Below are 57671 nucleotides of genomic sequence, written 5' to 3'. Positions count from 1 at the left end.
GAACCGCTGGCCACACTCGCCTCGACCACCAGCACGCCAAGGGACAAACCACTGATGATCCGGTTGCGCCGCGGGAAGTTGCTGGCGCTTGGGCCGGCATCCAGCGGAAACTCCGAAAGCACTGCGCTGCCCGAGGCAATCATCGCATCGGCCAGCCGCTGATTGCGCTGTGGATAAAAATTTTCCAGGCCGGTGCCCAGCACACCCACTGTTTGCCCGCCGACATCCAGCGCGGCCTGATGCGCGGCGGCATCAATGCCCAGCGCCAGACCACTGGTGATGACAAAACCGGCGCCCGCCAGGCAGCGAGAGAAGGCTGCGGCGGTGTCCATTCCCGGACGCGAGGCACGGCGGCTGCCAACCATCGCCAGTTGCGGTTTTTCAAGAATCAGTGGGTCACCCGCGACGAACAACAACGGCGGCGGATCCGGGATCTGTGCGAGCAGCGCCGGATAATCCGCTTGATCCCACATCAGTAAATGTTGATTGGGCCGCTCTAGCCAGCGCATTGCGTGGCTTGCGCCATCGCGCACTTCAGGACATCGCCGCGCCTCGGCACAGGCCGCCGGCAATCCCAGCGAACGCCAGGCACTGGCCGGGGCGCTGATGGCTTTGGACGCCGAGCCAAAGGCTTCGAGCAATTTGAGAAAGCGCTTCGGACCGATTGTCGGCAAGCGGTGCAGGCGCAGGCGCGCTTCCAGTTCCGCAGGGGAAACCGGTGTACAGACAGGCAGCATAAAGGATCAATCCTTGATCGTTATAAGCCCCGAACCATTCGGAGCAAGCTGTGGATAACTCTGTTGGTAACTTGTTAAGCACGCTACGGATTTCGCACCTTGTCGAGCACCGCCAATGAGCGCGATGCGTTAAGGACGAGGCCGTAGCTGAGTTTGTCGTAGGTGCGGAACACCATCAGTAATCCGGCGCGTTCGTCGGGGATTTTCAGTGGCTGACCGGTGATCCGGTCGCGCACGGTTTCGCCGGTTTTCATCACCACCAGCACATTGCCTTCAGCCAGGCCGTCACGCTTGCCCTTGTTCAGGGTGACCACGTCCATCGCGCCAATCTGGGTGACACCGCGCGGCACGTCGATGATGACGCCGTTGATGTTGCTGGTCGGCGCGCTGGGCATGAAGGTCGAGTTGATCGAGCGCTCTTCGCCGCTGAACAAGCGGTCGCCGAGGCGTACTTCCTGTGTGGTGCGTTGCAGGGCGAGGGTGGCGACATCGCCCTCGGTGGCAACGATTTCTCCACCACCAATGTCATCGGCGTTGATCCCGAGAAACTCTTTGGTCTGCGGATCGGTGTAAATCTTGCCCTGTCGGAAGATGCCGTAAACCGGCTGATCCGGGTCGAAGTGGCCACGAGCGAAAATGCGGTCGCCGGTGCCGCTGAGCACCCGTTCGGCATCGCCGGCGACGATGTACGGCGCCTTGTCGAAGTCTTCGGCCTTGTCGACGATGCGATTGCTCAACAGAAAGCTGTTGATGGATTTGAGTGGAATGCTGGGAATCGCCTCGGCCACCGGACTGGTGCGAATGCGTGGAGAGAGCTTGATGGTGCCGCGCGACTCGCCGCGATTGAGGGTCAGGCGTGGCTGGCCGTTGACGTAACTGAGCGTCAGCGTGTCGCCGGGGTAGATCAGGTTGGGGTTCTCGATCTGCGGATTGGCCCGCCACAGTTGTGGCCACTGCCAGGGCTCGCGCAGGTATTTGCCGGAAATATCCCAGAGAGTGTCCCCTGAAACCACCGTGTATTGCTGTGGAAAACCATCCCTGAGTTGCACTTGCCCCTGCGCCGCGCCAGCCGAAGCCAACAGCAGCAGGGCGAGTAGTGTTTTCCTCATGCAGTGAATCCCTTTATCATGTGCGCTCGCGTGAATCGTCAGAGCCCCCGTGGCTCGCTTGAGCAAAATGCACAAGCTACGCTTCACAACGGTAGCCTGCATCTTCGGACCTGCCAGGCCATCGACCCGACTTTACTCAACACGTGCAGCAATCAGCCTATGGCCATTTTAAACATCCTCGAATTTCCGGACCCGCGTCTGCGTACTATCGCCAAGCCTGTGGCTGTAGTGGACGACGAAGTGCGTCAGTTGGTCGATGACATGTTTGAAACAATGTATGAAGCGCCGGGCATCGGCCTCGCCGCGACCCAGGTCAACGTGCACAAACGTATCGTCGTGATGGACCTTTCCGAAGACCGCTCCGAGCCGCGGGTATTCATCAACCCCGAGTTCGAATCACTGACCGAGGAAATGGATCAGTATCAGGAAGGCTGCCTTTCGGTGCCCGGCTTCTACGAAAACGTCGACCGTCCGCAGAAGGTCAGGATCAAGGCGCTGGACCGCGACGGCAAGCCCTATGAACTGATTGCCGAAGGCCTGCTCGCCGTGTGCATCCAGCACGAATGCGACCACCTCAATGGCAAATTGTTCGTCGATTACCTGTCCACGCTCAAACGCGACCGGATCAAGAAGAAACTGGAAAAGCTCCATCGCCAGAACGCTTGATGCCCTCCTTCAAAGGCTTGCTGCGGCAAGCCTTTTTCTTTTTATGAAGCTTTGCCATAGAGAGCCATTCAATGACTGAGCCACTGCGCATCGTTTTTGCCGGTACTCCGGAATTCGCCGCCGAGCACCTCAAGGCCCTGCTGAGCAGCCCTTACGAGATCGTTGCGGTCTACACCCAGCCGGATCGTCCAGCCGGTCGCGGGCAAAAACTGATGCCGAGCCCGGTTAAACAGCTGGCGCTGGAAAATAATATCCAGGTGTTGCAGCCGCCGACCCTGCGCAACGCTGACGCACAAGCCGAGCTCGCGGCGCTGAAGCCGGATTTGATGGTGGTGGTCGCCTACGGTCTGATCCTGCCGCAAGTGGTGCTCGATATTCCGCGTCTGGGCTGCATCAACAGCCATGCATCCTTGCTGCCACGCTGGCGCGGAGCGGCGCCGATTCAGCGCGCCGTCGAAGCGGGCGATGCCGAAAGTGGCGTGACCGTGATGCGCATGGAAGCCGGCCTCGACACCGGGCCGATGCTGCTCAAGGTCGTCACGCCGATCACCGGCGAAGACACCGGCGGCACGCTGCACGACCGTCTCGCCGAGATGGGCCCGCCTGCCGTGGTGCAGGCGATTGCCGGCCTGGCGGCTGGCACTCTTGAGGGCGAAGTGCAGAACGACGACCTCGCCACCTACGCGCACAAACTGAACAAGGACGAAGCACGCATCGACTGGAGCCGTCCGGCCATTGAGCTGGAACGGCTGGTGCGCGCCTTCAATCCATGGCCGATCACCCACAGCACCCTCAACGGTGAAGCGCTGAAAGTGCTGGCGGCAACACTTGCCGACGGTAAAGGCGCACCGGGTGAAATCCTCAGCGCCAGCAAGGACGGCCTGATCGTCGCCTGCGGCGAACAAGCGATGTGCCTGACCCGTCTGCAATTGCCGGGCGGCAAGGCGCTGAATTTCAGCGACCTGTTCAACAGCCGTCGTGAAAAATTCGCCGTCGGCACCCTTCTTGGCGTAGCGGTGGACGCGCAATGAACCCTCGTCTGGCCGCCGCCAAGGCTCTCGCCGCCGTACTGAGCGGCAAAGCCTCGCTCAACAGCTCTCTGCCGACGCAATTGGACAAGGTCGAGGATCGCGATCGCGGTTTCACTCAGGATCTGGCGTTCGGCACCGCGCGCTGGCAGCCACGGCTGTCGGCACTGGCGGAAAAACTCCTGCAGAAGCCGTTCAAGGCTGCGGATGCCGATGTCGAGGCGTTGCTGTTGGTCGGCCTCTATCAGTTGCTCTACACCCGCGTTCCGGCCCACGCAGCCATCGGTGAAACCGTCGGTTGCGCCGACAAGCTGAAAAAGCCTTGGGCCAAGGGCCTGCTCAATGCCGTATTGCGCAATGCCCAGCGTGAAAGCGAAACGATTTTCGCCGAGCTGGAGCGCGATCCAGTGGTACGCACTGCTCACCCGCGCTGGCTGCAAAAATCCCTGAAGGCCTTCTGGCCAGAGCAGTGGGAAGCGATCTGCGAAGCGAACAACGCGCATCCGCCGATGATCCTGCGGGTCAACCGTCGCCATCACAGCCGCGACGCCTATCTCGGTCTCCTGACTGCGGCCGGTATCGTGGCAACACCGTGTGTCTTCAGCCGCGACGGCATCATTCTTGAAGCCGCTGCCGATGTGCGCAGCCTACCGGGGTTCGCCGAAGGCTGGATCAGCGTGCAGGACGAAGCCGCTCAACTGGCCGCCGATCTGCTCGATCTGGCGCCGGGCCAACGCGTGCTCGACGCCTGCTGCGCACCCGGCGGCAAGACCTGCCACATCCTCGAAGCCGAGCCCGCACTGGCCGGCGTGGTGGCGGTGGATCTGGAAGCCAAGCGTCTGGTGCGCGTGCGAGAAAACCTCGAACGCCTCGGTTTGAGCGCAGAGCTGATCGCCGCTGACGGTCGTGATATCGAGAAGTGGTGGGATGGCAAACCGTTCCAGCGCATCCTGCTCGACGCGCCGTGCTCGGCCACCGGCGTGATCCGCCGTCATCCGGACATCAAGCTGACCCGTCAGCCCGACGACATCGTCGCCCTCGCGCAACTGCAAGGCGAGTTGCTCGACGCGATGTGGAAAACCCTCGAAGTCGGCGGCATCCTGCTTTACGCCACCTGCTCGACCCTGCCGACCGAGAACACCGAAGTCATCGCCGCGTTCCTCGAGCGCACCCCTGGCGCACGCGAGCTGGACCTGGCCACGACTGCCGGGATCAAGCAGCCCCATGGTCGCCAACTGCTGGCCCAGCAGGGCGGACATGACGGGTTCTACTACGCCAAACTGATCAAGATCGCTGCCGCACGCGGCTAAACGGATTCATTGGAGTGACTGGATGAAAATCATCATCCTTGGTGCAGGACAGGTCGGCGGTTCGCTGGCTGAACACTTGGCGAGCGAAGCCAACGACATTACCGTGGTCGACACCGATGGCGAGCGCCTGCGCGACCTCGGCGATCGCCTCGACATCCGCACCGTGCAGGGCCGTGGCTCGCTGCCATCGGTGCTGCGCCAGGCCGGCGCCGACGACGCCGACATGCTCGTGGCCGTGACCAACAGCGACGAAACCAACATGGTCGCCTGTCAGGTCGCCCACACGTTGTTCCACACCCCGACCAAGATCGCCCGGGTGCGCGAAGCGTCCTATCTGAACCGCGAAGAGCAGCTGTTCCAGAACGAAGCCATTCCGGTCGACGTGCTGATCAGTCCCGAGCAAGTAGTGACCAACTACATCAAACGCCTGATCCAGCATCCCGGCGCTTTGCAGGTGATCGACTTCGCCGAAGGCAAGGCGCAACTGGTGGCTGTGCGCGCCTACTACGGCGGGCCGTTGGTGGGTCAGCAATTGCGGCAATTGCGCGAGCACATGCCGAACGTCGAGACCCGCGTCGCAGCGATTTTCCGCCGCGACCGACCGATTTTGCCGCAAGGCAATACGGTGATCGAAGCCGATGACGAAGTCTTCTTCATCGCCGCGCGTGAGGATATTCGCGCAGTGATGAGCGAAATGCGCCGTCTCGACGAGACCTACAAGCGCATCGTCATCGCCGGCGGCGGGCAGATCGGCGAGCGTCTGGCCGAGGCCATCGAAAGCCGTTATCAGGTGAAGATCATCGAGATGAATCCGGCGCGCTGCCGCTATCTCTCCGACACCCTCGACAGCACCGTGGTGCTACAGGGCAGCGCGTCGGATCGCGATTTGCTGATGGAAGAGAACATCGCCGACGCGGATATTTTCCTCGCACTGACCAACGATGACGAAGCCAACATCATGTCGTCGCTGCTGGCCAAACGGCTGGGGGCGAAGAAGGTGATGACGATCATCAACAACCCGGCTTACGTCGACTTGATCCAGGGCGGCGACATCGACATTGCCATCAGCCCGCAACTGGCGACCATCGGCACGCTGCTGGCCCACGTGCGCCGTGGCGATATCGTCAGCGTGCATTCATTGCGTCGCGGTGCGGCGGAAGCGATCGAGGCGATTGCCCACGGCGATGCCAAATCGAGCAAGGTCATTGGCAAGCCCATCGAGAAAATCGGCCTGCCGCCGGGCACCACCATCGGCGCGGTGATCCGCAATGATCAGGTGATCATTGCCCACGACGATACGGTGATCGAAGCGGGCGACCATGTGATTCTGTTCCTTGTGGATAAAAAGCATATTCGTGATGTGGAGAAGCTGTTCCATGTGGGGTTGAGCTTCTTCTGATCCGGATTATCTGGTGATCAGACTGGCCCCATCGCTGGCAAGCCAGCTCCCACAGTTTTTTGGTTGTTCACAAATGTGATGCCCACCAGAGATCCCTGTGGGAGCTGGCTTGCCAGCGATGGCGGCGCCACACATCTTCCCTGACAGACCCGAAAAGGAATCCACCCATGCTCGAATCCCTGGAAAAAATGCTCGCCAAGGGTGTGGATAACTCATTGCTGCGCTTCGGTCTGGGCAAGGGTTATCTGGATCTTGGGGAAAACGCCAAGGCCGCCGAGCATTTCCAGCGCTGTGTCGGTTTCGATCCGAAATACTCGGCAGCCTGGAAACTGTTGGGCAAGGCGCAATTGGCGCTGGGCGATCACGCCGCCGCGCGTCAGGCGTGGGAACACGGTCTGGAAGCCGCTCGTGCTCATGGCGACAAGCAGGCCGAGAAAGAGATGACGGTGTTTTTGAAGAAGCTTGATCGTCAGGCGCAGTAGATCAGCGGATCTTATTCACAAGTAACGAAGACCGATGCCCTCGGCATCCACCGTCACCACTTCCATCCGCACTCGCGGCGCGCCTGTGGGTAAATCCTGCACCTGGCCATAGACCACCGCGCCTTTGGGCAACGATGCGAGGCGCGGATGCTGGACATACACGCCGGTGGGCGACAGATTGCGGGTCTGGCCGAGGCAATCGCCGAAGCTGTCGTGGCTGATCTTGATACGGAATGATTTGCGGTGTTCGGACATCTTCATGCGCCCTTCGCTGAACTTCTTTTGTGGATAACGGGAGGAAGATCAAACGATCGTCCGGTCACGTCCCGAACCTGCGGCAACGCCTACACGTTATCCACAGAGTGTGCCAAATCGGTTAATACCAGCGTTCTTCGCCCGGTGGACGCTTCTTGAAGCGCTTCATGCTCCACATGTACTGGCTCGGATACGCCGCCACGTAACGCTCGACGACTTTACTCATGGCAGCGCAGGACTCGGCGGTATCGGTGCTATACATGGCCTCTGGCGCGGCTTCGAGGATCACTTTATAGCCGGAGCCATCGGGCAGACGCAGCGCATGCAGAAACACACCAACGGCTTTGCCACCGGCCAACATGTTCGGCACGAATTTGCTGGTCAGCGCCTGCGTGGCGAAGAAGGGCACGAAGATCCCCGCTGATTCGGCCGGTTCCGGGTCAGCGGGAATGCCCACTGCACCACCTTTGCGCACTTCCTTGATGACGCTGAGAATGCCTTCCTTGGTTGACGCCGCGACTTTGTTGCCCAGTTGTACGCGCTGCTTGCGCAGCAATTCATCCACAGCCTTGAGCTTGGGTGGACGGTAGAAAATGATCGGTTTGCACTGGCTGCAATAGAAGTGGTTGAGCACTTCCCAGTTGCCCAGATGACTGGTGATGCCGACCACGCCTTTGCCCGAGGCCAGTGCGTCCTTGAGGATGTCCAGACCTTCGACTTCGCGCACCAGGTCGATGGAACGCTGGGCCGGCCAGATCCACGCGCAGGCGCTTTCGGTCAGGGACTTGCCGATGTCTTTCAGACTCTGCCCGACCAGACGCTCGCGCTCGGCCGGGTCCATCTGTGGAAAACATTTAGCGAGGTTGATCCGCACTACATCGCGGGAGCGGTTTGGGGTTTTCCACATGATCCAGCCAATTGCCGAACCCACGGCCTGCACCGCCCGCCATGGCAGAAGGGCAAACAGCCGCAGAGCGCCTACCAGCAAGGCGCCTTTAAACTTTTCCACAGGTCACTCCTGATCTTGTGCTGTGCGCGAGGCGGCCATTCTAACCGCCGTTGACGAGTTGCGCGTAGCGGTCGCAGTCGCGGGTGTGATCCATGACCATGCCCGAGGCCTGCATCAGCGCGTAGCAAATGGTCGGACCGACGAACGTGAAGCCAGCCTTTTTCAGGCCTTTGCTCATCGCCAGCGCTTCGGGGGTGATCGCCGGGACTTCGCTGCGATCCTTGAAATGATTGATGATCGGCTGGCCGCCGACGAACGACCAGAGAAACGCCACCGGATCTTCCAGCGCCAGCCAGGACTGGGCATTACGCCGGGCGGCATTGAGTTTGAGGCGGTTGCGGATGATCCCAGGATCGAGCATCAATTCTTCGATTTCGGCGTCACTCATCTGCGCCACACGTTGCACATCGAAGCCGAACAACACCTCACGATAGCGCCCGCGTTTGCGCAACACGGTGATCCAGGAAAGCCCGGCCTGGAACCCTTCGAGCAAAAGCAACTCGAACAAACCCTGCGCATCGCGTAGCGGCGTGCCCCACTCCTGATCGTGATAAGCCATGTACAGCGGATCTTCGGTACACCAAAAGCAGCGTGGCATAAGGCTCCAGGGGGTGGAGGTGCGACTGAATCGGGTATACTCCCGCTCTTTAAATCGCAGCCCAAGAAACAGGTGAATTTCGTGAGCCAGCCTACGCCAGCCGTGCGTACCTTCCAAGACTTGATCCTCGCGCTCCAGCAATACTGGGCCGAGCAAGGTTGTGTGGTACTTCAGCCCTACGATATGGAAGTAGGCGCCGGCACTTTCCACACCGCGACCTTCCTGCGCGCCATCGGCCCGGAAACCTGGAACGCCGCCTACGTGCAGCCAAGCCGCCGTCCGACTGACGGCCGTTACGGCGAAAACCCGAACCGTCTGCAGCACTACTATCAGTTTCAGGTAGTCCTCAAGCCGAACCCGGACAACTTCCAGGAACTGTACCTGGGCTCCCTCAAGCATGTCGGCCTGGACCCGTTGGTTCACGACATTCGCTTCGTCGAAGACAACTGGGAATCGCCGACCCTCGGCGCCTGGGGTCTGGGCTGGGAAGTCTGGCTGAACGGCATGGAAGTGACTCAGTTCACTTACTTCCAGCAAGCGGGCGGCATCGAGTGCTACCCGGTGACCGGCGAAATCACCTACGGTCTCGAGCGTCTGGCCATGTACCTGCAGGGCGTGGATTCGGTCTACGACCTGGTCTGGGCTGACGGCCCGATGGGCAAAGTCACCTACGGCGATGTGTTCCACCAGAACGAAGTGGAGCAATCCACCTATAACTTCGAACACGCCAACGTCGACAAACTGTTCGAACTGTTCGACTTCTATGAAAGCGAAGCCAAGCGCCTGATCGAACTCGACCAGCCGTTGCCGCTGCCGAGCTACGAAATGGTCCTGAAGGCCTCGCACACCTTCAACCTGCTGGATGCGCGCCGGGCAATCTCGGTGACCGCGCGTCAGCAATACATCCTGCGCGTACGCACCCTGGCGCGTTCCGTTGCGCAAGCCTACCTGCTGGCGCGCGCCAAGCTGGGCTTCCCGATGGCGACCCCGGACCTGCGTGACGAAGTACTGGCCAAGCTGGAGGCTGCACAATGAGTGCGCAAGATTTTCTGGTTGAACTGGGCACCGAAGAACTGCCACCCAAAGCGCTGAACACTTTGGCTGACGCGTTCCTCGCCGGTATCGACAAGGGCCTGCAAGCTGCCGGCCTGAGCTATGAAGCAAAAACCGTCTACGCCGCGCCGCGTCGTCTGGCTGTGTTGATTACCGCGCTGGCCACCCAGCAACCGGATCGCAGCATCAACCTCGACGGCCCGCCACGTCAGGCGGCTTTCGACGCCGAAGGCAATCCGACCCAGGCAGCGTTGGGCTTCGCCAAGAAGTGCGGCGTCGACCTGAGCGAAATCGATCAGAGCGGCCCGAAACTGCGTTACAGCCAGAGCATCGCCGGCAAGCCGACCGCGAGCCTGCTGCCGACCATCGTCGAAGATTCGCTGAACGACCTGCCGATCCCGAAACGCATGCGTTGGGGTGCACGCAAAGAAGAATTCGTGCGTCCGACCCAATGGCTGGTGATGCTGCTCGGTGACCAGGTCATCGACTGCACCATCCTCGCGCAGAAGGCTGGCCGTGACTCCCGTGGTCACCGCTTCCACCATCCGGAAAACGTGCGCATCGGTTCGCCGGCAAGCTACCTGTCCGACCTGCGTGCCGCTTATGTTCTGGCCGACGCCAACGAGCGTCGCGAGATCATCAGCAAGCGCACCGAAGAGCTGGCGACCCGTCAGGAAGGCACCGCAATCGTTCCGCCGGCGCTGCTCGACGAAGTGACCGCGCTGGTCGAATGGCCGGTGCCGCTGGTGTGCTCGTTCGAGGAACGTTTCCTCGACGTGCCGCAAGAAGCACTGATCACCACCATGCAGGACAACCAGAAGTACTTCTGCCTGCTGGATGCCGACGGCAAGTTGCTGCCTCGTTTCATTACCGTGGCCAACATCGAAAGCAAAGACCCGCAGCAGATCATCGCCGGTAACGAGAAAGTGGTTCGCCCACGCCTGACCGACGCCGAGTTCTTCTTCAAGCAAGACAAGAAGCAGAAGCTCGAAGTGTTCAACGATCGCCTGAAGAACGTGGTGTTCCAGGAAAAACTCGGCAGCGTCTATGACAAGGCCGAGCGCGTATCGAAACTGGCGGCTTATATCGCCGCACGCATCGGCGGCAACGCTTCGTGGGCTGCCCGCGCAGGCTTGCTGTCGAAGTGCGACCTGTCCACCGAAATGGTCGGCGAGTTCCCGGAGATGCAAGGTGTCGCCGGCTACTACTACGCCCTCAATGACGGCGAGCCGCAAGACGTCGCGCTGGCGCTGAACGAGCAGTACATGCCGCGCGGTGCCGGTGCTGAACTGCCTGCGACCCTGACCGGTGCAGCCGTCGCCATTGCCGACAAGCTCGACACACTGGTCGGCATCTTCGGTATCGGCATGCTGCCAACCGGCAGCAAAGACCCGTATGCCCTGCGCCGTGCGGCACTCGGCGTGCTGCGTATCCTGATCGAGAAAAAACTCGATCTCGATCTGAACGACGCCGTGGCTTTCGCCGTGAATGCGTTCGGTCCCAAGGTCAAGGCTGCTGGTCTTAACGAAGCGGTGCTGGAATTCATCTTCGACCGTCTGCGTGCGCGTTACGAAGACGAAGGCGTCGATGTTGCCACTTACCTGTCGGTACGTGCCCTGAAGCCGGGTTCGGCGCTGGACTTCGACCAGCGTGTGCAAGCGGTGCAGGCCTTCCGCAAACTGCCGGAAGCGGCAGCGTTGGCGGCGGTGAACAAGCGGGTTTCCAACTTGCTGAGCAAGGTTGAAGGCGCCGTGCCAAGCGTGGTTGAAGCCAAGTACTTCGACAATGCCAACGAGTTCTCGCTGTACTCGGCGATCCAGCAAGCGGATCAGGCTGTACAGCCAATGGCTGCGGCGCGTCAGTACAACGAATCGCTGGCACGCCTTGCAGCATTGCGCGAGCCGGTAGATGCGTTCTTCGACGCGGTGATGGTCAATGCCGAAGACGCCAAAGTGCGGGCCAACCGTTACGCGCTGCTGGCGCGTCTGCGTGGCCTGTTCCTGGGTGTTGCTGACATTTCGTTGCTGGGTTGAGGGATTGCTGTTGAAACTGCTGATTCTCGATCGGGACGGAGTGATCAATTACGACTCCGACGCTTACATCAAGTCGGTGGCGGAGTGGATTCCTTTGCCCGGCTCGATCGAGGCGATTGCGCAGTTGAGCAAGGCCGGCTGGACGGTGGCGGTTGCCACTAACCAGTCGGGCATTGCTCGCGGCTATTACGACCTCGCCACCCTCGACGCCATGCACGCGCGTTTGCGCGCATTGGTAGCGGAGCAGGGCGGTGAAGTCGGGCTGATCGTGTACTGCCCGCATGGGCCGGACGAGGGTTGCGATTGCCGTAAACCGAAACCGGGCATGTTGAAAACCATCGCGGCGCATTACCACGTCGAACTGAACAATGTCTGGTTCGTCGGCGACAGCCTTGGTGACCTGGAGGCCGCCAAAGCCGTCGATTCACAGCCAGTTTTGGTAAAGACCGGAAAAGGCGAAAAGACTCAGGGCAAAACCCTGCCGGTTGGCACTCTGATTTTTGACGATCTGGCGGCGATTGCCGCAGAACTTATCCACAACTAGAGTACTTCTGAAATTCCTGACCAGGGATTGATCGGGAGTGCGCTTGAACAGACGGGCATTGCCCCGTAACGGTAAACGTCGCCATGTCGATACTGCGGGCCATCAGAATCTTTCTCTTTTACCTGCTGCTGGGCACCACCTCCTTACTGTGGTGCAGCCTGAGCTTTTTTATCGCGCCCTTTTTGCCATTCAAGGCGCGCTATCGCTTCATCAACGTGTACTGGTGCCGCTGTGCCTTGTGGTTGAGCAAAGTGTTCCTGGGTATACGTTACGAAATCAAAGGCGCGGAAAATGTGCCAGACCGGCCCTGCGTGATTCAATCGAACCACCAGAGCACTTGGGAGACGTTTTTCCTCTCCGCTTATTTCTCGCCTTTGAGCCAGGTGCTCAAGCGCGAATTGCTGTTCGTGCCATTCTTCGGCTGGGCCATGGCCATGCTGCGCCCGATCGCGATTGATCGCGACAATCCGAAAGCTGCGCTCAAGCAAGTCGCGGCGAAAGGCGATGAGCTGCTCAAAGACAATGTATGGGTGCTGATCTTTCCGGAAGGCACTCGCGTCCCCTACGGCACTGTCGGAAAATTCTCCCGCAGTGGCAGCGCTTTGGCGGTGAATGCCGAGCTTCCGGTACTGCCGATTGCACACAATGCCGGCAAATTCTGGCCGAAAACCGGTTGGGCCAAAAAGCCTGGAGTAATCACTGTGGTCATTGGCGAGCCGATGTACGCCGAAGGTACTGGGCCGCGAGCCATTGCAGCATTGAACGACCGGGTGCAAGCCTGGAACGAGCAGACGCAACGGGAAATGGGCTCATTGCCACCTGCGCCACAGGCACCCGCTGAAAGTGGTCAGATCGCTGTCTGAGATTTTGTGGATAACCTGTGTACGCTTTTGTTGAAAAAGCTTGAATATTAGATATAACCTACTGATTTACTTATATATTTCTCAAGCTCATAAAACGCCGTAAAAGGTGCATAAGTTTTTTTTGGATGTAAAAAAACCGGCTGATATAGCCGGTTTTTTTGTGCCTGTTCATTCAATGATCAGCGGTAACTCAAGCCTGAACGTCGTACCTTGATCGACCACACTGCGGCATTCGATTCTGCCGCCATGGTGATCGACCACGGCTTTAACCATCGACAGGCCCAGACCAACGCCATCAATGCCCTGAGCCGAGGAAAAGCGCCGGTATTGGCTGAACAGGTCGGGCAGTTCCTCGGCGGCAATACCTTTGCCCTGATCAACAAGCTCGCAACGGAGCCAATCGTCCTGACACGTGACGCGCAACTGAATCGTGGTGTCAGCCGGGCTGTACTTGATGGCGTTTTCCAGCAGATTGAACAACGCACGGGTCAGCAGGCCTTGGTCAGCAGATACCAGCCGTTCCTGGGACTGCTCGTCCATGTCGTGCAGCAGTTCGATGCGTTTCTGCTGAGCGATCGGCAAGGCCTGATCGAGTACGTCCAGCACCAGCATTCCAAACAACGTCGGCTGGAACTGATACGTTTCGGATTCAGCCCTCGCCAACAACACAAAGCCATCGGTCAGATCCAGAGCGCGGTGAACCTGACGCTCGATCTGTTCGAACAATGGCGCATCCGCCCCGGCCTGATGACGATGAACATCAAGCAGAGCGAGGATCGCCGAGTGCGGTGCACGGAGATCATGGGAGAGGAAGCGCAGCAAGACGCCGCGTTGCTCCTCGGCGGCGCGCTCGGCACTCAGGTCGGTCAAACTCAGCAACCAGCCGATTGGGGTGTCACCATCTACAGGCAGCAACGCAGCGCGCTCAAGGCGCAGGCTGCGCTCCTTGTGATCGCGAAATTCCAACAACGGCAGTGCGGATAACAGAGGACGCGGGGCTGTGGACAACTCTGGATATCCGAGCAGCGCCAACTGATCGAGAACGTCGTTACCCACCAAAGCATGATCGAACAGCTGGCGAGCCTTGCGATTGCCCAAAAGGATCTGGCCCTTGGGATCGCTGATGAGCGTGGCGACGGGTAAATATTCCAGACCGTCAGCGATAAAGCGCCGGGTATCGCGGGTACGACTCATGGCTTGTTCGAGCGCCATGATCTGGCGCTGCAAGTGATCAGCGCCGGTGAACTGTGCGCGGCGGCGTTCGGGAAAGACTTTCGGTTCGCTGTCCAGCCGCGCCAGCTCCCAACCGAAGTACGTCAGCACCACACTCAGGCGTCGCCAGTTCCAGATCAGATAGCCGAACAACATGCCCAGCATCGCTGGTGTTGGTGACCACCACTCGCGGATTTCCGCCAGCCCGACGCTGGTCAGCAGTACGCCGGCCATGCCGATCAACGTCATCCAAAGGGCCAGACGTGGACGCCATAACAGCAGCCCAAGAACGCAAACCACCAGGCCTACCGAGAGCAATGCGCCAAGGCCAGGGGATGCATCATTGAGATTGACCTGCGCTCGATACGATAACAGCGCAGTCAGTGGCAACAGCACTAGACTTATCCACAACCACTCGCGCACCAACTGGCGAAACAGTCGCTGCACCTGGCTCGGCTCTCGGCTTTCATGCCGTCTGCGGTCATTCATGGGAAAAAGGGCAGGGGGGTGTGAATGGTTTCATAGGTCACAGGTCTGATACTCGACCCGAAGAATCATAGCGGACGTCGACCAACGGCGGCCGCTTACTTTAATAGCGAAGGTCGAGCGACTAAGGTTGACGGCCAACTGCCCCAGCAACAAGGAACCCTCGCGTATGCGCGTTGCGATACTGGACGACGAACCCGCCGAACTGCGCCGGGTCGAGCAGACCCTGCAGCAAATGGCCGAAGCCGGAGAACAGCCTTGGTCGCTGCACAGCTTCGAGCACGGTGAAGACCTGTTGCGACAGCTGCGCCGGGAAACCTTCGACCTGTTGATCCTCGACTGGCAACTGCCCGACATCACCGGGCTGGCCTTGTTGCGCTGGACCCGTGAACACATGGAGGCGCCACCGGCGGCGATCATGCTCACCAGCCGCGATGGCGAAAGCGATATCGTCCAGGCCCTGAATGCTGGCGCCGACGACTACGTCAGCAAACCGTTCCGGCCCAATGAACTGAAAGCCCGAGTCGCCGCGGTATTGCGTCGGCACAGCCAGCCACGCAGCGCTGCAACCGAAGTGCTGAGCTTCAATGATCTGACCTTCGATGACGCCGAGTTGACGGTCACCCGTGAGGGCAAACCGATCGTCATGACCGAACGCGAATACCGCCTCGCACGATGCCTGTTCAGCAACCTCGGCCGACCGCTGTCGCGGGATTACCTGTATGAGCGCTTCTGGCCCCATGAAGAAGTCGCTTCATCGCGGCCCTTGGACACGCACATCTATCGACTGCGCAACAAGCTGGGGCTGACGGCGGATCGCGGCTGGCAGTTGTTGACGATTTATGGGTATGGGTATCGGCTGGAAAGTGTGGCGACGGCGCAAGAATAAGATCAAGGAGCCAAAAAAAAGGCCAACGCAAATGCGTTGGCCTTTTTTTGGTGCTGACCGGGATCAGAAATCCAGGTTGGATACTGCCAGCGCATTGCTCTCGATGAACTCACGGCGAGGTTCGACCGCATCACCCATGAGGGTGTTGAAGATCTGGTCCGCGCCAATGGCGTCTTCGATAGTGACCTTCAGCATGCGACGCGAGCTTGGGTCCATGGTGGTTTCCCACAGCTGATCCGGGTTCATTTCGCCCAGACCTTTGTATCGCTGGATGGTGTGGCGCTTGGTGCTTTCGGCCATCAGCCAGTCCAGAGCTTCCTTGAACTCGGTGACCGCTTTCTTGCGTTCCCCGCGCTGGATGTACGCGCCTTCGTCGAGCAGGGTACTCAGTTGAGCGCCGAGAGTGACGACAGTTTTGTAGTCGTTACTGCCGAAGAAGTCGCGGTTGAACGTCACGTAGTTCGACAGGCCGTGGGAGATCAATTCGACCTCCGGCAGCCACACGCCACGTTCACGATCTTCACGCAGGCTGGCCTTGTAGACCAGACCGGACTTCTCGACGGTACGCAGACGGACTTCGTACTGAGCCAGCCAGTCTTGCATCGCAGCGTGGTCGCCGAGCTTTTCAAGGCTGACGGCCGGCAGGTAGATGAAGTGCTCGGTCAGCTCCTGTGGGTACAGGCGCGACAGACGCTTGAGGGTCTTCATCACCATGCGGAAGTCATTCACCAGACGTTCCAGCGCCGGGCCGGAAATGCCTGGTGCTTCTTCGTTCAAGTGCAGGCTCGCATCTTCCAGGGCCGACTGCGTCATGTACTCTTCCATGGCGTCGTCGTCTTTGATGTATTGCTCCTGCTTGCCTTTCTTGACCTTGTACAGCGGCGGCTGAGCGATGTAGATGTAGCCACGCTCAATCAGCTCCGGCAACTGACGGAAGAAGAAGGTCAGCAGCAGCGTACGGATGTGCGAACCGTCGACGTCAGCATCGGTCATGATGATGATGTTGTGATAGCGCAACTTGTCGATGTTGTACTCATCGCGACCGATGCCGCAGCCAAGCGCGGTAATCAAGGTGCCCACTTCCTGGGAAGAGATCATCTTGTCAAAGCGCGCCTTCTCGACGTTGAGGATCTTACCCTTCAACGGCAGGATGGCCTGGGTCCTGCGGTTACGCCCCTGCTTGGCAGAGCCGCCCGCGGAGTCACCTTCCACGAGGTACAGTTCGGACAGCGCCGGGTCTTTTTCCTGGCAGTCGGCCAGTTTGCCCGGCAGGCCGGCGATGTCCAGCGCGCCTTTGCGGCGGGTCATCTCGCGGGCCTTGCGCGCGGCTTCACGGGCACGTGCTGCATCGATCATCTTGCCGACAACGAGCTTGGCTTCGTTCGGGTTTTCCAGCAGGAAGTCGGAGAAGTATTTACCCATTTCCTGTTCGACGGCGGTCTTCACTTCGGAAGAAACCAGCTTGTCTTTGGTCTGGGAGCTGAATTTCGGATCCGGCACTTTCACCGAAATGATCGCGGTCAGGCCTTCACGCGCATCGTCACCCGTGGTGGCGACTTTGTGCTTCTTCGCCAGGCCTTCAGCTTCGATGTAGGTGTTCAGGTTACGCGTCAGTGCGGAACGGAAGCCCACCAGGTGAGTGCCGCCGTCGCGCTGCGGAATGTTGTTGGTGAAACACAACAGGTTCTCGTTGAAGCTGTCGTTCCACTGCAAGGCGATTTCCACGCCGATGCCGTCTTCACGCTGGATGTTGAAGTGGAACACCTGGTTGACCGGGGTCTTGTTGGTGTTCAGGTATTCAACGAACGCACGCAGGCCACCTTCGTATTTGAACAGCTCTTCCTTGCCGCTGCGCTCGTCTTTAAGGACGATGCCGACACCGGAGTTGAGGAAGGACAGTTCACGAATGCGCTTGGCCAGGATGTCCCAGCTGAAGTGAATGTTCTTGAAGGTTTCATCGGAAGGGCGGAAGTGAATCTGCGTACCCGTGGTCTCGCTGTCGCCAACGATTTTCATCGGCTCTTGCGGAACGCCGTGCACGTAAGTCTGTTCCCAGATCTTGCCGCTACGGCGCACGGTCAGAATCAGCTCTTCGGACAATGCGTTCACCACGGAAACACCTACACCGTGCAGACCACCCGATACCTTGTAGGAGTTGTCGTCGAACTTACCGCCAGCGTGGAGGACGGTCATGATGACCTCGGCGGCGGAAACACCTTCCTCTTTGTGCACGTCTACCGGGATGCCACGGCCGTTATCGCGAACGGTGATGGACTCATCCGGGTGGATGATGATGCTGATGTCATCGCAGTGACCGGCGAGGGCTTCGTCGATCGAGTTGTCGACCACTTCGAACACCATGTGGTGCAGACCGCTGCCATCGTCGGTGTCACCAATGTACATACCGGGACGTTTGCGTACGGCATCCAGGCCTTTCAGCACTTTAATGCTCGTTGAGTCGTACGTATTTTCTTCGCTCAATGCCTTCACTCCCGATGGTCGTGGGTCTGGGTGATACGGCCCTGTTCCACGTGGAACAAAGCGACTGGCGTTTCCGTCTGCCAGCCTTCCCTCAATAATTCGTGATCTACACAGGTAATGAAAACCTGGCAGCGTAAGTCTTCCAACAAGCGGCACAGCGCACGACGGTGGTTCTCGTCCAGCTCGGACGGCAAGTCATCCACCAGATAAATACACTGACCGCGACGGGCCTGGCTCACCAGATGCCCTTGGGCAATCCGCAATGCACAGACCACCAGCTTCTGCTGACCCCGGGACAAGATGTCCGCGGCGTTGTGTGCGCCCAATCTAAGACGCAAATCAGCTCGTTGTGGCCCAGCCTGGGTATGGCCCACCTGCTGATCCCGTTGCAGGGATCCAGCAAGTACGGCACTCAACTCCCGGTCTTTGTCCCAACCTCGGTAATAGCTGAGCGTCAAACCTTCGAGCTCAACCAGTTCGCTCAAGGTTTGTTCAAAGACTGGTTTCAAGGCTTTGATGTAAGCGCGGCGGTATTCATCGATTTCAGCGCTGGCCTGGCACAGTTCCCTGTCCCAAACCGCTTGTGAAACGGCGTCAAGTGTACCATGCCGCAGCCAAGAGTTTCTCTGGCGCAGGGCCTTCTGCAAGCGCTGCCAAGTGGACATGAACCGAGGCTCGACGTGGAACACGCCCCAATCGAGAAACTGTCGGCGAATCTTCGGCGCACCTTCCAACAAGCGGAAGCTGTCCGGGTTGATCAGCTGCAGCGGAAGGATTTCCGCGAGTTGCGCGGCGCTACGGGCATTCTGGCCGTCGATGCGAATCTGGAACTCGCCCTGACGGTCGCGTGAAATTCCCAAAGCGCTGTGGCCACCCTCGGCCAGTTCGACCTGCCCAAACACCGTGCAGGCGAGTTGCTCGTACTGGATGACTGGCAACAGCCGCGTGCTGCGAAACGAACGGGCAAGCCCCAGCAGGTGAATGGCTTCCAGAACACTGGTTTTGCCGCTGCCGTTGGCGCCGTAAAGGATGTTGATGCGAGGGGAGGGAGAGAGGGTCACCGGGTGCAGATTACGCACCGCGGTGACCGAAACACGACTTAAGGACATCCAGGATCAGCTGTTTACAGGCGCATCGGCATGACAACGTAAGCCGAGTCGTCGTTGTCGGACTCTTGCACCAGCGCACTGCTGTTGGAGTCGGACAGGATCAGACGAACCTGCTCGGTGGTCATCACGCCCAGCACATCGAGCAAATAGCTCACGTTGAAGCCGATCTCCAGGGAGCCGCCGTTGTATTCAACGCCCACTTCCTCTTCCGCTTCTTCCTGCTCCGGGTTGTTGGCCTGGATCTTCAACTGACCACTGGCCAGTTGCAGACGGATACCGCGGTATTTCTCGTTGGACAGAATCGCGGTACGGCTGAACGCTTCACGCAGTGCCTGACGATCACCCAGCACCAGCTTGTCGCCGCCCTTCGGCAGAACGCGCTCGTAGTCGGGGAACTTGCCGTCGACCAGTTTCGAGGTGAAGGTGAATTCACCCGTGGTGGCGCGAATGTGATGCTGACCCAAGACGATGCTGACAATGCCGTCCGGCTCGGTGAGCAGACGCGCCAGTTCGAGAATGCCTTTGCGCGGCACGATCACCTGATGGCGATCCGGCTGACCGATATCGGCCTTCATCGAGCACATCGCCAGACGGTGACCATCGGTAGCCACTGCGCGAATGATGCCTTCCGAGACTTCCAGCAACATACCGTTAAGGTAGTAGCGCACGTCCTGTTGGGCCATGGCGAAGCTGGTGCGTTCGATCAAACGACGCAGTCTGCTCTGCTCCAGGCTGCAGGTCAGCGAGCCCGGGCCTTCTTCCACAGTCGGGAAATCATTGGCGGGCAGGGTCGACAGGGTGAAGCGGCTACGACCGGCCTTCACCACCAGCTTCTGCTCGTCGACCTTGATATCGATCAGCGCATCGTTGGGCAGGCTCTTGCAGATATCCATCAGTTTGCGCGCAGGCACGGTGATGGAACCTGTTTCAGCCGGCTCTTCGAGTTGCACACGACCAACCAGCTCGACTTCCAGGTCGGTACCGGTCAGCGACAATTGCTGGCCTTCGACAACCAGCAGCACGTTAGAGAGTACCGGCAAGGTCTGTCGGCGCTCAACGACGCCTGCGACCAGTTGCAGGGGTTTCAACAGGGCTTCGCGTTGAATGGTGAAATGCATGGTCTAGTCCCTTGCCTTAATAAGCTGCGCTGGTGTTCATCAAGTGGTCAGTGTACGCAGCAGGTTCTTGTAGTCCTCGCGGATGTCCGCGTCGGATTCCTTAAGTTCGTTGATCTTGCGGCAGGCGTGCAAAACAGTCGTGTGGTCGCGGCCGCCAAACACATCACCGATTTCCGGCAGGCTGTGGTTGGTCAGTTCTTTAGACAGCGCCATGGCGACCTGACGCGGACGTGCCACCGAGCGCGAACGGCGCTTGGACAGCAGATCGGAAATCTTGATCTTGTAGTACTCGGCGACGGTACGCTGAATGTTATCCACAGAGACCAGTTTGTCTTGCAACGCCAACAGGTCTTTCAGGGATTCGCGAATCAGCTCGATGGTGATGTCGCGGCCCATGAAGTGCGAATGGGCAATCACGCGTTTCAGCGCGCCTTCCAGCTCACGGACGTTGGAGCGAATGCGCTGGGCAATGAAGAACGCTGCATCGTGTGGCAAGTCGACTTTGGCCTGGTCGGCCTTCTTCATCAGGATTGCTACGCGGGTTTCCAGTTCTGGCGGCTCGACGGCAACGGTCAGGCCCCAGCCAAAACGGGATTTCAGACGTTCTTCAAGGCCTTCGATTTCTTTCGGGTAGCGGTCACTGGTGAGAATGACCTGCTGGCCACCTTCAAGCAGGGCATTGAAGGTGTGGAAAAACTCTTCCTGGGAACGTTCCTTACGGGCGAAGAACTGAATATCGTCGATCAGCAAAGCATCCACCGAACGGTAGAAGCGCTTGAACTCGTTGATGGCGTTCAGTTGCAGCGCTTTGACCATGTCGGCCACGAAACGCTCGGAATGCAGGTACACGACCTTGGCATTCGGGTTCTTCTTTAATAGATGGTTACCCACCGCGTGCATCAAGTGAGTTTTACCCAGGCCAACGCCACCATATAGGAAGAGTGGGTTGTAACCATGCTTTGGGTTGTCCGCCACTTGCCAGGCCGCCGCGCGGGCGAGCTGGTTGGACTTACCTTCGACGAAGTTTTCGAAGGTGAACGTGCGGTTCAGGTAACTGGTGTGCTTGAGCGCACCTTCGACCTGCACAGTGCGCTGTTCGGCGCGAACCGGAGCCTGCTGCGACGCGGCACCGGCCATCGGGTCGAAGCTGTCGCGAGAAGGCTCTTCGCTGACTTCCACAGTTTTCTGCGTCGAACGTTTGGCCTGAGTTGGCGCTGCGGCCGGCGCCTGCTGGCTTGCCGGTGCGTTGTTGGCATGGGCCAAAGACGCTTGCGCGGCGGCTAACGGGGCATTCGGGGCCGCACGCGGTGCCGAGCTACGTTTGCTGCCTATTAATAAGGAAAGCGCCGGCGCCATACCGTTGCCGTGCTCATCCAGCAGTTCGAGGACGCGCCCAAGGTACTTTTCGTTGACCCAGTCCAGTACAAAACGGTTCGGTGCGTAGACGCGCAACTCGTCGCCTTCGGCTTCGACCTGTAGTGGACGGATCCAGGTGTTGAATTGTTGGGCAGGCAGCTCCTCGCGCAAAAGCTCCACGCACTGCTGCCAAAGTTCCACTGACACGGATATCCCCTAAGTTGAAAGCCGGTGAGGCAAAAACAAGCGGCCATTGTAGCGGCGAGCTGTCCACTTATCCACATGCAGGTTGCCCCCCGTCCATGATTTATCAATGCGTTAAACGGAAAAAAGGCGACCAACGGTGTGTGAATAAGCTCTGTGGATAACCGCCTCTAAGGGCATTGGACAAGTGGGGGCTAAACTCGGTGGATAACCTGCCTGTGGATAACAGCCCATTCCACACACAGGTTATCCGACAGTGCAGCACAGGCTGACCACGGTTTTCCACTGTAGTTGTCATTCTCTGTACATCAGGTTAAACATGGCCTCAAGGCAGTTATCCACAGAAGATCGTGGCCCTAGCTTTTATAAGCTTTACAGAAAAGCTTTAAATAATTCCCTTCTTTATTTTTATTTATGGCGAACAGGGTTTCAGCCAAAGAAGGTCCTGAGATCTATTTATAAGGAAACGTTGGTTGGAAATTGACCTGAAGCCTTGCTTTCTCTAGAATCCCCGGTCTCTTAAAACGGGGGCCATTCCGGCCCGTTGTGGACGAACCAGGTAACACGACATGAAACGTACTTTCCAACCAAGCACCATCAAACGCGCTCGTACCCACGGTTTCCGTGCTCGCATGGCTACCAAGAACGGTCGCGCAGTCCTGTCGCGTCGCCGCGCCAAAGGTCGTGCGCGTCTGGCAGTTTGATAATCCGGTACTGGAGGTGAGTCAGGACTTCAGTCGGGAAAAGCGTCTGCTTACCCCCCGGCATTTCAAGGCAGTCTTTGACTCCCCTACCGGCAAGGTTCCGGGGAAAAATCTCCTGCTCCTTGCGCGCAACAACGATCTTGATCACCCCCGTCTCGGGCTGGTTATCGGGAAAAAGAGCGTAAAGCTCTCCGTTGAGCGCAATCGCCTCAAACGTCTGATGCGCGAATCGTTCCGTCTGCACCAGGATTCACTGGTCGGCTGGGACATTGTTATCGTCGCGCGCAAAGGTTTGGGTGATGTAGAAAACCCCGAATTGATTCAGCATTTCGGCAAACTCTGGAAGCGTCTGGCCCGTAACAATCCAGTTCCAGCAGTCAAAACCGAAACTGTAGGGGTAGACAGTCCAGATGCGTAAACTGGCCCTCGTTCCGATCCAGTTTTATCGCTATGCCATTAGTCCTTTGATGGCCAGCCACTGTCGTTTCTACCCCAGTTGTTCCTGCTACGCGTATGAAGCCATTGAAAATCATGGCCTTCTGCGCGGTGGCTGGCTGACCTTTCGTCGTTTAGGTCGCTGTCATCCGTGGAATCCCGGTGGTTATGACCCGGTTCCACCTATCCCTACCTCCCGTTCTTCTTCGATGGCCGAGTAATCATGGATATCAAACGCACGATCCTGATCGTCGCCCTGGCAATCGTGTCCTACGTTATGGTTCTTAAATGGAACCAGGACTATGGCCAGGCTGCCCTGCCGACTCAGAATGTTGCTGCCAGTACGACTACATCCGGTTTGCCGGACACCGCCACTGGCAATAATGCTGCCGCCAGTGACGATATTCCGCGCTCCGCTAGCGATACCAGCGCACCTGCTGAAATTCCGGTGGCTGCCAGCAAGGATCTGATCCAGATTAAAACCGACGTGCTCGATCTTGCGATCGATCCACAAGGTGGCGACGTTGCTCAACTGACCTTGCCTCTGTATCCACGTCGTCAGGATCGTCCAGATGTTCCGTTCCAGCTGTTCGACAACGGCGGCGAACGTATTTATCTGGCGCAAAGCGGTCTGATCGGTACCAATGGCCCGGACGCAAATCCGGCTGGTCGCCCTCTTTACTCCGCCGAGAAGAAGACTTATCAACTGGCTGACGGTCAGGACCAACTGGTCGTTGATTTGAAGTTCAGCAAGGACGGCGTCAATTACATCAAGCGTTTCACTGTGAAACGCGGCCTGTATGACGTAACCGTTTCCTACATTGTGGATAACCAGAGCGCTCAGCCCTGGAATGGCGCAATGTTTGCCCAGTTGAAGCGCGACGACAGCGGCGATCCTTCGTCCACAACTGCTACCGGCACCGCGACTTACCTGGGCGCTGCCCTGTGGACAAGTTCGGAGCCGTACAAGAAAGTGTCCATGAAGGACATGGACAAGGCGCAACTCAAGGAAACCGTCACCGGTGGTTGGGTAGCCTGGCTGCAACACTACTTCGTGACCGCATGGATTCCGGCCAAGGGCGAAAACAACATCGTCCAGACCCGTAAAGACAGCAAAGGCAACTACATCATCGGTTACACCGGTCCAACAATGACCGCTGCACCAGGTGCCAAAGTTGAAACCAGTGCTGTTCTGTACGCCGGTCCGAAAAGCCAAGCCGTGCTGAAAGAGTTGTCCCCAGGTCTGGAACTGACTGTCGACTACGGCATCCTGTGGTTCATTGCCCAGCCGATTTTCTGGCTGTTGCAACACATCCACGCGATTGTGGGTAACTGGGGCTGGTCGATCATCTTCCTGACCATGCTGATCAAGGGTATTTTCTTCCCTTTGTCGGCTGCCAGCTACAAATCGATGGCGCGCATGCGTGCCGTAGCGCCGAAACTGGCCGCATTGAAAGAGCAGCATGGCGATGACCGGCAGAAAATGTCGCAAGCCATGATGGAGCTGTACAAGAAAGAGAAGATCAATCCGCTGGGTGGCTGCTTGCCAATCCTCGTGCAGATGCCGGTTTTCCTTTCGCTGTACTGGGTTCTGCTCGAAAGCGTGGAAATGCGCCAAGCGCCATTCATGCTGTGGATCACTGACCTGTCGATCAAGGATCCGTTCTTCATTCTGCCGATCATCATGGGCGCAACCATGTTCATCCAGCAGCAGTTGAACCCGACTCCTCCGGATCCGATGCAGGCGAAGGTCATGAAAATGATGCCAATCATCTTCACCTTCTTCTTCCTGTGGTTCCCGGCTGGTCTGGTGCTGTACTGGGTAGTGAACAACTGCCTGTCGATTGCACAACAGTGGTACATCACGCGTAAGATCGAAGCGGCGGCGAAAAAAGCCGAGGCGTAACTTGCTCTGTGGATAACACCACTCAAAACGCCCCCTAGTGGGGCGTTTTGCTATCTGCCACTTTTGTCTGGATTACGGTTTATGAGCACACCTCGTGAAACCATCGCAGCTGTCGCCACCGCTCAAGGTCGCGGTGGTGTGGGCATTGTTCGAATTTCCGGTCCACTGGCCAGTGTTACGGCCAAAGCTATCGCCGGCCGCGAACTGAAACCGCGGTACGCCCATTACGGCCCGTTTTACAGTGACGACCAACAGGTGCTCGACGAAGGTCTGGCGCTTTATTTCCCGGGGCCGAACTCATTCACTGGCGAAGATGTGCTGGAATTGCAGGGCCACGGCGGCCCGATCGTTCTGGACATGTTGCTCAAGCGTTGCCTGGAACTGGGTTGCCGTTTGGCTCGCCCAGGTGAATTCAGCGAACGCGCGTTTCTCAACGACAAACTCGACCTGGCCCAGGCCGAGGCGATTGCCGACCTGATCGAGGCCAGTTCTGCACAGGCGGCGCGCAATGCCCTGCGATCGTTGCAAGGCGCATTCTCCCAGCGTGTGCATAACCTCACCGAACAGCTGATAGGCCTGCGTATCTACGTCGAGGCCGCCATCGACTTCCCGGAAGAAGAAATCGACTTCCTCGCCGATGGCCACGTATTGAGCATGCTCGACAAAGTGCGCGACGAATTATCCACAGTACTGCGCGAAGCCGGCCAGGGTGCCTTGCTTCGTGATGGTATGACCGTGGTGATTGCCGGCCGTCCAAATGCCGGCAAGTCCAGTCTGCTGAATGCCTTGGCCGGCCGTGAGGCAGCGATCGTGACCGAGATTGCCGGTACCACTCGGGATATCCTGCGTGAACATATCCACATCGACGGTATGCCTCTGCACGTTGTGGATACCGCAGGTCTGCGCGATACCGACGATCAGGTGGAAAAAATCGGTGTCGAGCGCGCATTGAAAGCCATTTCTGAAGCGGATCGGGTGCTGTTGGTCGTAGACGCGTCGGCGCCTGAAGCGTTGGACCCGTTCGCCTTGTGGCCGGAATTTCTCGAGATCCGCCCGGACCCGGCGAAAGTCACTCTGATCCGTAATAAAGCAGATCTGACGGGCGAAGCAATTGCTCTGGAAACAAGCGACGACGGCCATGTGACCATCAGTCTGAGTGCCAAATCTGCAGGTGAAGGCCTGGAGTTGCTGCGCGAACATCTCAAGGCCTGCATGGGCTACGAGCAAACCTCGGAAAGCAGCTTCAGCGCCCGTCGCCGGCATCTGGAGGCCTTGCGCCACGCAAGCGCGGCGCTGGAACACGGTCGAGCCCAACTGACACTGGCGGGGGCTGGTGAGTTGCTGGCTGAAGATTTGCGCCAGGCCCAGCACTCGCTGGGTGAAATTACCGGTGCATTCAGCTCCGATGATCTGCTCGGACGAATCTTTTCCAGCTTCTGCATCGGTAAATAATCCCTCCTGCTGTTCACAGGCGGGCCCGTTCGCGGCCCGTCTGTTTCCCTCATCATTGAATTGATTCCAGAAATGCCGGGCAGATTTATGCGCCCAGGGCGACTTTCGCCTGCGCGCGAGTGGTTCATTCGTCAATTTTCTGTGGTTTAAGCCCTGTGAATAACTGCCACTGAGATCAGTTGATAACAGGGCCTGAAAACTGGATATAACTCGCTCTGTGGATAACCACCCCTTTCATCCACAGGCTTAAACCGGTTATCCAAGTCGCTCATGGCCACATGGCCACAGGGTTTTGAATCTCTGTACACGTTGAAAAATAAGGCCTGTAGAGATCTATCCACAGAAATCATGCCCAGTAAGAATAAGCATTAAAACAAAGGTTTTATAAATTTCTTTCTTTTTTATTCTTTTAAGCTCGAGTTCTCCACAGCTGGTTAATTTTTGTGCAGAGGGTTCTTTAGGAAGGGCGAAGTCCCTATACTTGTCGACCGGGTTCAGAAACCTGATCTCAAACTATTCCTGAATTACCTACTTAAGCAGGCACGAGGTGCGTGGTGGATTTCCCTTCCCGTTTTGAAGTGATCGTCATCGGCGGCGGTCATGCCGGTACCGAGGCAGCACTGGCGTCAGCACGTATGGGGGCAAAAACCCTGTTGCTGACGCATAACGTGGAAACCCTCGGTGCCATGAGCTGTAACCCAGCCATCGGTGGCATTGGCAAAAGCCATCTGGTCAAGGAAATCGACGCCCTTGGCGGCGCGATGGCCATGGCTACCGATAAGGGCGGCATCCAGTTTCGCGTGTTGAACAGCCGCAAAGGCCCAGCCGTACGGGCAACTCGTGCGCAAGCCGACCGGGTTTTGTATAAAGCCGCTGTCCGCGAAATTCTGGAAAACCAGCCCAACCTGTGGATATTTCAACAAGCTGCCGATGACCTGATCGTTGAACAGGAACAGGTACGCGGTGTTGTCACACAAATGGGTCTGCGTTTCTTCGCCGACTCCGTGGTATTGACCACCGGTACGTTCCTAGGTGGACTTATCCACATCGGTTTGCAGAATTTCTCGGGCGGTCGTGCCGGTGATCCGCCATCGATTGCTCTGGCACATCGTCTGCGTGAAATGCCGCTGCGTGTGGGTCGATTGAAAACCGGCACGCCGCCGCGTATCGATGGCCGATCTGTGGATTTCTCGGTGATGGCCGAACAACCGGGCGATACGCCGATCCCGGTGATGTCGTTCATGGGCAACAAGGAACAGCATCCGCGGCAAGTCAGTTGCTGGATTACCCACACCAACGCCCGTACTCACGAAATCATTGCCGCTAACCTCGACCGTTCGCCGATGTATTCCGCTGCCGGCGAGATCGAAGGCATCGGCCCGCGTTACTGCCCGTCGATTGAAGACAAGATTCACCGCTTTGCCGACAAGGAAAGCCATCAGGTGTTCATCGAACCGGAAGGTTTGACCACCCATGAGCTGTATCCGAACGGGATATCCACAAGCTTGCCGTTCGACGTGCAATTGCAAATCGTGCAATCGATTCGCGGCATGGAAAACGCGCACATCGTGCGTCCCGGTTATGCGATCGAGTACGACTACTTCGATCCGCGTGACCTGAAGTACAGCTTGGAAACCAAAGTCATCGGCGGTCTGTTCTTCGCCGGGCAGATCAACGGCACCACCGGTTACGAAGAAGCCGGCGCCCAGGGTTTGCTGGCCGGGGCCAACGCGGCACTGCGTGCGAAGGGCAAAGAAGCCTGGTGCCCGCGCCGCGATGAAGCGTATATCGGGGTTCTGGTCGATGACCTGATCACACTGGGTACCCAAGAGCCGTACCGCATGTTCACTTCCCGTGCCGAGTACCGTCTGATCCTGCGCGAGGACAACGCCGACCTGCGCCTGACTGAAAAAGGTCGCGAGCTGGGTCTGGTCGATGACGCGCGTTGGGCGGCTTTCTGCAAGAAACGCGAAAGCATCGAACTCGAAGAGCAGCGCCTGAAAAGCACCTGGGTACGCCCGGGCACGCAACAGGGCGATGCCATTGCGGAAAAATTCGGTACTCCGCTGACCCACGAATACAACTTGCTCAACCTCTTGAGTCGTCCGGAAATCGACTACGCTGGTCTGGTCGAAGTGACCGGGCACGGCGCCGAAGATCCACAGGTCGCCGAACAGGTCGAGATCAAGACCAAATACGCCGGTTACATTGATCGTCAACAGGACGAAATCGCCCGTCTGCGCGCCAGTGAAGACACGAAACTGCCTGTGGATATCGATTACACCAACATTTCCGGTCTCTCCAAGGAGATCCAGAGCAAGCTCGGCGCGACTCGTCCAGAGACGCTGGGTCAGGCTTCACGGATCCCGGGCGTGACCCCGGCAGCGATTTCGCTGTTGATGATTCATTTGAAAAAACGCGGCGCGGGCCGTCAGTTGGAGCAAAGCGCTTGAGTTCTAAGGTCACTTCGCAACACGCCGAAGAGTTATCCACAGGAGCCCGCGAGCTCGGGATCAATCTCACTGAAACCCAGCACGAATTGCTGTTGGGTTATCTGGCCTTGTTGATCAAATGGAACCAGGCCTACAACCTCACGGCTGTGCGCGATCCGGACGAAATGGTTTCGCGTCACTTGCTCGATAGTCTGAGCGTGATGTCGTTCATCGAAAACGGCCGCTGGCTCGACGTCGGCAGTGGTGGCGGTATGCCGGGGATCCCTTTGGCGATCCTGTATCCGGACTCGCAAGTGACCTGCCTGGACAGCAACGGCAAGAAAACCCGCTTCCTGACTCAGGTCAAACTCGAACTCAAACTGGATAACCTGCAAGTTATCCACAGTCGCGTCGAAGCCTTTCAACCTGCTCAGCCTTTCAACGGGATCATTTCCCGGGCGTTCAGCAGCATGGAAAACTTCAGTAACTGGACTCGCCATCTCGGCGATGCCGATACACGCTGGCTGGCAATGAAGGGCGTTCATCCGGCCGATGAGCTGGTAGCATTGCCGGCAGACTTCAAACTCGATAGCGAACACGCCTTGGCCGTACCCGGTTGCCAAGGCCAACGCCATCTGCTGATACTGCGCCGCACGGCATGATTGGGAACACAAGCAAGAATGGCTAAGGTATTCGCGATAGCGAACCAAAAGGGTGGTGTGGGCAAGACCACCACCTGCATCAACCTCGCAGCATCCCTGGTCGCGACCAAGCGTCGGGTGCTGTTGATCGATCTCGATCCACAGGGCAACGCCACCATGGGTAGCGGTGTGGATAAACACGGTCTGGAAAACTCGGTCTATGACTTGCTGATCGGTGAATGCGATCTGGCTCAGGCCATGCACTATTCCGAGCACGGCGGTTATCAACTGCTGCCGGCCAACCGCGACCTGACAGCCGCTGAAGTGGTTCTGCTGGAAATGCAGATGAAGGAGAGCCGCCTGCGCAGCGCGTTGGCGCCGATCCGGGAAAATTACGATTACATTTTGATCGACTGCCCACCGTCGCTGTCGATGCTCACTCTCAACGCACTGGTAGCCGCTGACGGGGTGATTATCCCCATGCAGTGCGAGTACTTTGCGCTCGAAGGGTTGAGCGACCTTGTGGATAACATCAAGCGTATCGCCGAACTGCTGAATCCGAATCTGAAAGTCGAAGGTTTGTTGCGCACCATGTACGACCCGCGCCTGAGCCTGATGAACGATGTCTCGGCGCAGCTTAAGGAACACTTTGGCGAGCAACTGTACGACACGGTCATTCCGCGCAATATCCGTCTCGCCGAAGCTCCGAGCTACGGCATGCCGGCTCTGGCGTACGACAAGCAATCGCGCGGCGCACTGGCCTACCTGGCCCTGGCAGGCGAGATGGTTCGTCGTCAGCGCAAAAATTCACGCATTGCTGCCGCTCAGGCAACTTAAGGAATCCCCATGGCCGTCAAGAAACGAGGTCTCGGACGTGGACTGGATGCACTGCTGAGTGGTCCGACTGTCAGCTCGCTGGAAGAACAAGCCGCACAAGCTGACACGCGTGAGCTGCAACACCTGCCGCTGGACTTGCTCCAGCGGGGCAAATACCAGCCTCGCCGCGACATGGACCCGCAGGCGCTGGAAGAACTGGCGCAGTCGATCAAGGCGCAAGGCGTGATGCAACCGATCGTGGTTCGACCGATTGGTGATGGGCGCTTTGAAATTATCGCGGGTGAGCGTCGCTGGCGCGCCAGCCAGCAGGCCGGTCAGGAAACCATCCCGGCGATGGTCCGCGATGTGCCGGATGAGACCGCGATCGCTATCGCTTTGATCGAGAACATCCAGCGCGAAGACCTCAACCCGATTGAGGAAGCGGTCGCGCTGCAACGCTTGCAGCAGGAATTCCAGCTGACTCAGCAACAAGTTGCCGAGGCTGTGGGTAAGTCACGCGTGACTGTGGCTAACCTGTTACGGCTTATTGCGTTGCCGGAAGTCATCAAGACCATGCTGTCTCACGGCGACCTGGAAATGGGTCATGCCCGTGCTTTGCTCGGTCTGCCGGACAATCAACAGGTAGAAGGGGCGCGACATGTTGTCGCACGAGGCCTCACCGTGCGTCAGACTGAAGCACTGGTTCGCCAGTGGTTGAGTGGCAAACCGGAGCCTGTGGAAGCCACCAAACCCGACCCCGATATCGCTCGTCTCGAACAGCGTCTGGCCGAGCGCCTAGGCTCTGCGGTGCAGATTCGCCACGGGAAGAAGGGAAAAGGCCAGTTGGTGATCGGTTACAACTCGCTCGATGAGCTTCAAGGTGTGCTCGCTCACATCCGCTGAAACATTTCCTCATGTAGCGGGCAGTCGGAAATCACTACCTGACAGTTGAATAGGGGCAGAACCGCCCCTATACTCTGCGCGCATTTTGTCGGCACAAATTATGCCAAGTTATTGAATTCTGGCAGCCGACCATTGGAGAGCAAATGTGATGGAAACCCGCAAGCCAAACCGCCTGCCGTTCCATCGCCTGGCGGTTTTTCCGGTGTTAATGGCTCAATTTGTCATTTTGCTCATTGCCGCTTTGGCGCTCTGGCAATGGCACGGAGTCGTTGCCGGATACTCGGGACTTTGCGGAGGCCTGATAGCCTTGCTGCCCAATGTATATTTCGCTCATAAGGCATTTCGGTTTTCCGGCGCCCGAGCAGCCCAGTCCATCGTCCGGTCATTTTATGCCGGCGAGGCAGGCAAACTGATTTTGACGGCAGTGCTCTTTGCACTGGTGTTTGCAGGTGTGAAGCCGCTGGCGCCGATAGCAGTATTCGGCGTGTTCGTGCTGACTCAGTCGGTCAGCTGGTTCGCTCCCCTGCTGATGAGAACAAGACTTTCGAGACCTTAGGGCGTTTGAGGCAACCATGGCAGAAACAACCGCTTCGGGCTATATCCAGCACCACTTGCAGAACCTGACCTTCGGTCAGCTACCCAACGGCGGCTGGGGCTTTGCCCACACCGCAGCAGAAGCCAAAGAAATGGGCTTCTGGGCTTTCCACGTCGATACTCTCGGCTGGTCGGTTGCGCTGGGTCTGATCTTCGTTCTTCTTTTCCGCATGGCGGCAAAGAAGGCGACTTCGGGTCAGCCAGGTGCTTTGCAGAACTTCGTTGAAGTATTGGTCGAATTCGTCGATGGCAGCGTGAAAGACAGCTTCCATGGCCGTAGCCCGGTGATTGCACCGCTGGCACTGACCATCTTCGTCTGGGTGTTCCTGATGAACGCCGTCGACCTGATACCGGTCGACTGGATTCCTCAGTTGGCCATCCTGATCTCCGGTGACCCTCACATCCCGTTCCGCGCCGTGTCGACTACCGACCCGAACGCGACTCTGGGCATGGCGTTGTCGGTTTTCGCACTGATCATTTTCTATAGCATCAAGGTCAAGGGCATCGGCGGCTTCATCGGCGAACTGACCCTGCACCCGTTCGGCAGCAAGAACATCTTCGTTCAAGCCCTGCTGATCCCGGTGAACTTCCTGCTGGAATTCGTGACCCTGATCGCTAAACCGATCTCTCTGGCTCTGCGTCTGTTCGGCAACATGTATGCCGGTGAGCTGGTGTTCATTCTGATCGCTGTGATGTTCGGCAGCGGTCTGCTCTGGCTGAGCGGCCTGGGCGTTGTTCTGCAGTGGGCGTGGGCTGTGTTCCACATCCTGATTATCACGCTGCAGGCGTTCATCTTCATGATGCTGACCATCGTTTACCTGTCGATGGCGCACGAAGAAAACCATTAAGACCAGTCTCGACTAGTCTGATGTCCTTCCCGGTCAAACGGGAAGGGGCTCTTCACAGGGCACCTGAAACGATTTGTTTTACCGCTTTAATCTAAAAAACCTAAACCATACGACGTAAAAGTCGGGAGGAAAGATGGAAACTGTAGTTGGTCTAACCGCTATCGCTGTTGCACTGTTGATCGGCCTGGGCGCACTGGGTACCGCAATTGGTTTCGGCCTGCTGGGCGGCAAGTTCCTGGAAGGCGCAGCGCGTCAGCCAGAAATGGTTCCAATGCTGCAAGTTAAAATGTTCATCGTTGCCGGTCTGCTCGACGCCGTAACCATGATCGGTGTTGGTATCGCTCTGTTCTTCACCTTTGCGAACCCGTTCGTTGGTCAGATCGCTGGCTAATTACCCGGATTCTTCCGAGTAATTTGATGTGATGGACAACGTAACTGCGAGGTGTTGGCGTGAACATTAATGCGACCCTGATTGGCCAGTCCGTTGCGTTCCTGATTTTTGTACTGTTCTGCATGAAGTATGTTTGGCCTCCGGTCATTGCTGCTCTGCACGAACGTCAAAAGAAGATCGCTGATGGTCTGGACGCTGCCAGCCGTGCAGCTCGCGACCTGGAGTTGGCCCAAGAAAAAGCGGGTCAGCAACTGCGCGAAGCGAAGGCTCAAGCAGCTGAAATCATCGAGCAAGCCAAGAAACGCGGTAACCAGATTGTCGAAGAGGCCGTTGAAAAGGCCCGTATCGACGCTGACCGTGTGAAGGTTCAGGCTCAAGCCGAGATCGAACAGGAACTGAACAGTGTCAAAGACAAGCTGCGCGCCCAAGTGGGTTTGCTGGCTGTCGGCGGCGCCGAGAAGATCCTGGGTGCCACAATCGATCAAAACGCGCACGCAGAGCTGGTTAACCAACTGGCTGCTGAAATCTAAGCGAGGGCGATCATGGCAGAACTGACCACGTTGGCCCGACCTTACGCTAAGGCGGCCTTCGAGCACGCTCAGGCCCACCAGCAACTGGCCAATTGGTCAGCCATGCTCGGCCTGGCTGCAGCGGTGTCGCGAGACGACACCATGCAGCGCGTGCTCAAGGCCCCGCGACTGACGAGCGCAGAAAAGGCCGCCACGTTTATTGACGTGTGCGGCGACAAGTTTGATGTGAAGGCACAGAACTTCATCAATGTCGTTGCCGAAAACGACCGTCTCCCGCTTCTGCCGGAGATAGCCGCTCTTTTCGACCTGTACAAGGCCGAGCAAGAGAAGTCGGTAGACGTTGAAGTGACCAGTGCTTTTGCATTGAACCAAGAACAGCAAGACAAACTCGCCAAGGTTCTCAGTGCACGACTCAACCGGGAAGTGCGCCTGCAAGTCGAGGAAGATAAAGCCCTTATTGGGGGTGTTGTCATCCGCGCCGGCGACCTGGTTATCGATGGCTCGATTCGCGGCAAAATCGCGAAACTTGCCGAAGCATTGAAATCTTGAGTTTGAAGGGGCAGCAGAGCAATGCAGCAACTCAATCCTTCCGAAATAAGTGAAATTATCAAGGGCCGCATCGATAAGCTCGATGTGACCTCCCAAGCCCGTAACGAAGGCACTGTCGTCAGCGTATCTGACGGCATCGTGCGGATTCACGGTCTGGCCGACGTAATGTACGGCGAGATGATCGAGTTTCCGGGCGGCGTCTACGGTATGGCCCTCAACCTGGAGCAAGACTCCGTAGGTGCCGTAGTATTGGGCGCTTACCAGTCTCTTGCCGAAGGCATGAGCGCCAAGTGCACCGGCCGCATCCTCGAGGTTCCTGTTGGTAAGGAACTGCTGGGTCGCGTAGTCGACGCACTGGGTAACCCTGTTGATGGCAAGGGTCCACTGGGCAACACTCAGACCGACGCGGTCGAGAAAGTTGCTCCAGGCGTGATCTGGCGTAAGTCGGTAGACCAGCCTGTACAGACTGGCTACAAGGCTGTCGATGCCATGATTCCTGTCGGCCGTGGCCAGCGTGAGCTGATCATTGGTGACCGTCAGATCGGTAAAACCGCTCTGGCGATCGACGCGATCATCAATCAGAAAGACAGCGGCATTTTCTGCGTCTACGTAGCGATCGGTCAGAAACAATCGACCATCGCCAACGTGGTTCGCAAGCTGGAAGAGAACGGCGCCCTGGCCAACACGATCATCGTGGCTGCCAGTGCTTCGGAATCTCCTGCGCTGCAGTTCCTGGCACCGTACTCCGGTTGCACCATGGGTGAATTCTTCCGCGACCGCGGTGAAGACGCGCTGATCGTTTATGACGATCTGTCCAAGCAAGCAGTGGCTTACCGCCAGATTTCCCTGCTGCTGCGCCGTCCACCAGGCCGTGAAGCTTACCCAGGCGACGTGTTCTATCTCCACTCCCGTCTGCTGGAGCGCGCATCCCGCGTTTCGGAAGAATACGTAGAGAAGTTCACCAACGGCGCAGTGACCGGCAAAACCGGTTCCCTGACCGCACTGCCGATCATCGAAACCCAGGCTGGCGACGTTTCCGCGTTCGTTCCGACCAACGTGATCTCGATCACCGACGGTCAGATCTTCCTGGAATCGGCCATGTTCAACTCGGGCATCCGCCCTGCAGTGAACGCCGGTGTTTCGGTATCCCGTGTGGGTGGTGCCGCTCAGACCAAGATCATCAAGAAGCTTTCCGGTGGTATCCGTACCGCTCTGGCTCAGTACCGTGAACTGGCGGCATTCGCCCAGTTCGCTTCTGACCTGGACGAAGCGACCCGTAAGCAACTTGAGCATGGTCAGCGCGTTACCGAGCTGATGAAGCAGAAGCAATACGCACCAATGTCGATCGCTGACATGGCGCTGTCGCTGTATGCCGCTGAGCGTGGGTTCCTGACTGACATTGAAATCGCCAAGATCGGCAGCTTCGAACAAGCGCTGATTGCTTACTTCAACCGCGATCACGCCGATTTGATGGCCAAGATCAACGTTAAAGGTGACTTCAATGACGAAATCGACGCTGGCATGAAAGCCGGTATCGAGAAGTTCAAGGCCACCCAAACCTGGTAAGCCGCAGCGGGAGCCGCGAGGCTCCCGCTTGCTAACCTGATAGGTGTTACATGGCAGGCGCAAAAGAGATTCGCAGTAAGATTGCGAGCATCAAAAGCACGCAAAAGATTACCAGCGCCATGGAAAAAGTGGCGGTCAGCAAAATGCGCAAGGCACAAATGCGCATGGCTGCTAGCCGTCCTTATGCGGAGCGTATCCGCCAGGTAATTGGGCATCTGGCCAACGCCAACCCGGAATACCGCCACCCGTTCATGATCGACCGCGAAATCAAGCGTGTTGGTTATGTTGTGGTGAGCAGTGACCGTGGTTTGTGCGGCGGCTTGAACACCAACCTGTTCAAGGCCCTGGTCAAGGACATGGCGGTAAACCGCGAAAACGGCGTCGAGATTGATCTGTGTGTCGTTGGTAGCAAGGGTGCGGCCTTTTTCCGCAACTTCGGCGGTAACGTCGTTGCAGCTATCAGCCACCTGGGTGAAGAGCCGTCGATCAATGATCTGATCGGCAGCGTCAAGGTGATGCTGGATGCCTACCTGGACGGCCGTATTGATCGCCTGTCCGTGGTGTCCAACAAGTTCATCAACACCATGACGCAGCAGCCTACCGTGGAGCAGTTGATTCCATTGGTGGCAACCCCGGATCAGGGTCTCAAGCACCACTGGGACTATCTCTACGAACCGGACGCCAAAGAGCTGCTTGATGGCTTGATGGTCCGTTACGTCGAGTCGCAGGTCTACCAGGCGGTGGTCGAGAACAACGCGGCTGAACAAGCTGCGCGGATGATCGCGATGAAGAACGCTACCGACAACGCCGGTGATTTGATCAGCGATTTGCAGCTGATCTACAACAAGGCGCGTCAGGCTGCGATCACCCAAGAGATCTCGGAAATCGTCGGCGGCGCTGCCGCGGTTTAACGGTTCAAATATTCAGAGGATCCAGCTATGAGTAGCGGACGTATCGTTCAAATCATCGGCGCCGTTATCGACGTGGAATTTCCACGCGACAGCGTACCGAGCATCTACAACGCTTTGAAAGTACAAAGCGATGCCGGCACCACTCTGGAAGTTCAGCAGCAGCTGGGCGACGGCGTGGTTCGTACCATTGCGATGGGTTCCACCGAGGGCTTGAAGCGCGGTCTGGAAGTTACCGACTCTGGCGCAGCCATCTCCGTACCGGTCGGTAAAGCGACCCTGGGCCGGATCATGGACGTCCTCGGTAACCCGATCGACGAAGCCGGTCCAATCGACACCGAAGAGCGTTGGGGCATTCACCGTCCAGCACCTTCGTTCGCTGAACAGGCAGGCGGCAACGACCTGCTGGAAACCGGCATCAAGGTTATCGACCTGGTTTGCCCGTTTGCCAAAGGCGGTAAAGTCGGTCTTTTCGGTGGTGCCGGTGTAGGCAAAACCGTAAACATGATGGAACTGATCCGTAACATCGCCATCGAGCACAGCGGTTATTCCGTGTTCGCCGGTGTGGGTGAGCGTACTCGTGAGGGTAACGACTTCTACCACGAGATGAAGGACTCCAACGTTCTGGACAAAGTGGCACTGGTTTACGGTCAGATGAACGAGCCGCCGGGTAACCGTCTGCGCGTAGCACTGACCGGCCTGACCATGGCCGAGAAGTTCCGTGACGAAGGTAACGACGTTCTGCTGTTCGTCGACAACATCTATCGTTACACCCTGGCCGGTACTGAAGTATCCGCACTGCTGGGCCGTATGCCTTCTGCAGTAGGTTACCAGCCGACCCTGGCTGAAGAGATGGGCGTTCTGCAAGAACGTATCACTTCGACCAAGGAAGGTTCGATCACTTCGATCCAAGCGGTATACGTACCTGCGGATGACTTGACCGACCCGTCGCCAGCGACCACCTTCGCCCACTTGGACGCCACCGTCGTTCTGTCCCGTGACATCGCCTCCCTGGGTATCTACCCAGCGGTAGATCCACTGGATTCGACTTCGCGCCAGCTGGACCCGAACGTAATCGGCCAGGACCACTACGACACCGCTCGCGGCGTTCAGTACGTTCTGCAACGTTACAAAGAGCTGAAAGACATCATCGCGATCCTGGGTATGGACGAACTCTCGGAAGCCGACAAGCAGTTGGTTAACCGTGCTCGTAAGATCCAGCGCTTCTTGTCCCAGCCGTTCTTCGTGGCTGAAGTCTTCACCGGTGCTTCGGGTAAATACGTTTCCCTGAAAGACACCATTGCTGGCTTCAAAGGCATCCTCAACGGTGACTACGACCACCTGCCAGAACAAGCGTTCTACATGGTTGGCGGCATCGAAGAAGCGATCGAGAAAGCCAAGAAACTGTAATCCCGGCGCCCGGCAACGGGCGCTCATTTAGGTTGAGGCAATCAGATGGCTATGACAGTCCATTGCGATATCGTCAGCGCGGAAGGAGAAATCTTTTCCGGCCTGGTCGAGATGGTGATTGCGCACGGTGCACTGGGTGATCTTGGTATCGCTCTGGGTCACGCGCCGCTGATCACTAATCTGAAGCCAGGTCCGATCCGCCTGATCAAGCAAGGCGGGGAAGCCGAGGTGTTCTACATCTCCGGTGGTTTCCTCGAGGTTCAGCCGAACATGGTCAAGGTGCTTGCCGATACCGTGCAACGTGCCGCCGATCTGGATGAAGCTCAGGCTCAAGCAGCTCTCAAGGCTGCCGAGGCTGCCTTGCATGAGCGTGGCGCAGAGTTCGATTACGGCGCTGCGTCCGTACGTCTGGCCGAGGCTGCAGCTCAGCTGCGCACCGTCCAGCAGATCCGCAAGAAGTTTGGCGGTTAATCCGTCATCCGCTTGTTGTGCGATTGATAAAAAAGGGTAGCCTCGGCTACCCTTTTTTCTTTTCCGAATTCTAGAACCCCGGTCGCAGTTGCTGACCTCCAGGATTGGTAGCCAGTCATGTCTCTCGAAATCGTCATCCTCGCGGCCGGTCAAGGCACTCGCATGCGCTCGGCTCTGCCGAAAGTGCTGCACCCGATTGCCGGCAATTCCATGTTGGGCCATGTTATCCACAGCGCCCGGCAACTCGACCCGCAGCGTATCCACGTAGTAATCGGCCACGGTGCCGACGTGGTGCGCGAGCGTCTCGCGGCCGACGATCTGAACTTCGTGTTGCAGGACAAGCAACTGGGCACTGGTCACGCGACTGCCCAAGCCGTGCCATTCATTACTGCCGACACTGTGCTGATTCTTTACGGTGACGTGCCGTTGATCGAAGTCGAAACCCTGCAACGCCTGCTCAAGCATGTCGTTCCAGGGCAGATGGGTTTGCTGACCGTGGAGCTCGACGACCCAACGGGCTATGGCCGCATTGTTCGCAACGCCGACGGCAAAGTTGCCGCCATCGTCGAGCACAAAGATGCCAGCGAAGCGCAGCGCGCGATCACCGAAGGCAACACTGGCATTCTCGCAGTGCCGGCCAATCGGCTGGCTGACTGGATGAGCCGACTCTCGAACAACAACGCACAGGGCGAGTATTACCTGACCGACGTTATCGAAATGGCCGTCAGCGATGGTCTGGTCGTCGCCACTGAGCAACCGCTGGATCCGATGGAAGTGCAGGGCGCCAATGACCGTAAGCAACTAGCCGAACTGGAGCGTCATTACCAGCTGCGCGCCGGTCGTCGTCTGATGGCTCAAGGTGTGACCCTGCGTGATCCGGCCCGGTTCGACGTACGCGGAGAGGTCACGGTGGGTCACGATGTGCTGATCGACGTTAACGTGATCCTCGAGGGTAATGTCGTAATCGAAGACGACGTGGTCATCGGTCCGAACTGTGTGATCAAGGACAGTACCCTGCGCAAAGGCGTGGTGATCAAGGCCAACAGCCACATCGAAGGTGCAATTCTCGGCGAAGGCAGCGATGCCGGTCCGTTTGCTCGTCTGCGACCGGGCACCGTGCTCGAAGCCCGGGCGCATGTGGGTAACTTTGTCGAATTGAAAAATGCCCACATGGGCGAAGGCGCCAAGGCAGGTCATTTGACTTACCTGGGCGATGCCGAGATTGGCGCACGCACCAACATTGGTGCTGGCACCATCACCTGCAACTATGACGGCGCCAACAAGTGGAAAACCGTGTTGGGCGCGGACGTGTTCATCGGCTCCAACAACTCATTGGTGGCGCCTGTGGATATCTCCAATGGTGCGACCACTGCGGCGGGTTCTACGATTACGCAGAATGTGGATAACGCTCAGTTGGCAGTAGGCCGCGCACGGCAGAAGAACATTGATGGCTGGAAGCGGCCAGAGAAGATCAAAAAGGACTGAGTTATCCACAGTCTTTTTTGAGATCTGGAATCGCAGCCTTCGGCAGCTCCTACACAGGACTGCTGGGGTCTGCGATTTTTTTTGTTTGCCGGGTTGACGATTTATGGTCAATAGGTTTTGATTGCTTCCGTTATCTTTCGAATCGAAACTTAAGCCATCGCCATGTCGAAACGCAACACGCCTCAACGCCGCCATAACATTCTCGCATTGCTCAACGAGCAGGGGGAGGTGAGTGTGGATGAATTGGCCAAGCGCTTCGAAACCTCAGAAGTTACGATCCGTAAGGACCTGGCTGCGCTTGAGAGCCACGGTTTATTGCTGCGCCGCTACGGTGGAGCGATCACCATGCCTCAAGAACTTGTCGCGGAAACCGCGCAGAGCGTTTCCAAGTACAAGCAGGCAATCGCCCGCGCGGCGGTAAAACGCATCCGCGAGCACGCGCGCATCATCATCGACAGTGGCAGCACTACCGCCGCGATGATCCCTGAACTGGGTCAGCAACCGGGTCTGGTGGTGATGACCAACTCCCTGCACGTCGCCAACGCTTTAAGTGAACTTGAGCACGAACCGGTGTTGTTGATGACCGGCGGCACCTGGGATCCGCACTCGGAGTCCTTCCAGGGCCAGGTGGCTGAGCAAGTACTACGCTCTTACGACTTTGACCAATTGTTTATCGGTGCCGATGGCATCGATCTGGCGCGCGGTACGACCACGTTCAACGAACTGCTCGGTCTGAGCCGGGTCATGGCTGAAGTGACGCGTGAAGTGATCGTGATGGTCGAGGCCGACAAGATCGGTCGCAAGATTCCCAACCTGGAGCTGCCCTGGAGCAGCGTCCATACCCTCATTACCGATGATCGCCTGCCTGTTGATGCACGCGATCAGATTCAGGCCCGCGGTATCACCGTGATTTGCGCGGCTGTCAGTCAGGAGAAATAAGCATGTGTGGAATTGTCGGCGCAGTTGCTGAACGTAATATCACCGCCATCCTGCTCGAAGGTCTCAAACGCCTGGAATACCGTGGCTATGACAGCGCCGGTGTGGCGGTGTACACCAATGAGCAAACCCTTGAGCGCATGCGCCGTCCGGGCAAAGTCAGCGAACTGGAAGTCGCGGTGGCCGAGCACCCGCTGGTTGGCCGCCTCGGTATTGCGCACACACGTTGGGCTACCCACGGCGCCCCGTGCGAGCGCAATGCTCACCCGCATTTCTCCGGCCACATCGCGGTGGTGCACAACGGCATCATCGAAAACCACGAAGCCCTGCGTGAACAGCTGAAAGCGCTGGGTTACGTGTTTACTTCGGATACCGATACCGAAGTCATCGCTCACCTGCTGAATCACAAACTCAAGGATCAGCCAGATCTGACTGTTGCCCTCAAGGCCACCGTCAAGGAACTGCACGGTGCATACGGTCTGGCCGTGATCAATGGCAAACAACCGGATCGTCTGGTTGCCGCGCGCAGTGGCAGTCCATTGGTGATTGGTCTGGGTCTGGGTGAGAACTTCCTCGCCTCTGATCAACTGGCTCTGCGTCAGGTTACTGACCGCTTCATGTACCTGGAAGAAGGCGATATCGCCGAAATTCGCCGCGATAACGTGCAGATCTGGGATGTGAGCGGAGCCGCTGTCGAGCGCCAGACCGTGCAGTACACCGACGGCGCCGAAGCTGCCGACAAGGGCGAATTTCGCCACTACATGCTCAAGGAAATCCACGAGCAACCGACTGTGGTGCAGCGTACGCTGGAAGGTCGCCTGAGCAACAACCAAGTGCTGGTGCAAGCTTTCGGCCCACAAGCGGCAGAGCTGTTCGCCAAGGTGCGTAATGTACAGATCGTTGCCTGCGGCACCAGTTATCACGCCGGCATGGTTGCCCGTTACTGGCTCGAAGAGTTGGCAGGGATCCCGTGCCAGGTCGAAGTCGCCAGCGAATTCCGCTATCGTAAAGTGGTTGTACAGCCGGACACATTGTTCGTCACCATCTCGCAGTCCGGCGAAACTGCCGACACCCTGGCCGCATTGCGCAACGCCAAAGAGCTTGGCTTCCTCGCCAGTCTGGCGATCTGCAACGTGGGCATCAGCTCGCTGGTGCGCGAATCCGACATGACTTTGCTGACCCAGGCCGGTCGCGAAATCGGTGTCGCCTCGACCAAAGCGTTCACGACGCAGCTGGTTGGTCTGTTGCTACTCACCCTGTCTCTGGGCCAGGTGCGCGGCAGCCTGGCGGCGGACGTTGAAGCCACGCTGGTGGAAGAATTGCGTCGCCTGCCGGCTCGCTTGGGCGAAGCGCTGGCGATGGACAGTACTGTGGAAAAAGTCGCCGAGCTGTTCGCCGAGAAAAACCACACCCTGTTCCTCGGTCGCGGCGCGCAATTCCCGGTAGCGATGGAAGGTGCCTTGAAACTCAAGGAAATCTCCTACATCCACGCCGAAGCCTACCCGGCCGGCGAACTGAAACACGGCCCTCTCGCGCTTGTGGATAACGACATGCCGGTGGTCACCGTTGCGCCGAACAACGAACTGCTGGAGAAGCTCAAGTCCAACCTGCAGGAAGTCCGCGCACGCGGCGGCGAACTGGTCGTCTTCGCCGATGAAAAGGCCGGGATGACCAATGGCGAAGGCACCCACGTGGTACAGATGCCGCACATCCACGACATTCTCTCGCCGATCCTCTACACCATCCCGCTGCAGTTGCTGTCCTATTACGTCGCTGTGCTGAAGGGCACGGACGTTGACCAGCCGCGGAATCTGGCGAAGTCGGTGACGGTGGAATAAGTTATCCACAATGGATGTGGACGATGGTTTTGAACAATAAAGATTGACACAAAACAATAAAGTTTGACACTCATGAACATAGATTGACACAAGGCTCAAACCCCCGTATCTACGGGGGTTTTTCCTTTCCAGGCTTTCCCTTTGGTCTGGATTCATCGCTTCAACTCTCTGCGGGTGTAGTCTAGAAAATGCTTTGAATATGGCCGCTACGGCGGTCGTGTTCTTCTACGACTTTTCTCGGCGTGAGGTGAAGCGGTCCGCATCGACTGAGGAGGCGTGGGTTGCGAGGTCGTAAGTTTGCATCACAGCAGGACATTGAACGGCACATTGCAAATGGATTTGGCGAAGGCGCCGGGGCAAGCTACGTGCCTTGGCTGCGGGTACAAGATGTCCCGTCGATAGGTCGTTCGCACAAAATCCAAGGTGTGAAGATCGAGAGGATTCATCACCTACTGTCAGATCTCGAGCGTTCGTACTTTCTTGTGTGTGAGTTTTCTGAAGACATCGTGGATATCCGTGAGCAATACCCGTTGCTACCCACAGAGCGTGCGCAAGCGATAGCGTCGGCAATAGACGTAGGTTATCCAAGATACCCTAGAACAACACTGCCCTATGTAATGACAACAGATTTTCTGCTAACTGTTAAGGACTTGAACGGAAACTTTAAGTCGGTAGCTAGAACGGTGAAGTATCGTTCCGATTTAGTTGGCAAAGGAAGTAAACGCACGCTTGAAAAACTTGAGATTGAGAAGCGCTTTTGGCAAAGCCAAGGTGTTGACTGGAAAATCGTCACAGACGAATTTTTTACACGAGATTTGATAAAAAATCTTGGACTAATCAGAAAATACTCGAAGCTCCCTCGCGATTTAATGAAAGTCCCTTTGCATTCGAGTTTTATCGAGTGCCTAGCAAACAGCCGGGAATATTCTTGGACTTTGGCCACCTGTCTAAGAAAAATAGCGTCCCTTCTGTCCATTTCCTATCTAGACGCTCAGGCAATTTTCTTCCATCTGGTTTGGAACAAGGTACTGAAAATAGATTTGATTAACACTCCTCTCCACCTTACTGGTCTAGTTCCTGAATTCGAAGTTTTCCAGATCCCTGTCCAAGGATCGTTGAAGGAGAAAATGTCATGACTGTCCTCGTTAATGAGATTTTTGAGCCTGTTACCGATCTGTCAGTCATCGCTACGAAAGCTAGGCTCATTTACCAAGATGAAACGCATGACTTGGCTGTGGTGATAGATCTAGCAGACCCACCCCGGCAGCCCTACGCCATTGGTCTCGAAGAGTTGCGTCGTTCGTTAGCGTCTGGTCACACGAAACCAGCAGCCATTACCACCCCCGAGTTCATGCTTGTCCTTGAGGACCAGCTGGATGAGAGAGCCAAGCAAGGCCGGGACGAAAAGTGGGCTGTCATAGCCCCTCTGCTAGATCCTGAATATCCAGGACAAATATTTGTACGGGGGGAGTTAGGCCGGCTTGTTAGCAAACGGGCGTCAGAGCTTGGAATCCAGCGAAAAACTATTTATCGGCTTCTTTACCGATATTGGTTTTATGGTCAAGTTCGTAACGCATTGCTTAATAATTACTCGGCGGTAGGTGTTGCCGATAGAAAATATGATCCAAGTAGGCCTCCAGGGCGAAAGCCTAAGTTTCAAGGCGTTCTTACTGCGCCTTCCAAGATGCTCAGTGCGATTGATAAACGATGCATCCGAGTTGGGTATGCCCTTTATGTGAAAGATAAAAAATCTTCTATTTCGAGCGCATATGACGAAATGTTGAGGAGATTCTACTCGGTTCGAGACATCTCTAAAAACAGTGAAGAAGAGCTTCGTTTGCTACCTAGCTTAGAGCTGCCCAGCCTGAGGCAATTCAGATATTGGGGACAGATTTTTTTCGACGAAATTGAAACCGAGCGTGGCCGTAAAGGGTTGAGGAAGTGGTTAAAGGACTGCCGTCCGCTTTCAGGTACCGTTCGCGATTGGCTGCGTGGACCGTGTCATCAGTTCGAAATCGACGCAACTATTGCCGATATTTATTTGGTCAATAGCTATTCCAGACGGATGCTCATTGGCCGGCCCGTAGTTTATATCGTTGTGGATAGTTTCTCCGGAATGATTGTTGGCCTCTATGTAGGATTGGAAGGTCCCAGTTGGAACGGGGCGAGGCAAGCGCTGTTCAACGCGTTTACGCCCAAAGTCGAGTTCTGCGCTCAGAACGGCGTTGAAATCAATTCAGATGATTGGAATTGTCACCACCTGCCCCACCAGATTTACGCCGACAGGGGAGAGATGTTGTCACTGGCAGCAGAGGGGCTATCGTCAGGCTTGGGAATTGAGATGGGCACGGCTCCGCCTTATCGGCCTGATTGGAAGCCTATGGTAGAAAGTCGGTTTGGCATTTTGAATGATTTGACGGGTATCAGATGGCTACCTGGCGGGGTAGCTGCGCGAGACAAAGAGCGAGGCGAGCGAGATTACCGGCTCGATGCCACGCTAAACCTCAAAGAGTTCACCCAGATCCTCATCAATTGCGTGCTCCACTATAACCGGCACCATCGACAGCCTGACCGACTGACTCAGGCGATGATGAATGACGGTGTTGAACCTACGCCCAACGGGATATGGAATTGGGCCTGCGAAAACGACCTGATCGAATCCAACAAACGTCCCGACGAGCTGGTTTACCTCCATCTCTTGCCGCGCGAGCGCGCGACCGTTCAAAAGGGCGGCGTGATGTTTCGCGGCATGCACTACGTTTGTGATATGGCCATAGAGAAAGATTGGTTTGCCAAGGCTCGCAAAGGGGGCGTTTGGTCAATAGAGTGTTGGTTCGATCCGAACTCTGCGGCGCACATCTGGATCCAGGGAGAGGCCAAGCAGTTTATCCGCTGTGATCTTCGACGATCGGACGCCGGTTACGCGAATTACCGCTCGGACGAGATTTTTGATCTGCTCGAAGCCTATCGCCAAAAACCGCCTACTCACCGGCGAGCCGAGCTGGAAAGCCGTGTGCAGCTTAGCGATCAGGTCCACCAGATCATCAGCCATGCGCTCGCAGAACGAAAATTGGAACCTGCTCCGCCCACGAAGGCAGAGGCCACTGGAAACATCCGCGAGAACCGCGCAGAAGAACGTCTCCGTGAGCGTGAAAATGCGGCTGTTCCTGAAGGCGTCAGGGCGGAGCCAGCTTCACTTCAATCTGAATCGACACCGAAAGCGCATGACTCATATGCCGGCGAGCGCACTGCGCAAGTTATCGATTTGCTCAAAAGAATTCGGCCAGGACAGGCAAAATGAAAGGTGCGCAGACGTTTGCCAATTACGTCAAACAGGACATAAGTGAGTATGCGGGCAATCCGCTTATCGAAGCTTTGCCTCCTATATTGTCGGAGGCGGCGGCTATTGAGCTGATCTCGAATTTTCCTCAGCCGGTGGATCCGAAAGAGCTGACCCTCGAAGGATCCACTCGAATTCACTGTATCGACCGATTAAGAACCGTGGTACAGCCGTTTTTGTTACACCTGGAACTGGAGGCCCTGTTTTCACTGCTCATCCGTCGAGGGTATGTTGGGCGTAACCCGATGTCGCCCGCTACCGTCCGGCATTTGCATTCTTTATCGGGGGCTCAGCGTTACCACGATGCGTTCAAGTCCACTGCCGAAACGTTTACCGTCGTCGGCCTGAGCGGCATTGGCAAGTCGACGGCACTCCACGCCATTTTGAGCCTTTATCCACAGACAATCCGTCATGAGCGCTATGAGGGAAAGCAGTTTGTTCATACCCAAATCACTTGGCTGAAGCTTGACTGCCCTCGGGATGGATCGCTGGCTGGATTTTGCCAGCAGTTTTTTTATGCGGTTGGTGACGCTCTAGGAGACAAGGACTATCACAAGCGCTACAGGCATCGAAACATCAATGATGCGCTGCAACAGATGGAGCAGGTGGCCAGCACGTTTTTCATCGGCGCCTTGTTAATCGACGAGCTGCAAAACCTCCACCTGGCGAAAACCGGTGGTAAGGAGAGCATGCTGAATTTCTTTCTGCACTTGGTTAACAACATTGGTATCCCGGTCGTTTTCAGTGGCACGAACTCTACGATTAGCCTGTTCTCAGAAGCCATGCGGACTGCCCGCCGAGTCTGTGGTGCCGGTACGCTGGAATTCAAACGATTCGAAAAAGAGGATGAGGAGTGGCGGTTGTTAGTCGAAAATCTCTGGAGCTATCAGTGGTGCAAGCAGACTGCTGAGCTGACTGACGAGATTTTCGACACGCTGTATGAGCATACTCAAGGCGTCACAGATTTCCTGGTCAAGCTGCTGGTATTGAGTCAGCGTTATGCGGTCCAGAGTGGCTCGGAGTGTCTGACTGCCGAGGTCCTGGTGAAGGTAAGCAACTCAAAAATGCAGATTCTAAAGCCAGCCCTTTCAGCTCTGCGTAGCCGAGATCCGAAGCGGATGCGGCAGTTCGACGATTTGCTGCCGATTGAGGATCAGCTGAGCGAAATGATGGTCTTCGACGGTTTGGCACGAGAGGATCGCCTCGCCTTGCTTCGAAGCGTTGTGTCCCGTGAGAAGCCGGCAGACCAATCTCCAACCATTCTTGCGAAGGATCACCCATCGCCGATTGCAACTGGTGTGGAAAACTCAGAGGCTAAAGCCCTAAGCGAACAGGACGCTCCCCTCGATGCTCTGCGAGCTGCGGGCTGGCTCAACGAGGACTTGTTTGAGTTCTCACCGATGTATCACAAAGCGTGAGTCGGGGGGTGGCGAAGTGCACCTTAAACTCCATTTCTTCCCCACCGCGTTCCCCGATGAGACGCTGCACAGCGTGATATCTCGCTACGCCCGTCTTTGCGGTGTTCGCAATTGCCAAGCAGCATTTGCCGGCCTGAAATCGGCGGTAGCATTTTCGCAAAATGTGGCATTCCCAAGTCATTTAGGGGAGTTTGTCGACGCGCTACCCAGCGGTACCGAGCTATCGATAGCCGAGGTCCTCATGCGTCACACGCTATTACCCTACTATGCGCCGTTTTTGACTATGAGCCAGGTAGAACACGCTCGGACGCTGATGACTGCCGATGGGAAGGGTTTGATGTTGAAGCTGGGCGTCAACGCGAGCCGTATTGGATTCGCCTCCCGAGTGCGGTTATGCCCAGAATGTATCGCCCAAGATCAGGCCCAACGGGGAGTTGCTTACTGGCACAGGGTTCACATGCTTCCAGGCGTGCTGGTATGTCCGCATCACGGCACGTCACTTAGTATCCTTGATCCTCGCTGGTCCAGCCGCAGCTCTCGACAACTCAATCTGCCGAGTGATGAGAATGTGCAAGCTCACACGGTACGTCTCGATACCCCGTCGTTGAGCATGCCGCCGCTTCACGAAATAGCGTTGCGCTCACTTCAGGTCATCGAGTCTGAAGTCAGTGCTTTGTCAGCGGAGGCGGTGCGCTACACGCTTTTACAAAGGGCAACGCAGCTTAACCTTGCCTCTAATAACCATCGCTTGCACCTGCACATGCTGGCGCAGCACATGGCCGATTTTTTTGCTGCACTCCCGCGAGAATGGGAATTTTCTATACTCGGAGAAGTTCGTGCAGACACACCCGCCTCATGGGTCACGAAGCTGTTTCGTACGCCAATAACCTCCCACCATCCGCTCAAATACATTTTATTGGCCGGTGCTCTGGGCATTGACATGGTGAGCTTGCTGCATGGTCAACGCCCGGTGAAACAGGCAGTGGCGTGTGGTCCGATAACTCACATTCAACTTCACACGCGCCTTTCTCCGGTGATTCCTGGTGAAGGCCTGGACTGTTCGTCAGCCGCTGTGTGGAAACATGCTCTTGAGGGAGCTGATTCCAAAAAGATCGCTGCCGTTCTAGGCGTTTCATTGGCGTATGTCTATCGTCACATCCGAAATGTAGCCGGCGGGCAAGGTGCTTGGAGAGAGGCACGATTTCACATTGAGCTATGCGCAAGACGCGCGGCTTTCGAGGCTGATTATCGCTTTTACAAAGCACATGCATGCAGGGGGTATGCGTGGCTGTATCGCCACGATAGGCAGTGGCTTTCGGAGTCAACTGTAAACCCAAGCCCCCATCGTACGCCCCGTCTAAATAGCACCGAAATGTTCGCTGCCCTCGATGCAAGACTGGCCCGCGAAGTCCGTCAGTGTGCTGAAGCGCTTTATGCTCTTGCGGGTAAGCCTGTCCGCATCTCGCGTACCAGAATTGGCCGGGAGCTTCATGTTCTGTCTCGCTTCGAAAAGCAGCTCTGCAAGCTTCCTCTCTGTGCAGCAATGCTCGACAAAATATGTGAATCAATCGAAGGCTTTCACAATAGGCGTCTGCGATGGGCTAGACGCAAATTGCTCTCGGAGGGCAAGCCTATATCACGCTCTTCGCTCTACAGGGTCGCGAGCATTCGGCCCAGGCTGTAATCCAGCCAGCCATTCCCTCGATCTAAAAAGTTCTGAATTTAATTCAACGTAAACACATTATTTTTCTGTTAATGAAAATTTGCACCTTCCAGAATAGCTACGGCATACGCTGGATGACCACGACCAGCAAGTAAAACGTATTAACCCGCGATCAACAGAAATAGTTTTGCAATCGCCATGGGCTGACCTGCGCGGGTTATCGATACGTGTTTTGTATTCAAGAGTACGATCGCGGCAGGGCTTAGATGATTTCACTACGATTAAAAGTTGAGCCGCTGGGTATCATTTCCAAATCGATACCGGATACAGAATTTGACGGGTTGCATATATACTGCCCCCGGATGCATATTCTCTTCGAGCCCTACCTTTAATCGGTAAATGATGTCTGATCTATTGTTTTTCCCCGTGTCGATGCCGGATGAAATGCTGCACTCTCGTGTCACCCGATATCACTATCTGTCAGGCAACAGAACCGCGACAGAAACCTACCGCGATTTGTTCGCATCGAAACCCTTTTGCATTGGTGGCATCGTACCCAATCAGATCGAGAGGCTCGCCCACAGACTGCCGGGGCAATCGGAGAGCAATCTCGCAGAGCTGATCAGTAGCAATACCACTTTTCCTGCTTACCGACCTTTTCTTGGGGTTAAGCAGGGTCCGGAGAACAACGTAGGACCGCTGGGCTATGACGGGGTGGTACGGGTGCCCCGCAGAGAAGAGTCCACCCATGGCAAGGCTAAGATTTGTCCTACCTGCGTTCAGGAGGATTTGATTGATCGGGGTTCTGCCTACTGGCATCGATCTCACCAAATACCCGGTGTTGCCGTCTGTTGGCGTCATGGCGACGCACTGATCCATGCCTGCCCCGAGTGCTCTCGCCCGTTCTACCGAAAATTGAAGTTACTTCCCAATCTGACTGAGCCATGCGCATGCGGTTGGAGCCCCTTAAACAGCGCAGCGACTCACAAGGGCTCAAAACTGGAACAGAAAGTCGCCCTGTTCGCACACGATATCTTGCAACGCAATATTCCTCCGATAGGCAGTACGGTATTAAGTTCGTGCTACGTCCGCCAATGCAAGAAACGCGGATTTATTTTCGGAAAAAATGCAGGTATCGCAAAACTATTCGATAGCATCCAAAGCGCTTACGGCGATGAGCTTTTGTCGCAGATTGATCCAGCCTATAACACCGGGAAGCATGAGCAATGGATCCGGCTAAAATCAGACAAAGGTCAGCTAAATATGCCGCTCGCGCGACATTTGATCATTGCTCTTCATTTGTTTTCCAGTGCAGATGACTTTGAAGAGGCTCTGAAGAATGAGTCTATTCTGCTGAGTGCCTCTGTTTCTCCGCGAGCGCCCAAAGTCGAAGAATCGCATCCTAGCCAAAAAACTAGGTATCGCCAAAAAATTGAGTTGCTTTTAGCGCTACGTAACGACGCCGATGTCGAGTACCTCTGGAAGAAGGCGTACAAACCTACGCAATGGATTCTAGAAAATGATAACGCATGGTTAATGGCAAAACTCCGTGCACCTAAAAAAGTTGCAGTTACGGTCGAAAAGTCTGTCGACTCAAGAGACGGCGCGTATGCGGCCCTTATCGAAGCGGGCGTAGATGAGCTATATAAAGTTACAAAAGATCCGAAGAGAGTGAACATTCGGAATTTGCAATCGCTACTCCCAGGTTCGTTACCTCATGAGCTGGATCTACGCAAGCAGAGGTTCCCCCTTACTTATCAACAGATAAAGATTCATCAAGAGTCAGTATGGCATTTCCGTCTAAGAACTTTGGTATGGACTGTCTCTGAACTCATCAGGATGAAGCTCCCGGTGAATTACTCGACGGTAAGATTGACTTCGGCGGTAGCAAGCAAGGTTTTCCTGGTATTTTCCAGTTTCTTCGAGTGGGATCTGGAAAGCCTAGCAAGAAACGGGGTCGACGCGGAGGCCTTGCTCAGATCTACCGGCGTATCTAGGAATTGGGCGGGGCCACCAGTTCCAATAACCTTTTGAGGTCATCTGTGTTCCGTCAGCGTCTGCCAACATTTGGTGATAACAAAAATGCCATCCGGCTTGAAAGCGTAAACGCGGAGTAGGGTTCCCCTTTCACATTAGTAACCTTCGCGGCAGCTTTCTGAAAGCTTTCACTTGTTACTCTTTAACTCAGAAAATTGAGCTTTAGGAGAAAATCATGAAAGCAATAACAGCAATAAAAGTGTTCTGCGTCGCTTCGATTTTGACCTTATCTTCATTAGCCATGGCTGAAGGAGGCGGTGACCGCGTGTATGGTCGAATGATGCAAGAGAACCAACAGGCAATGGAACAATATGCCTCAAGAAACGGTAAGACTCCTCCTGAAATTGTTCATTATGAATATGGTATGAACCTCGATATCCAGAAGGTCATCAGTGTCACACAAGCCAATAAAACCTGTGGTGTTGCTCCTTCGCGCATGACCTTCGAAGACTCTACCGGCGAGCTTAACACCGTGGAATATATGGTTATGGCCGACAACTGCCCACATGGAAGCTAGACCATGCGAGTTATTTAAGCGCAGCATAATTTTCCGTTTGTCCGAACAAGCTTACTGTCCGCTGACGTAGAAATAATTTTCAGGACAGGCTGAAGTTATCCGTTTTATGAAATCATCTCTGTCAGTTGAAAGGTTTCTAACGCGCTTTGAAGTATTGCTCAACCACCAGATACATCCCGCCTCCTTGTTTTTCCTTTGGTTTGGGAGGCGGTTTAGGCGCCCTAGTGGCGCCTTTTTTACGTTCGAAATGAGCTATGTCCTCTGCACGGCTATGACCCTGACCATGCAGGAACAATGTTAGAAGATCAATTTCCGGGGTATTCAGCAATGACGTGGTCTGTGCCTGCTTTGGACAAGCCGATTACCTTATAAGCGTCATGTTTCCCGTCCACTTCCATTCCTGGGGAGCCGGCCGGCATGCCAGGAACGGCGATCCCAAGAAGGTCGTCACGTTTGCTCATCGCAATGATTTGCTCGGCGGGCACGTGACCTTCAACAAATTTTCCATTGATCATTGCTGTGTGGCAGGACGAGAGTCGTGGAGCAACACCGAGATCCTGCTTGACCGCGCTCATGTTGGTTTCTACATGATCAACGACGGTGAAGCCGTTAGCTTCAAGGTGCTGGATCCACTTCTTGCAGCACCCACAGTTAGCGTCGCGATGGACATCAATCGTCAGTGACTCTGCCGCATGACTGGCTGAACTGATGAACAGAGCCACGAAAGCAGCGAGACGAAGTGCCCGTCTGCGACGAAGAAAGTTATTTAGCATGGGTATGTTCCTTCCCATCAGTATGTGTATGTGTTTTGAGCTGTACGGTTGGAGTCGGGACTGCATCATCTGAAGCTTCCCTAATCTTATGATCGGCGTGGTCAGCAGGCTCATTTAAAGGCGGCGCTGCGGAGTGGCCATGGGCATGTGCCTTGTTTTTCTCGTCATCATGAGCGCGGACCTCCGCGCTCTGGTCGGCAGGACCTGCACCACTTTGCCCCTGGGAAGCTCCATGCTGACCTTCATGGTTGTGCATCACGCTTTCGCCACCACCGTGTTGATGGCCACCGCTACTCGTGATCAGAGCTTTGTATTGCTCTGCATCCATTGAGGGAAGCTGCTGGAGAAATGCGACCATCCCCCATATGTAGGGATCGGCCATGCTTTTGCCCCACGCGGGCATGCCTGTGGATTTGATTCCGTGCTTGATGATCCAAAAAGCTGCGGCGGGGTTCCCATCGACGCCCAGTTTCGAAAGATTCGGAGGTGCGGGGTAAAGGCTGTTACTCAATTCCGTGCCTACAAGACCCGGAGCCAAATGGCAACCGACACACATAGAGTTGTAGTTGCCAGCACCTTCACGGATGAGTGCTTCTTGGCTTAGGTCGGGGATCTCAATGTCGCGCGACCGCACTTCTATCGAGCGATCCCGGGCAATAGAAAGTAGCGCGTAGACGGGGGCGGAGTGCGGATCATCCGCCCCGACATTGATCACACCGAAATACACCACGCCGGCAGCCGCTGAAACGGTGGCCAGACCAGCAGCTATCAGTGCCTTCAGTGTTATTTTCATGCTCGGTTCTCAAAACCACATCCGAATACCGGCGACAAAGCGAGCCTCGCTGGCATCTTCACCTTCTTCGCGTGCAAAGTCTGCCGTATTGCCATAGGAACGGCTCCAGCTCACCCCGATATAAGGGGCAAATTGGCGGACAATCTCATAACGCAATCGGAGCCCCACTTCGGTGTTTGCTAATCCGGAACCAATGCCGCGCTGGGGATCATTCTTTCCGTAAAAATTGACCTCGGCCGTCGGCTGCAAAATCAATCGATTGGTCAACAGAATGTCGTAGTCGCCTTCCAATCTAGCAGCGGTTTGACCGTTCTCACCGATATAGGCAGTCGCTTCGGCTTCAAAGTTATAGAGGGCCATGCCCTGAATACCGAGCGCTCCCCAAGTCTGTGGTGATCCGGGCTTGAAGTCTTGTCGTACGCCGGTGACGACATCCCACCATGGACCGATGGAGTGGCCCCAAAGTGCTGAGAGTTCAGCGTTTTCCGTTACGCCATTGGTACGTTCGCCTTCCGAACGCAACCACAGTCGGTCAACGTCACCGCCGATCCATCCTTTTGCATCCCAGGCCAACGCACTACCGTTGTCAGCATCCTGGTACTCAAACTTATCCAGCAGCATGAAGGAGTTGACCTTCTTGTCGTGAACGCCATGACCAGCCACATCAGGGAACGCGGCTGCACGGTCAGCGTCGGTCAGTACAGGGATTGGAGTTCGGCTGGTGGTAGCCCCTCCATCCATACTTTCCATACCGTCCATTGCTCCATTGTCCATGCTCATCTTGCTGTGATCCATTGCCCCCATCTTGCTATGGTCCATAGCTCCCATCGAGCCGTGATCCATCTTGGAGTGATCCATCTCTTCTGCCGCCTGGGCCATGAAAGAGAAAGCAGGACTGGTAGAGACTGCCAGTGCCATCAACGTTGGACGTAAAAACTTACTGGTCATGATCTCAATCTGCCTTTTTGGTTTTTTGGTCATGACCCATCGACTCATGGCTCATCTTGCTGTGATCCATTGACCCGTGATCGGGCTTTGACTCATTTGTCGAAGTTGGAGGCTTGCTCGTTGCTTTCGCAGGAGTAGCGGGTGAATGATCACTACTATCTTCGACTGCCAGCGCCACGGATGAGAGTCCAGCCATCAAGCCGACGGCAAAGAGGCAACCGACCAGCGATTTACGATTTAGGTATGTGCTCACAGATCGTCTCCTTTACTCATCAACCCGTACTTCACGGAACATGCCCATTTCCATATGGAAAAGCAGGTGGCAGTGATAGGCCCAGCGACCTAAGGCATCAGCGGTGACTCGATAGCTGCGCTTGGTACCTGGTGGCATGTCGATTGTGTGCTTGCGCACCATGAACTTGCCGTTCTCATCTTCAAGGTCGCTCCACATGCCGTGAAGGTGGATGGGGTGGGTCATCATGGTGTCGTTCACCAGGGTGATACGCAGGCGCTCCCCATACTTCAGACGAAGCGGCTCGGCGTCAGAGAATTTGATGCCATTAAAGGACCAGGAAAACTTCTCCATGTGACCGGTCAGATGAAGCTCAATGGTGCGATTGGGCTCGCGGCCATCAGGGTCCTGGAAAGTGCTTTTCAGGTCTGAATAGGTGAGGACTCGACGACCATTGTTCCGCAAACCGATGCCTGGATCGTTTAGCTTTGGCGTCGGGGTCATGGCTTGCATATCAACCAAGGGGTTGTTGGTTTCGGAGGCTGGGTGAGTCTGCATTTCTCCACCCATACCGCTCATACCGCCCATTCCTGCCATCTTGCTGTGATCCATGCCGGCCATGTTGGACATATCGCCTTTATCCATGCCCGCCATCTTGCTATGGTCCATGCCAGCCATGTTGGCCATGTCGCCTTTGTCCATACCAGCCATGCTAGTCATATCACCGCCGTCCATGCCGGTCATGTCACTTTGGTCCATGCCCCCCATTTTGCTGTGATCCATGCCAGCCATGCCGGACATGTCGCCGCTGCCCATACCAGCCATGCTGCCATGGTCCATACCAGCCATACCGCCCATTCCCATGTCATCCATGGACAAAAGAGGCCTAGGGTCGATCGCAGGCACTTGTGCCTTTAATCCTTCGCGAACTGCGAGGGTTCCGCGTGCATACCCGGTTCTGTCCATAGACTGGGCGAAGATGGTGTAAGCCTCTTCACTGGCGGGCTCAACTATCACGTCATACGTTTCAGCTACAGCGATGCGGAATTCGTCGACGCTGACCGGTTTGACGTGTTGGCCGTCGGCGGCCACAACGGTCATTTTCAAGCCAGGAATTCGAACGTCGAAATAGCTCATCGCCGAGCCGTTAATAAAACGAAGGCGCAGCTTCTCACCCGGTTTGAAAATACCGGTCCAGTTTCCGTTGGGCGCCTGGCCATTCATGAGGTAGGTGTAAGTATCTCCACTGACGTCTGCGAGGTCAGTGGGGTTCATTTTCATTTCTGCCCACATCTTTCGGTCGGCTACGGCAGATGACCAGCCTTGCTTGCTGACATCGTCGATGAAATCGCCAACGGTACGCTTGTGGTGGTTGTAGTAGTCAGATTGCTTCTTAAGCTTCGCCATGACGCGACTAGGATCTTCATCGGTCCAGTCAGTCAACATCACCACGTAGTCGCGGTTGTATTGAAAAGGTTCAGGTTCTTTCGAGTCGATAACGATTGGCCCGTAAACGCCTGCCTGCTCCTGTAAGCCTGAGTGGCTGTGATACCAATACGTACCGTTCTGATGGACCTTGAATTTGTACTCGTACATACCGTCGGGTGCGATGCCATGGAAGCTTAATCCGGGTACGCCGTCCATATTGGCCGGCAGGATGATCCCGTGCCAATGGATGGAAGTGTCCTGGTCCAAGCGATTTTTCACACGCAGTGTGACTGTCTCTCCTTCGCGCCAACGCAGCAAGGGTCCTGGCAATGATCCATTGATGGTCATGGCCGTGCGCGGCGAGCCGGTGATGTTTACAGGGGTTTCACCAATAAACAGATCAAATTCGTTGCCGGTGAGGACGCTCGGCAGGCCTGGACTGGTCACTGCCCATACAGGAGTGCGCCACAGACCAAGGCCGCCAAGGATGCCGCCGGCGGCCAGGCCTTTAACGAATGTCCGTCTAGAGGTTTTGGAATGCATGCCGTTTATTTCCAATCAGTCAAAAGGGAGCCGTTCAAAACAACCCGTGAGTTGGCAAGATGAGCTTCGCTTACCGTTAAAAAGACGAATTTTTACAGCAAGCGAGCTCAGAAATTGCCACATCTAAACCACCTTAGTGATTACATTTCTGTCAGCTTGGCCGCGCGCCTAATCGTTCAGCAGTTTTTATGATCCATCGCTTTCGCTTTGCTCTCAGCGACAGGCGGTTGAGAGCTCTGCGTTTGAGCTACCTGGTACGATTCCATCGAATTATTCCTGGCCAATTCCATACGTGCGAAAGTCCGATCTCCACCGCCCTCAGCCATAGCCAAAGATGAAATGGTCAGAGCAGCGATGACGAACAAGGATTTGATAGTGTTCATTTGGGGTTTCCTCAGATCAGTACTGGCCGCCCCTGAATCCAATGGTGCATTGATTGGTAGCGGGTGAGCATTAGGCTCAATAGGACTATAAGACTCACCCGCTGTCGGGAAGCTTAGGCCAATATTACAGTTGCGTCAGGTTGCGATATTTCTCTTGAAGGACACCGTATTTAATCCTTAAGGTCTCGGTCTTCCAGCTCGCATCGATATTTACTCACTAACAATATCAACGGGCGAAACTTTGTAGGTTTTCGTTACTCAAGGTGACTACGTCTTTGAACCTCTACTGGTCAGAAATGTGAATCCGGAGGTATCGCGTAGTAAATTAAGTGAGCTTGTTGAGGATTATTGCTTGAGTATTAGTTTCGAAAAAGCGCTTGGCCCCGCAGAAAGAGCATTAAAATATCGTAATCAAAGAGCTGAAATCCTGAGTAACAATATTGCAAACGCTGATACGCCGAATTTCAAGGCCCGGGACTTAGATTTTTCTACTGTGCTTGCAAGCCAAACAAAAGAAACTACTGCTACTCCCTTTTCTTTGAGGACAACAAATGTAAAACACATAACCGAACAAGAGTCAGCAAGTGATATTTACGGAGATGCTTTGCTTTACAGCACACCCGCTCAACCTGCCATTGATCAAAATACCGTGGATCAGCCGGTTGAGATCGCAAAGTACACAGAAAACGGAATACGTTTCGACGGCGCTTTTACTACCTGAATTCAACACATAAGTGCAACGCTCACCCCTGTATGCACTTCGTACGGCGTCTTCCAGCCCAAGCGCTTGCGCGGGCGTAGATTGATCCTCGCTACTGTCCGATTGACGGCTTCGACGGT

At 56.2% G+C, this 57671-nt stretch carries 54 protein-coding genes and 1 pseudogene (1 of these 55 running past the window's edge); 38 read left to right on the top strand and 17 right to left on the bottom strand.

The features are described from left to right. Both dprA and JJD74_RS19285 read right to left on the bottom strand, forming a co-directional pair. Positions 1–737: the 5' portion of a DNA-processing protein DprA gene (gene dprA / locus JJD74_RS19290; RefSeq protein ID WP_200616578.1), read on the bottom strand. It extends 361 nt beyond the left edge of the window; only the first 737 of its 1098 coding nucleotides appear in the window; its start codon is at positions 735–737; its stop codon lies off the left edge, out of view. Positions 738–820: 83 nt separating this feature from the next. Further along, a complete protein-coding gene (locus JJD74_RS19285) occupies positions 821–1846 on the bottom strand; it encodes a LysM peptidoglycan-binding domain-containing protein (protein ID WP_200616577.1) in 1026 nt (341 codons plus the stop codon). Between the two features lie 159 nt (positions 1847–2005). On the opposite strand from JJD74_RS19285, the gene def reads away from it, so the two are divergent. The 5 genes from def (at position 2006) to JJD74_RS19260 (ending at position 6731) form a co-directional block, all read left to right on the top strand. Then, on the top strand, positions 2006–2512 hold the full coding sequence (gene def, locus JJD74_RS19280) for a peptide deformylase (RefSeq protein ID WP_042556915.1): 507 nt from the start codon (positions 2006–2008) through the stop codon (positions 2510–2512). A gap of 71 nt (positions 2513–2583) precedes the next feature. Then, the gene (fmt, locus tag JJD74_RS19275) at positions 2584–3543 is read left to right on the top strand and encodes a methionyl-tRNA formyltransferase (protein WP_200616576.1); all 960 of its coding nucleotides are present in this window, start codon (positions 2584–2586) and stop codon (positions 3541–3543) included. Next, the gene (gene rsmB / locus JJD74_RS19270) at positions 3540–4850 is read left to right on the top strand and encodes a 16S rRNA (cytosine(967)-C(5))-methyltransferase RsmB (protein WP_115147904.1); all 1311 of its coding nucleotides are present in this window, start codon (positions 3540–3542) and stop codon (positions 4848–4850) included. Before fmt ends, rsmB begins: the two co-directional genes overlap by 4 nt. A 22-nt stretch (positions 4851–4872) precedes the next feature. Beyond that, entirely contained in the window at positions 4873–6249 is a 1377-nt protein-coding gene (gene trkA, locus JJD74_RS19265; RefSeq protein WP_042556912.1) for a Trk system potassium transporter TrkA, read from the top strand. A 167-nt stretch (positions 6250–6416) separates the two neighbouring features. Further along, positions 6417–6731 carry a tetratricopeptide repeat protein gene (locus JJD74_RS19260; RefSeq protein ID WP_200616575.1) on the top strand — a complete coding sequence of 105 codons (315 nt, stop codon included), beginning with the start codon at positions 6417–6419 and terminating at the stop codon, positions 6729–6731. Positions 6732–6746: 15 nt separating this feature from the next. Here JJD74_RS19260 and JJD74_RS19255 read toward each other — a convergent pair whose 3' ends face one another. The 3 genes from JJD74_RS19255 to tag all read right to left on the bottom strand — a co-directional run bounded on the left by JJD74_RS19255 (position 6747) and on the right by tag (position 8593). Then, a complete protein-coding gene (locus JJD74_RS19255) occupies positions 6747–6986 on the bottom strand; it encodes a PilZ domain-containing protein (protein ID WP_042561928.1) in 240 nt (79 codons plus the stop codon). A gap of 121 nt (positions 6987–7107) precedes the next feature. Then, positions 7108–7995: a lysophospholipid acyltransferase gene (locus JJD74_RS19250; protein WP_064389687.1), complete on the bottom strand. Its 888-nt coding sequence runs from the start codon at positions 7993–7995 to the stop codon at positions 7108–7110. A gap of 40 nt (positions 7996–8035) precedes the next feature. Beyond that, complete coding sequence (gene tag / locus JJD74_RS19245; RefSeq protein WP_200616574.1) at positions 8036–8593, bottom strand: DNA-3-methyladenine glycosylase I; 558 nt, start codon at positions 8591–8593, stop codon at positions 8036–8038. Between the two features lie 81 nt (positions 8594–8674). Here tag and glyQ point away from each other — a divergent pair, with 81 nt between their 5' ends. From glyQ to JJD74_RS19225, 4 genes are all read left to right on the top strand, one after another. Beyond that, complete coding sequence (glyQ, locus tag JJD74_RS19240; RefSeq protein ID WP_025112261.1) at positions 8675–9628, top strand: glycine--tRNA ligase subunit alpha; 954 nt, start codon at positions 8675–8677, stop codon at positions 9626–9628. Beyond that, on the top strand, positions 9625–11679 hold the full coding sequence (gene glyS / locus JJD74_RS19235; RefSeq protein WP_042556908.1) for a glycine--tRNA ligase subunit beta: 2055 nt from the start codon (positions 9625–9627) through the stop codon (positions 11677–11679). The genes glyQ and glyS overlap by 4 nt, the downstream gene beginning before the upstream one ends. Positions 11680–11683: 4 nt before the next feature. Then, positions 11684–12223 carry a D-glycero-beta-D-manno-heptose 1,7-bisphosphate 7-phosphatase gene (gmhB, locus tag JJD74_RS19230; protein WP_164488102.1) on the top strand — a complete coding sequence of 180 codons (540 nt, stop codon included), beginning with the start codon at positions 11684–11686 and terminating at the stop codon, positions 12221–12223. Between the two features lie 83 nt (positions 12224–12306). Then, entirely contained in the window at positions 12307–13086 is a 780-nt protein-coding gene (locus JJD74_RS19225) for a lysophospholipid acyltransferase family protein (protein ID WP_042556906.1), read from the top strand. Between the two features lie 168 nt (positions 13087–13254). Here the strand turns inward: JJD74_RS19225 and JJD74_RS19220 are convergent, their stop codons facing one another. After that, positions 13255–14787 carry a sensor histidine kinase gene (locus JJD74_RS19220; RefSeq protein ID WP_042556905.1) on the bottom strand — a complete coding sequence of 511 codons (1533 nt, stop codon included), beginning with the start codon at positions 14785–14787 and terminating at the stop codon, positions 13255–13257. A 166-nt stretch (positions 14788–14953) separates the two neighbouring features. Here JJD74_RS19220 and JJD74_RS19215 point away from each other — a divergent pair, with 166 nt between their 5' ends. Beyond that, on the top strand, positions 14954–15673 hold the full coding sequence (locus tag JJD74_RS19215) for a response regulator transcription factor (protein ID WP_047303478.1): 720 nt from the start codon (positions 14954–14956) through the stop codon (positions 15671–15673). 63 nt (positions 15674–15736) lie between these two features. Here the strand turns inward: JJD74_RS19215 and gyrB are convergent, their stop codons facing one another. The 4 genes from gyrB to dnaA are packed head-to-tail and all read right to left on the bottom strand — an operon-like array spanning position 15737 to position 21944. Then, on the bottom strand, positions 15737–18154 hold the full coding sequence (gyrB, locus tag JJD74_RS19210; protein ID WP_042561927.1) for a DNA topoisomerase (ATP-hydrolyzing) subunit B: 2418 nt from the start codon (positions 18152–18154) through the stop codon (positions 15737–15739). A gap of 5 nt (positions 18155–18159) precedes the next feature. After that, positions 18160–19263 (bottom strand): DNA replication/repair protein RecF, encoded by a 1104-nt coding sequence (gene recF / locus JJD74_RS19205; RefSeq protein WP_200616573.1) that lies wholly within the window; start codon positions 19261–19263, stop codon positions 18160–18162. Positions 19264–19277: 14 nt separating this feature from the next. Then, entirely contained in the window at positions 19278–20381 is a 1104-nt protein-coding gene (dnaN, locus tag JJD74_RS19200; RefSeq protein WP_042556902.1) for a DNA polymerase III subunit beta, read from the bottom strand. Positions 20382–20420: 39 nt separating this feature from the next. Further along, on the bottom strand, positions 20421–21944 hold the full coding sequence (dnaA, locus tag JJD74_RS19195; protein WP_042556901.1) for a chromosomal replication initiator protein DnaA: 1524 nt from the start codon (positions 21942–21944) through the stop codon (positions 20421–20423). A 566-nt stretch (positions 21945–22510) separates the two neighbouring features. Here dnaA and rpmH point away from each other — a divergent pair. The 27 genes from rpmH (at position 22511) to JJD74_RS19060 (ending at position 51731) form a co-directional block, all read left to right on the top strand. Beyond that, the gene (gene rpmH, locus JJD74_RS19190) at positions 22511–22645 is read left to right on the top strand and encodes a 50S ribosomal protein L34 (protein ID WP_003213577.1); all 135 of its coding nucleotides are present in this window, start codon (positions 22511–22513) and stop codon (positions 22643–22645) included. Between the two features lie 16 nt (positions 22646–22661). Continuing rightward, a complete protein-coding gene (rnpA, locus tag JJD74_RS19185; RefSeq protein ID WP_042556900.1) occupies positions 22662–23063 on the top strand; it encodes a ribonuclease P protein component in 402 nt (133 codons plus the stop codon). Continuing rightward, a complete protein-coding gene (yidD, locus tag JJD74_RS19180) occupies positions 23056–23301 on the top strand; it encodes a membrane protein insertion efficiency factor YidD (protein ID WP_010465488.1) in 246 nt (81 codons plus the stop codon). The genes rnpA and yidD overlap by 8 nt, the downstream gene beginning before the upstream one ends. A 2-nt stretch (positions 23302–23303) precedes the next feature. Continuing rightward, positions 23304–24986 (top strand): membrane protein insertase YidC, encoded by a 1683-nt coding sequence (gene yidC / locus JJD74_RS19175; protein ID WP_042556899.1) that lies wholly within the window; start codon positions 23304–23306, stop codon positions 24984–24986. 81 nt (positions 24987–25067) lie between these two features. Further along, positions 25068–26438 carry a tRNA uridine-5-carboxymethylaminomethyl(34) synthesis GTPase MnmE gene (gene mnmE / locus JJD74_RS19170; protein WP_200616572.1) on the top strand — a complete coding sequence of 457 codons (1371 nt, stop codon included), beginning with the start codon at positions 25068–25070 and terminating at the stop codon, positions 26436–26438. Positions 26439–26992: 554 nt separating this feature from the next. Further along, positions 26993–28891 (top strand): tRNA uridine-5-carboxymethylaminomethyl(34) synthesis enzyme MnmG, encoded by a 1899-nt coding sequence (mnmG, locus tag JJD74_RS19165; RefSeq protein ID WP_042556897.1) that lies wholly within the window; start codon positions 26993–26995, stop codon positions 28889–28891. After that, positions 28888–29532, top strand: a complete 645-nt coding sequence (gene rsmG / locus JJD74_RS19160) for a 16S rRNA (guanine(527)-N(7))-methyltransferase RsmG (RefSeq protein ID WP_042556896.1) — start codon at positions 28888–28890, stop codon at positions 29530–29532. The genes mnmG and rsmG overlap by 4 nt, the downstream gene beginning before the upstream one ends. Before the next feature lie 18 nt (positions 29533–29550). After that, positions 29551–30348 (top strand): ParA family protein, encoded by a 798-nt coding sequence (locus tag JJD74_RS19155; RefSeq protein ID WP_007911909.1) that lies wholly within the window; start codon positions 29551–29553, stop codon positions 30346–30348. A 9-nt stretch (positions 30349–30357) separates the two neighbouring features. Then, entirely contained in the window at positions 30358–31230 is an 873-nt protein-coding gene (locus JJD74_RS19150) for a ParB/RepB/Spo0J family partition protein (RefSeq protein ID WP_047303468.1), read from the top strand. A 148-nt stretch (positions 31231–31378) separates the two neighbouring features. Further along, the gene (locus JJD74_RS19145) at positions 31379–31786 is read left to right on the top strand and encodes a F0F1 ATP synthase subunit I (RefSeq protein ID WP_008084411.1); all 408 of its coding nucleotides are present in this window, start codon (positions 31379–31381) and stop codon (positions 31784–31786) included. A 16-nt stretch (positions 31787–31802) separates the two neighbouring features. Next, positions 31803–32672, top strand: a complete 870-nt coding sequence (gene atpB / locus JJD74_RS19140) for a F0F1 ATP synthase subunit A (protein WP_042556894.1) — start codon at positions 31803–31805, stop codon at positions 32670–32672. Between the two features lie 133 nt (positions 32673–32805). Continuing rightward, positions 32806–33063: a F0F1 ATP synthase subunit C gene (gene atpE / locus JJD74_RS19135; protein ID WP_003097235.1), complete on the top strand. Its 258-nt coding sequence runs from the start codon at positions 32806–32808 to the stop codon at positions 33061–33063. 59 nt (positions 33064–33122) lie between these two features. After that, positions 33123–33593 carry a F0F1 ATP synthase subunit B gene (locus JJD74_RS19130; protein WP_016772403.1) on the top strand — a complete coding sequence of 157 codons (471 nt, stop codon included), beginning with the start codon at positions 33123–33125 and terminating at the stop codon, positions 33591–33593. Positions 33594–33605: 12 nt separating this feature from the next. Further along, on the top strand, positions 33606–34142 hold the full coding sequence (locus JJD74_RS19125) for a F0F1 ATP synthase subunit delta (protein WP_200616571.1): 537 nt from the start codon (positions 33606–33608) through the stop codon (positions 34140–34142). Between the two features lie 21 nt (positions 34143–34163). Next, complete coding sequence (atpA, locus tag JJD74_RS19120) at positions 34164–35708, top strand: F0F1 ATP synthase subunit alpha (protein WP_042556892.1); 1545 nt, start codon at positions 34164–34166, stop codon at positions 35706–35708. A gap of 50 nt (positions 35709–35758) precedes the next feature. Continuing rightward, the gene (gene atpG, locus JJD74_RS19115) at positions 35759–36619 is read left to right on the top strand and encodes a F0F1 ATP synthase subunit gamma (protein WP_042556891.1); all 861 of its coding nucleotides are present in this window, start codon (positions 35759–35761) and stop codon (positions 36617–36619) included. Positions 36620–36646: 27 nt separating this feature from the next. Beyond that, on the top strand, positions 36647–38026 hold the full coding sequence (atpD, locus tag JJD74_RS19110) for a F0F1 ATP synthase subunit beta (protein ID WP_042556890.1): 1380 nt from the start codon (positions 36647–36649) through the stop codon (positions 38024–38026). Between the two features lie 45 nt (positions 38027–38071). Beyond that, on the top strand, positions 38072–38497 hold the full coding sequence (locus JJD74_RS19105; RefSeq protein WP_042556889.1) for a F0F1 ATP synthase subunit epsilon: 426 nt from the start codon (positions 38072–38074) through the stop codon (positions 38495–38497). Between the two features lie 117 nt (positions 38498–38614). After that, on the top strand, positions 38615–39982 hold the full coding sequence (gene glmU / locus JJD74_RS19100; protein WP_200616570.1) for a bifunctional UDP-N-acetylglucosamine diphosphorylase/glucosamine-1-phosphate N-acetyltransferase GlmU: 1368 nt from the start codon (positions 38615–38617) through the stop codon (positions 39980–39982). Between the two features lie 162 nt (positions 39983–40144). Further along, positions 40145–40921 (top strand): DeoR/GlpR family DNA-binding transcription regulator, encoded by a 777-nt coding sequence (locus JJD74_RS19095; protein ID WP_042556887.1) that lies wholly within the window; start codon positions 40145–40147, stop codon positions 40919–40921. A 2-nt stretch (positions 40922–40923) separates the two neighbouring features. Then, entirely contained in the window at positions 40924–42756 is a 1833-nt protein-coding gene (gene glmS, locus JJD74_RS19090; RefSeq protein ID WP_200616569.1) for a glutamine--fructose-6-phosphate transaminase (isomerizing), read from the top strand. 281 nt (positions 42757–43037) lie between these two features. Then, positions 43038–43892, top strand: a complete 855-nt coding sequence (locus tag JJD74_RS19085; RefSeq protein ID WP_200616568.1) for a TnsA endonuclease N-terminal domain-containing protein — start codon at positions 43038–43040, stop codon at positions 43890–43892. Continuing rightward, complete coding sequence (locus tag JJD74_RS19080; protein ID WP_200616567.1) at positions 43889–46057, top strand: Mu transposase C-terminal domain-containing protein; 2169 nt, start codon at positions 43889–43891, stop codon at positions 46055–46057. The genes JJD74_RS19085 and JJD74_RS19080 overlap by 4 nt, the downstream gene beginning before the upstream one ends. Further along, positions 46054–47514 carry an ATP-binding protein gene (locus JJD74_RS19075; RefSeq protein WP_042556883.1) on the top strand — a complete coding sequence of 487 codons (1461 nt, stop codon included), beginning with the start codon at positions 46054–46056 and terminating at the stop codon, positions 47512–47514. The genes JJD74_RS19080 and JJD74_RS19075 overlap by 4 nt, the downstream gene beginning before the upstream one ends. A 16-nt stretch (positions 47515–47530) precedes the next feature. Continuing rightward, complete coding sequence (locus JJD74_RS19070) at positions 47531–49198, top strand: TnsD family Tn7-like transposition protein (RefSeq protein ID WP_200616566.1); 1668 nt, start codon at positions 47531–47533, stop codon at positions 49196–49198. 381 nt (positions 49199–49579) lie between these two features. Further along, positions 49580–51211, top strand: a complete 1632-nt coding sequence (locus tag JJD74_RS19065) for a TnsD family Tn7-like transposition protein (protein WP_234451804.1) — start codon at positions 49580–49582, stop codon at positions 51209–51211. A gap of 178 nt (positions 51212–51389) precedes the next feature. Continuing rightward, the gene (locus JJD74_RS19060) at positions 51390–51731 is read left to right on the top strand and encodes a DUF2790 domain-containing protein (RefSeq protein ID WP_200616564.1); all 342 of its coding nucleotides are present in this window, start codon (positions 51390–51392) and stop codon (positions 51729–51731) included. A 305-nt stretch (positions 51732–52036) separates the two neighbouring features. Here JJD74_RS19060 and JJD74_RS19055 read toward each other — a convergent pair whose 3' ends face one another. The 6 genes from JJD74_RS19055 to JJD74_RS19030 form a co-directional block, all read right to left on the bottom strand. Then, a complete protein-coding gene (locus JJD74_RS19055; RefSeq protein ID WP_234451803.1) occupies positions 52037–52504 on the bottom strand; it encodes a DUF411 domain-containing protein in 468 nt (155 codons plus the stop codon). Then, the gene (locus JJD74_RS19050) at positions 52494–53297 is read right to left on the bottom strand and encodes a c-type cytochrome (RefSeq protein ID WP_234451802.1); all 804 of its coding nucleotides are present in this window, start codon (positions 53295–53297) and stop codon (positions 52494–52496) included. The genes JJD74_RS19055 and JJD74_RS19050 overlap by 11 nt, the downstream gene beginning before the upstream one ends. A 9-nt stretch (positions 53298–53306) precedes the next feature. Continuing rightward, the gene (locus tag JJD74_RS19045) at positions 53307–54278 is read right to left on the bottom strand and encodes a copper resistance protein B (RefSeq protein WP_200616562.1); all 972 of its coding nucleotides are present in this window, start codon (positions 54276–54278) and stop codon (positions 53307–53309) included. Further along, a complete protein-coding gene (locus tag JJD74_RS19040) occupies positions 54250–54498 on the bottom strand; it encodes a hypothetical protein (RefSeq protein WP_200616561.1) in 249 nt (82 codons plus the stop codon). The genes JJD74_RS19045 and JJD74_RS19040 overlap by 29 nt, the downstream gene beginning before the upstream one ends. Positions 54499–54510: 12 nt before the next feature. Then, a complete protein-coding gene (locus JJD74_RS19035; RefSeq protein WP_200616560.1) occupies positions 54511–56448 on the bottom strand; it encodes a copper resistance system multicopper oxidase in 1938 nt (645 codons plus the stop codon). 176 nt (positions 56449–56624) lie between these two features. Then, the gene (locus tag JJD74_RS19030) at positions 56625–56831 is read right to left on the bottom strand and encodes a co-regulatory protein PtrA N-terminal domain-containing protein (protein ID WP_200616559.1); all 207 of its coding nucleotides are present in this window, start codon (positions 56829–56831) and stop codon (positions 56625–56627) included. Positions 56832–57183: 352 nt separating this feature from the next. On the opposite strand from JJD74_RS19030, the gene flgB reads away from it, so the two are divergent. Further along, positions 57184–57552, top strand: a complete 369-nt coding sequence (gene flgB / locus JJD74_RS19025) for a flagellar basal body rod protein FlgB (protein WP_200616558.1) — start codon at positions 57184–57186, stop codon at positions 57550–57552. A 2-nt stretch (positions 57553–57554) separates the two neighbouring features. Here the strand turns inward: flgB and JJD74_RS19020 are convergent. Continuing rightward, positions 57555–57671 (bottom strand): annotated as a pseudogene (locus JJD74_RS19020) (IS30 family transposase); the annotation flags it as partial.

Origin of the sequence: Pseudomonas sp. MF6776 (genome assembly GCF_016613125.1) — a bacterium.
Taxonomy (GTDB): domain Bacteria; phylum Pseudomonadota; class Gammaproteobacteria; order Pseudomonadales; family Pseudomonadaceae; genus Aquipseudomonas; species Aquipseudomonas iridis.
The sequence above is the reverse complement of the archived record's forward strand: the minus strand, read 5'-3'. Positions and strand labels throughout refer to the sequence as shown.

What these genes read in the sequence shown, in the direction of transcription:
- JJD74_RS19155 (WP_007911909.1), top strand. Translation starts at nt 29,551, where the DNA reads ATGGCTAAGGTATTCGCGATAGCGAACCAAAAGGGTGGTGTGGGCAAG.
- JJD74_RS19045 (WP_200616562.1), bottom strand. Translation starts at nt 54,278, where the DNA reads ATGACCAAAAAACCAAAAAGGCAGATTGAGATCATGACCAGTAAGTTT.
- JJD74_RS19150 (WP_047303468.1), top strand. Translation starts at nt 30,358, where the DNA reads ATGGCCGTCAAGAAACGAGGTCTCGGACGTGGACTGGATGCACTGCTG.
- dnaN (WP_042556902.1), bottom strand. Translation starts at nt 20,381, where the DNA reads ATGCATTTCACCATTCAACGCGAAGCCCTGTTGAAACCCCTGCAACTG.
- JJD74_RS19285 (WP_200616577.1), bottom strand. Translation starts at nt 1,846, where the DNA reads ATGAGGAAAACACTACTCGCCCTGCTGCTGTTGGCTTCGGCTGGCGCG.
- glyS (WP_042556908.1), top strand. Translation starts at nt 9,625, where the DNA reads ATGAGTGCGCAAGATTTTCTGGTTGAACTGGGCACCGAAGAACTGCCA.
- JJD74_RS19255 (WP_042561928.1), bottom strand. Translation starts at nt 6,986, where the DNA reads ATGTCCGAACACCGCAAATCATTCCGTATCAAGATCAGCCACGACAGC.
- JJD74_RS19145 (WP_008084411.1), top strand. Translation starts at nt 31,379, where the DNA reads ATGGAAACCCGCAAGCCAAACCGCCTGCCGTTCCATCGCCTGGCGGTT.
- rpmH (WP_003213577.1), top strand. Translation starts at nt 22,511, where the DNA reads ATGAAACGTACTTTCCAACCAAGCACCATCAAACGCGCTCGTACCCAC.
- JJD74_RS19065 (WP_234451804.1), top strand. Translation starts at nt 49,580, where the DNA reads ATGTCTGATCTATTGTTTTTCCCCGTGTCGATGCCGGATGAAATGCTG.
- JJD74_RS19050 (WP_234451802.1), bottom strand. Translation starts at nt 53,297, where the DNA reads ATGAAAATAACACTGAAGGCACTGATAGCTGCTGGTCTGGCCACCGTT.
- JJD74_RS19220 (WP_042556905.1), bottom strand. Translation starts at nt 14,787, where the DNA reads ATGAATGACCGCAGACGGCATGAAAGCCGAGAGCCGAGCCAGGTGCAG.
- glmS (WP_200616569.1), top strand. Translation starts at nt 40,924, where the DNA reads ATGTGTGGAATTGTCGGCGCAGTTGCTGAACGTAATATCACCGCCATC.
- JJD74_RS19035 (WP_200616560.1), bottom strand. Translation starts at nt 56,448, where the DNA reads ATGCATTCCAAAACCTCTAGACGGACATTCGTTAAAGGCCTGGCCGCC.
- rsmB (WP_115147904.1), top strand. Translation starts at nt 3,540, where the DNA reads ATGAACCCTCGTCTGGCCGCCGCCAAGGCTCTCGCCGCCGTACTGAGC.
- JJD74_RS19095 (WP_042556887.1), top strand. Translation starts at nt 40,145, where the DNA reads ATGTCGAAACGCAACACGCCTCAACGCCGCCATAACATTCTCGCATTG.
- def (WP_042556915.1), top strand. Translation starts at nt 2,006, where the DNA reads ATGGCCATTTTAAACATCCTCGAATTTCCGGACCCGCGTCTGCGTACT.
- mnmE (WP_200616572.1), top strand. Translation starts at nt 25,068, where the DNA reads ATGAGCACACCTCGTGAAACCATCGCAGCTGTCGCCACCGCTCAAGGT.
- JJD74_RS19060 (WP_200616564.1), top strand. Translation starts at nt 51,390, where the DNA reads ATGAAAGCAATAACAGCAATAAAAGTGTTCTGCGTCGCTTCGATTTTG.
- atpE (WP_003097235.1), top strand. Translation starts at nt 32,806, where the DNA reads ATGGAAACTGTAGTTGGTCTAACCGCTATCGCTGTTGCACTGTTGATC.
- JJD74_RS19215 (WP_047303478.1), top strand. Translation starts at nt 14,954, where the DNA reads ATGCGCGTTGCGATACTGGACGACGAACCCGCCGAACTGCGCCGGGTC.
- tag (WP_200616574.1), bottom strand. Translation starts at nt 8,593, where the DNA reads ATGCCACGCTGCTTTTGGTGTACCGAAGATCCGCTGTACATGGCTTAT.
- atpD (WP_042556890.1), top strand. Translation starts at nt 36,647, where the DNA reads ATGAGTAGCGGACGTATCGTTCAAATCATCGGCGCCGTTATCGACGTG.
- JJD74_RS19030 (WP_200616559.1), bottom strand. Translation starts at nt 56,831, where the DNA reads ATGAACACTATCAAATCCTTGTTCGTCATCGCTGCTCTGACCATTTCA.
- yidD (WP_010465488.1), top strand. Translation starts at nt 23,056, where the DNA reads ATGCGTAAACTGGCCCTCGTTCCGATCCAGTTTTATCGCTATGCCATT.
- JJD74_RS19260 (WP_200616575.1), top strand. Translation starts at nt 6,417, where the DNA reads ATGCTCGAATCCCTGGAAAAAATGCTCGCCAAGGGTGTGGATAACTCA.
- JJD74_RS19225 (WP_042556906.1), top strand. Translation starts at nt 12,307, where the DNA reads ATGTCGATACTGCGGGCCATCAGAATCTTTCTCTTTTACCTGCTGCTG.
- JJD74_RS19075 (WP_042556883.1), top strand. Translation starts at nt 46,054, where the DNA reads ATGAAAGGTGCGCAGACGTTTGCCAATTACGTCAAACAGGACATAAGT.
- atpG (WP_042556891.1), top strand. Translation starts at nt 35,759, where the DNA reads ATGGCAGGCGCAAAAGAGATTCGCAGTAAGATTGCGAGCATCAAAAGC.
- JJD74_RS19125 (WP_200616571.1), top strand. Translation starts at nt 33,606, where the DNA reads ATGGCAGAACTGACCACGTTGGCCCGACCTTACGCTAAGGCGGCCTTC.
- trkA (WP_042556912.1), top strand. Translation starts at nt 4,873, where the DNA reads ATGAAAATCATCATCCTTGGTGCAGGACAGGTCGGCGGTTCGCTGGCT.
- yidC (WP_042556899.1), top strand. Translation starts at nt 23,304, where the DNA reads ATGGATATCAAACGCACGATCCTGATCGTCGCCCTGGCAATCGTGTCC.
- JJD74_RS19105 (WP_042556889.1), top strand. Translation starts at nt 38,072, where the DNA reads ATGGCTATGACAGTCCATTGCGATATCGTCAGCGCGGAAGGAGAAATC.
- atpA (WP_042556892.1), top strand. Translation starts at nt 34,164, where the DNA reads ATGCAGCAACTCAATCCTTCCGAAATAAGTGAAATTATCAAGGGCCGC.
- JJD74_RS19080 (WP_200616567.1), top strand. Translation starts at nt 43,889, where the DNA reads ATGACTGTCCTCGTTAATGAGATTTTTGAGCCTGTTACCGATCTGTCA.
- recF (WP_200616573.1), bottom strand. Translation starts at nt 19,263, where the DNA reads ATGTCCTTAAGTCGTGTTTCGGTCACCGCGGTGCGTAATCTGCACCCG.
- JJD74_RS19055 (WP_234451803.1), bottom strand. Translation starts at nt 52,504, where the DNA reads ATGCTAAATAACTTTCTTCGTCGCAGACGGGCACTTCGTCTCGCTGCT.
- atpB (WP_042556894.1), top strand. Translation starts at nt 31,803, where the DNA reads ATGGCAGAAACAACCGCTTCGGGCTATATCCAGCACCACTTGCAGAAC.
- glmU (WP_200616570.1), top strand. Translation starts at nt 38,615, where the DNA reads ATGTCTCTCGAAATCGTCATCCTCGCGGCCGGTCAAGGCACTCGCATG.
- fmt (WP_200616576.1), top strand. Translation starts at nt 2,584, where the DNA reads ATGACTGAGCCACTGCGCATCGTTTTTGCCGGTACTCCGGAATTCGCC.